Origin of the sequence: Rummeliibacillus sp. POC4, assembly GCF_003576525.1 — a bacterium.
GTDB lineage: Bacteria > Bacillota > Bacilli > Bacillales_A > Planococcaceae > Rummeliibacillus.
In genome coordinates, this window is sequence record NZ_QWUA01000028.1 from 1 (window position 1) to 53,733 (window position 53,733).

Sequence of the window (53,733 nt, forward strand, 5' to 3'; positions counted from 1 at the left end):
GTGTACCCGTGCATGTCCAACAATTTGGTAGTGACAGTCCGGTTCTATACTGATTGTTGAGGGTTGTCGAACAATTTAGGGTAAAAAAATACACGTAAGCTCCAAATATCTTTATAGTAAAGTTGCCAAAACAAAAGTTAAAATAGGAGATAATACGTGTTGCATAAATTCTAGCATAAAATTTCAGTGGTTTGACGATGTAACTATTTTATAGAGCGTCCTTTTTAGTGTTCCTCTTTATGAAATAAGAATCTAAATGTTAAAATTTATGTAAATCTAGTATGTATAGCAGAGCAAAAAATCTCCATCTATAATATTTAACCAATCCCGACAGAATTGCCCTTTCTCAAGAAATGTGAAGAGCGAAGCCCAATAAGTTGGGAAAGGATGAATGTTGGTTAGGCGATAGCCTAAAGGCGCTTGTGAAATATAGATAGCTAGTAAAAAAGTATCTACTTCCCAAGAATCCCCACTTCAAATACCCCGTAAAGTTGTTAAGTGGTGGGGAGTTCACTTAAATGATTCAACAGGACTGAGCATAGCAGCGTCACTTATACAAACTTTATATGCTAAATAATTTTTATCATGTTATTTGTCATATTATATATATGACAAGCACTACTATATTGGTTGTCTAAAATAGTGGATAATTGAAAAGAAAGAAGTGATGAGAATGGCACAAGCTGTGATACTAGAGAATGGTTACAGTAAAAAGGAAGAATTTTGGAATGCATTAACTCATGGTGTATCATTTTTGTTAGCAATTCCAGGATTGATATTACTTATTGAAAAGGCGAATGAGAACGGTTCGAAAATTGAATTGTTTAGTTATATTGTTTTTGGTTTATCAATGATGTTATTGTTCTTATGTTCTACACTTTATCATAGTGTTCCTATTTATAAGAGCTTTTTTAAAAAGATGGATCATAGTTCAATTTACTTTTTAATAGCGGGTACATATACTCCAATTGCACTTGTTGCAGTGGGTGGAAAAACGGGCTGGGTTATTTTCTGGATTGAGTGGATATTAACAATTATTGGCGTCATCATGAAGATGTTCTTTGTTTATCGTTTTAAAACCTTATCTTTAATCGTCTATTTAGGAATGGGCTGGCTTATCGTTTTTGCATATAAACCACTAATCACACATATTACGCTAAAAGGTTTTCTAGTATTGCTACTTGGCGGTGTCATTTATTCGGTAGGTACTTATTTTTATAAAAATAAACGCATTCCATATAATCATGCAATCTGGCATGTATTTGTAATGGCAGGTTGTGCAGCAATGTTTGCCAGTGTCTATTATTTTATATAATAGTATGAGGCGGGGACAGAACTAGTCTTAGTTCATCAAAAAATCGAAATTGCATCAGGCAATTTCGATTTTTTTCGTTTTATGGTGAAATGTTGTAGAGAGATTAAGGTTAGCTATTTTTACATATTAATAGATAGTGTTTCAAGTGAAAGAAATGTACCTATTTGACAAAAATGAAAATCACACATTAAAAAAGCACATACCTATTGGTAAGTGCTAAAAATGTTATGAACATCAAATATTAATATTAGTAAAGCCGCCTTTGCCGTAATTTTAAAATATCGAAAGTTTTAAACCACCACTCCTCAAAGTGGGTGTTTGCAGAATATTTCATGTTTGTCCGCATTAACAAAGAATGCGGCATGCCAATCCGTACTCAATTTAAACTCCCTATTACAGCTCAAAGGTTAAAACTTAATATTATTACGTACAACGCAGCTTGTATTCTAATAATACAGCAGGTGAGATGAATCTGCAAGAAAGACCACTTCGGAGATTACAGAAATAAATACCACATTTGAAACAAAAGAATACAATGATTATGTTATAAACCTCACTCAATTCTTTATTTCAAAGAAGCTCCCTCATTTAGATTTCCTATTAGCATTTTTAGTAGTTCTCTTGTTGCAAAAGAGTGATAGGTGTCTTTTTTAGTGATGATTGCAAGTCTCCAGTGAAAAATGGAATCTTTAATAGGAATCATTTTAACATTCGGATTGTTTTGCTTATAAAAGATTGACTTTGGCAAGAGGGCAATGCCCATTTTAGCTGAGATTAGTTCTGTGATTAAATCCCATTGAGAAGTCTCATATGATACCTTGGGGTCAAATCCATTTTCTTTGCAAGCATTTATTACCGAATCATGTAAGGTGAAATCATTTGAAAATAGGATGAAATTTTCATTTTTCAATTCACTAATAGCCAATTTTTCTTTATTAGCTAGAGGATGGTCATTATAAATAAACACTACAAACTCATCTGAAATAAAGGGATAAACGTTTAGTTTTTCTTCATCGACTGGTAGAACACAAATGGCTAAATCAACCTCGCTGTCTTCTACAAGATGGACGATCCTCTTGGCGCCTAATTCGACAAGCTGAAGCCATACTTTTGGATATTTTGCATGAAACTTAAGTGCCATATCAGGGAAAACGATTGTACCTACTAATGGCGGTATACCTATTTTTATTCTCCCAGTTTTAACATTTCTAAGTTCATCTAATAGCATCTTTAGCTCTGTGAGAGATTCTAGAGATTTTTGACCTTGTTGATATACAATTTTACCTGCATCTGTTAGCCAGAGGTGGCGTGTAGAGCGATCAAATAGTTCTACCTGTAACTCTTCTTCTAGTTTTTTTACAACTTTACTAAGTGATGGCTGCGATAAGTATGTTTGCTCTGCTGCTTTTGTAAAACTTTGATGGTCTGCTACCTTCATAAATAATTGTATCTCTCGTAAATCCATTATTGATTCCTCCTATTTATTCGCTGTATTCATGATATTTATTCTATTTATGAATTTTACTTATAAAAAAACAAATTGTAAACTAAATCATGTAGAAATCAGAATAATAGTAACACTGCAGAGGGGTAATTATATGAAGAAAAGTAAAGTGATGAATTCATTTTTGGAAGCGGTTTCTGATATTGAAGAAGGCTCTACTTTAATTGTTGGAGGCTTCGGGCTTTCTGGAATACCTGAATATTCTATACAGGCACTTAAAGAACAAGGAACAAAAGATTTGACCATTGTTAGCAATAATTGTGGGGTCGATGATTGGGGATTGGGATTATTACTAGCCAATCATCAAATTAAGAAAATGATATCCTCTTACGTAGGTGAAAATAAAACATTTGAACAGCAATTTTTAAGTGGTGAATTAGAAGTTGAGTTAGTCCCTCAAGGTACTCTTGCAGAAAGAATCCGTGCTGGTGGCGCTGGGATTCCAGGCTTTTATACAGCAACAGGTGTAGGTACTCCAATTGCTGAAGGTAAAGAAACAAAGGATTTTGATGGGAAGACATACCTACTTGAACATGGGATTGTAGGGGATTTTGCACTTATTAAGGCTTGGAAAGCAGATACACTCGGGAACTTAGTATTTCGAAAAACAGCTCGTAATTTTAATCCACTTGCAGCTATGGCGGGGAAAATAACGATTGCAGAAGTAGAGGAAATTGTTGAACCAGGAGAATTAGATCCTGATGAAATTCATTTGCCAGGCATTTATGTACAACGACTATTACTTGGAACGGATTATCAAAAACGAATTGAGAAACTCACAGTTGTGAAAGCTTAATTTAATAGAATGGAGTGTCGAAAATGAAAGATACACATCTTAAAATTGTGAAGAGAGCCGTTATGGAAGTTGAAGATGGCATGAATGTTAATCTTGGTATTGGTATACCTACACTTGTTGCAAATGAAATTCCTACTGATTTCAACGTTTTACTTCAATCAGAAAATGGACTATTAGGTATTGGACCTTATCCGTTAGAAGGAATGGAAGATCCAGATTTAATTAATGCTGGCAAGGAAACTGTCACAACTGTACCGGGGGCTTCTTTTTTTGATAGTGCAGAATCATTTGCCATGATTCGAGGAGGACATATAGACTTAGCAATTCTTGGGGGTATGGAAGTATCTGAACAAGGGGATTTAGCTAATTGGATGATTCCTGGGAAAATGGTAAAAGGTATGGGCGGAGCTATGGACCTTGTGAACGGTGCCAAAAAGGTAATTGTCATAATGGAGCATGTAAATAAGCATGGTGAGTCAAAAATAAAAAAAGAATGTACATTACCTCTTACTGGAAGGCAAGTTGTACAACGATTAATCACTGATCTGGCAGTATTTGATTTTACTCCTAATGGAATGATCCTAATCGAAATACAAGAAGGAGCATCCCTTGAAGAAGTAAAGGAAAAGACAGAAGCGCCATTTATAATATCTCCTGAGTTAATTTCTGCACAATAATTTTCAATAATAGGAATAGGGGTTATTAATGCTATTCGATAAAATTATTGTGGATTTTCTTTTTAGAAGAGGACAATTATAACTTTAGAAAAATAGAATTATTAATATTTACAAATTTACAATATTAGTGTGAATTAAGATAAATGAACAAAGGAGATGGGCATATGCGTGATGTTGTTATTGTAAGTGCTGTTAGAACACCAATTGGAAGTTTTATGGGTGCTTTACATAATACACCTGCTACAGAGTTAGGAGCAATTGTCATTAGAGAAGCTCTAAATCGTGCAGGGATTCAAGGGGAACAAGTAGATGAAGTCATCATGGGGAATGTTCTTCAAGCGGGTCTTGGGCAAGGACCTGCTCGACAAGCTGCACTTAAAGCGGGATTACCAATTGAAGTAACTGCAATGGCTATCAATAAACTATGTGGATCTGGATTGAAAGCTGTACATCTTGCTACGCAAGCTATTCAAACAGGAGATGCTGAGGTTATAGTAGCAGGTGGCATGGAAAATATGAGTATGGCTCCTTACTTATTAACAAAAGGACGTTCAGGGTATCGTATGGGCGATGGGAAAATATATGACAGTATGATTTTAGATGGCCTGCAATGTTCTATTAATTCTTATCACATGGGGATCACTGCTGAGAATATAGCAGAAAAATACAATATCAGTAGAGAAGAACAAGATGAATTTGCTGCTTGGAGCCAACAAAAAACAGAGAGTGCCATTAAAGCTGGAAAATTCAAAGCTGAGATTGTGCCGATTGAGATTCCTCAACGTAAGGGCGATCCGATTATTTTTGACACAGATGAGTTTCCTCGTGAAGGAGTTACTGATGACAAGCTTGCTAAATTAAAACCAGCATTTAAAAAAGACGGTACTGTAACTGCAGGTAATGCATCTGGTATTAATGATGGCGCGGCTGCATTAGTACTAATGAGTCGAGAGAGGGCAGAAGAACTAGGTATTAAACCAATGGCGGTAATTCGTGGTAATGGTTCAGCAGGTGTAGATCCAAAAATTATGGGGATTGGACCGGTACCTGCTACGAAAAAAGCACTAAAAAAAGCTGGAATAACAATGGATGCAATAGATCTTGTTGAAGCAAATGAAGCATTTGCGGCACAATCACTTGCAGTAGGCCAAGAATTAAAAATTCCAAGAGAAATATTGAATGTCAATGGTGGAGCCGTTGCATTAGGCCACCCAATTGGTGCCAGTGGTGCACGTATACTTGTGACTTTGTTATATGAAATGCAACGCCGTAATTCTCACTATGGATTAGCTACATTATGTATTGGGGGCGGCCAAGGAGTTGCAACTATTATAGAAATTGAAGAATAAATAGAGGGCAAAGTGTGAAAAAGGTAGGGATTTTTCAAAAAGCTACTTGGATGGGAGTTCATACTTTGTTCGATATTAAAGGGGGATCCTTATGGATTTTATAATCATCCTACTAGCGTTAGGCCTTTTAATATTTTTTGCCTACCGCGGATATTCAGTTATTTTAATGGCACCTATTTTTGCGTTATTCGCAGTTTTATTTATAGATCCTGCAAATATTTTGCCATTCTTTTCTGGAATATTTATGGAAAAAATGGTTGGGTTCATTAAAAATTATTTCCCAGTTTTCTTATTAGGAGCTATATTTGGGAAAATCATTGAAATGTCTGGAATTGCAGAATCCATTGCAAAAACGATTATTCGTTTGATTGGAAAAAAGCAAGCGATGTTAACAATTGTCCTTTTAGGTGCAATTTTAACTTATAGTGGTGTTAGCTTATTTGTAGCTGTTTTTGCCATCTATCCGTTTGCTGTCCAATTATTTAAAGAGGCAGATATACCAAAACGACTTATGCCGGCAACTATTGCACTTGGAGCATTTACATGTACAATGGATGCTTTACCTGGAACACCACAAATTCAAAACGTTATTCCTACCACTTTCTTTGGTACAGACATTTATGCTGCGCCAGTTTTGGGGATCCTAGGAGCCATTGTTGTCTTAGGTGGTGGCTTAGCTTATCTAGAGTTTAGAAAGAGACAAGCTAAAAGAGCAGGGGAAGGTTATTATGGGTTACCAGATGAAACTGCAGCAACAGTTGAAATGCATTTAGATGAAGATACTTCTATTAACATGGACTCAAATCATTCTGTATTTCGACAAATCTTTGCGTTTGTGCCACTTGTTCTTGTAGCAGTGATGAATAGATACCTGACTACAGCTATACCAAGATGGTATCCAAATGGATTTGATTTCTCTGCTATTGGATTAGATAGCTATACAGTTGATGTAAAGGCAAATGCTGCAATTTGGGCAGTTGAAATTGCGTTAGTCGTTGGTATTGTTACTGCTCTTGCTTTTGGATGGAAGCGAGTAACGAAAACGATGAAAGAAGGACTTAATGCTAGTATTGGTGGTTCATTACTAGCAGTTATGAATACTGGGTCTGAATATGGTTTTGGTGGAATTATCGCTGCGCTTCCTGGATTTGCCCAAATCAATCATGCATTATCAGGTACTTTTTCAAATCCTTTAGTTAATGGAGCTGTTACTACTAGTGCTCTTGCTGGTGTTACTGGTTCTGCATCTGGAGGTATGGGGATTGCATTAAGTGCAATGTCCGAAACATACAATAAAGCAATTACTGCAGCTAATATTCCACCAGAAGTCATGCACCGTATTGTTGCAATGGCATCAGGAGGGATGGATACACTCCCACATAACGGGGCAGTTATTACTTTGCTTGCGGTAACAGGATTAACGCATAGACAATCATATGGTGATATTTTCATGATTACAGTTATTAAATCGTTGGCTGTGTTTGTCGCTATAGCTCTTTACACTTGGTTTGGTATTGTATAAACAATATATTATTCGTGAGACATCAATTGATGAAGGAGGAGAAATAATGAGTGGAATATTAGAAGGAAAAGTAGCATTTATTACGGGATCTGCAAGTGGAATTGGCTTAGAGATTGCAAAAACTTTTGCAAAAGAAGGAGCAAAGGTTGTTATTTCAGATATGAATAAGGAGAAAAGTGATCTAATAGCAGCAGATTTAAAGGAACAGGGATTTGAAGCTCTATCTGCTCCAAGTGATGTTACGGATGAAGAAGCCTATAAAAATAGTTTGGAATTGGCATATAAGACGTTTGGCAGACTTGATATTCTAGTCAATAATGCAGGACTTCAGTATGTATCGCCAATCGAGGAATTTCCAACCGAGAAATTCGAACTATTAGTAAAGGTTATGTTAACAGCACCATTTATAGGAATTAAAAATGTGTTCCCAATCATGAAAAAACAAGGTTTCGGAAGAGTTATTAATATGGCTTCTGTAAATGGAGTTGTTGGCTTTGCAGGGAAAGCTGCCTATAATAGTGCAAAACACGGAGTTATTGGATTAACAAAGGTTGCTGCATTAGAGGGGGCCGAACATGGCATTACAGTGAATGCTTTATGTCCCGGTTACGTAGATACACCACTCGTACAAAATCAACTTAAAGATGTAGCAAAAACAAGAAATATTACTGTGGATAAAGTGGTTGAAGAAGTATTCTTCCCACTTGTTCCTCAAAAAAGATTACTAGATGTATCTGAGATTGCTGATTATGCTGTGTTCTTGGCAAGTGACAAAGCTAGAGGCGTCACAGGACAAGCAGTAATTCTAGATGGTGGTTATACTGCTCAATAATCGATATTTCCAAATTCTATTTGTTTTAGCTACTGTAGGAGGTTAAAGTGATGAAAGTACAAGATATTAAAAAAGTTGTTTGTGTTGGTGGAGGAACGATAGGAGCTAGTTGGGCAACATACTATCTATGGAAAGGGTTAAATGTTACTATTCAAGATATTAATGAAGAAGCATTAGCAAGAGCAAAAAACTTAATAGATTCTAATCTGGATTTCTTAGTTGAAAAAGGTATTATAACAACTGAATTAAGTAATGATGCTAAGAAACGAGCTGTTTATACTGTTGATATGGAAAAAGCGTTTACTAATGCGCAATTCGTTCAAGAATCAGCTTATGAAAGCTACGAAGTAAAGCAAAAAATTGTTAGTGAATTGGATAAATACGCGCCTAATGCTATCTATGCAAGCAGTTCTTCAGGTCTTTTAATTAGTGAAATTCAAAAATTTTCTCAATATCCAGAAAGATGTATAATAGCGCATCCTTTTAATCCACCACATCTGATTCCTTTAGTTGAGATTGTTAAAGGGGAAAAAACAAGTGATGAATTTGTATCATTAGCCTATGATTTCTTTAAATCAATTGACAAAGAGCCAATTATTCTTAATAAAGAAGTTCCAGGTCATGTGGCAAATCGTATTTCAATGGCAGTGTGGAGAGAAGCTACTGATTTAGTTTTAAATGGCGTTTGTTCAGTAGAGGACGTAGACAAAGCTGTTTGTAATGGTCCGGGATTACGCTACGCATTAATGGGACCACATTCAATTTATGAACTTGCAAACCCTAATGGTATTATTGGAACTATACATCATCTTGGGCCGTCTATGAATTCATGGTTAGAAGATATGACAGATTGGAAAAAGATACCTGGGAATGCAGGGGAAATGATTAAAGAAGGACTTCAAGATGAAATGAAAAACATTTCTTCGGAAGAATTAAAGACATGGCGTGATGATAAGCTTATCAAAATTCTAAAGCAAGTAGGTAAACTGTAATTAAAAAAATTATTTAGCGTTCTCTTAGAAAGGGCTGTCCTGTAAATTGGATAAGCCCTTTTTTAATGATCTTCTATGATATAAAAGTTCATGATTTAATTGCTAGAAGGAAGATACCATGAAGATGTTGAAAATGCTATTGTAATTATATTATTACAAGAAAGACGAAAGGGGATTTATAAATGAATATAGATAATTTAGAAGCGTTTATGTATGTGGTTCATCTAAAAAGTATTCATAAAGCTTCTAAAGCACTGTTTTTATCTCAACCTACAGTAACAGCTCGAATTAAATCATTAGAACGAGAATTAAATTCGGAATTGTTTATTCGCCAAGGGAGAAATTTAGTACTTTCATCTCAGGGAAAGGAATTTATCCCTTATGCACAGCAAATTTTACAGACATTAAGGGAAGGAAAACGTCAACTAAAACATCAGGGTGCCCAAAACGAAATTGTCATTGGTGCTAATGTAATTACATCTCAGTACTTTATTCCACATGCGTTAACTTCGTGGAAAAAGGAGCATCCACAACTACATTTTAAATTTACGGCAACAACAAACGATGAATTGATTACGAAATTATTAAACCATCAAGTAAATTTTGCTTTTATGAGAGCTATACGTGATGAGGGAATCCATCAGGAACCAGTACTAGATAATTCGGTTCGGCTGATTGTTTATCCCGATCATCCATTTATACAAAAACAAAATGTGACAGTTAAGGAATTGGCTAAGGAATCCATTGTATTTTTTGAATGTGGAGCTTTTGATTGGGATTTAATTTATAAATTATTTGAAGTGGAAGAAATTGAGCCGAACATTGAATTTAAAGTAGACCACCTTGAAATAGCGAAGTCATTAATCATAAATAAGCAAAGCATTGGGTTTTTACCATACTTATGTGTAAAAGAGGAATTAGAGAAAGGGGAGTTATTTGAAGTTGATACGACGCATCTGCTTCAAATTAAGCAGAATGTTTATTTGTCGTATGTTGAAAATGATACCGTAAATTTGCTTAGAAGCAGTATTGAAGAATCTGTTAAACAATTCTATACCTAAATGATAGAAAATTTTTATCAATCAAAAATTTTTTCTATCAAAAAAAGCCTTGTTAGCTTTCCTTAGAAATGTTAGGATTATTTTCAATAACAATTTCTTATAATTCTTATAAAAATAATAGGTATTATAAGAACAAATGGAGGGATTGGCATGGCTGAACAAAGAAAAATTAAATTTGGTGCAATCATTCATGGTGTAGGTGGCAATATTTCGGGTTGGAGACATCCAAATGTATCAACCGATGCAAGTGTCAATTTAGACTTTTATAAACAACAAGCTTTAAAAGCTGAGAAAGGCAAATTCGATTTGGTCTTTATTGCGGATGGTTTGTATATAAACGAACAATCAATTCCACATTTTTTAAATCGTTTTGAGTCTATCACAATTTTATCAGCGTTGGCGGCGGTTACTTCTAAAATTGGTCTTGTAGGTACAGTATCTACTTCCTATAGTGAACCTTTTACAATTGCTCGTCAGTTTGCTTCTCTCGATCATATTAGTCAAGGGCGTGCAGGATGGAATGTTGTAACAACACCGCTTGAAAAGACAGCTTTGAACTACAACAAGACAATTGAAGAACATCCTAACCACGCAAAACGTTATCAAATAGCAGAAGAATATTTGGAAGTTGCGAAGGGTCTATGGGACTCATGGGACGATGATGCTTTTGTGGCAGACAAAGAAAACGATATCTTCTTTGATCCAAAAAAATTGCATACTTTAAATCATAAAGGTGAATTCTTCTCTGTTGCAGGGCCATTAAATATTGCTCGCACTAAGCAAGGGCAACCAGTTATTTTCCAAGCAGGATCTTCAGTAGCTGGGAAGAGATTGGCTGCAAAAGATGCTGATGCAGTTTTCACTGGACACCCTACATTAAAGGATGCGCAAAGTTTTTACGAAGATGTAAAAAAACAAGCAGTAGAGTTTGGGCGTAATCCAGATGAAATCGTGATTTTACCAGGTATAGCACCAATAATCGGTGATACGGATGAAGAGGCAGAGCAAAAATACGAGGAATTAGTGAACTTGGTGTCAATTGATCGAGCACTAGCATACCTTGGTCGTTATTTCGATCATCATGATTTTACACAATATCCTTTAGATGAACCTTTCCCAGAACTAGGTGAAATCGGTGCAAATAGCTTTAGAAGCCATACAGATCGTATTAAAAAAGAGGCAAAAGAACAACATTTAACTTTACGCCAAGTAGCGTTAAGAGAAGCAACACCACGTACAGATTTTATAGGAACACCTGAAAAAATAGCTGATTTAGTTCAAGAATGGTTTGAACGACGCGGTGCAGATGGTTTTATTGTGGCGTCATCACTTCCTGGCGCATTAGATGATTTTGTAGATAAAGTAGTACCGATTCTACAACAACGTGGTCTCTATCGAGAAGATTACGAGGCTGATACACTAAGAGGTAATTTGGGATTACCTTTTAAAGAAAGTCGTTATGTAAAAGAAACGGTATAAATTTTTTATCTTTAAAACCTAGTTAACTAGTAAATATACTAATAAATAAGGAGGGAACTAAATGGGGTATAAATTAGGTATTTTAGATCAAAGTCCGGTAATTGAAAACTTATCGAATTATGGGATTCTGCAAAGAACTGTCCAATTAGCACAGAAAGCTGAAAAGTGGGGATACGAAAGATTTTGGGTGTCTGAGCATCATAACTCTGAAGATGTACTTGGGTCTGCTCCTGAGATACTAGTCCCTTATCTTTTGGCAAAAACAAATACAATTCGCATTGGATCTGGTGGCGTAATGCTTCAACATTATAGTCCATATAAAGTGGCTGAAGCTTTTCAAGTGTTAGCTACATTAGAACCAAGACGTGTAGATTTAGGTGTTGGCAAAGGGCCAGGTGGATTACCTTTATCAACAAAGGCTTTGCAATATGGCACAGTTAATACAGGAGAGGATTTCGAGGAACGTCTAACATTTCTTCAACAAATCCTTCAAGAAAGAGTCCCAGCAAATCATCCACTTGCTGGGATTAAAGCAACACCTAAACCACCTGTACAACAAGAGTTAATATTATTAGGGGCTAGCCCGAACAGTGCTCGATTAGCTAATAAGTTAGGCGTTACATTCTCGTTTGCCAGTTTCTTTAATAGTGATGATCGTAGTCTAGCAGAAGCAACTGAAGCGTATAAAGAAAACAATAAAGATGGTCGTTTTATCTTAGCAGTTTCAGTTATTGCAGCACTTACAAGTGAAGAAGCTAAACGCCTTGCTGGACAGCAGAAGCTTGTTAAAGTCCATTTGAAAAGTGGTAGGGTATTAACCCTTCAAAATGAAGAAGCAGCAGAAAAGTTTGGTAAAGAGTCTGGAGAAGAATATGAAGTGAAAGTACATCAGGCAAATTTTATAGCAGGTTCACCAACCGAAGTAAAAGAAGAGTTAGACCGCTTACATCATCAATATGGAGTAGATGAATTTATCATCCACACACCAGTTAAGGATGACCAAGCAAGAATTCTTTCTTATAAATTATTAAGCCCTAATACATTGTTTGCCACTAAAGAAACGATTTCGCTGTAGTCAAGAAATTTTCAGGATAAAGGAGGGGGACTATGATCGAAATTGAAGGGCTAAAAAAGAAGTTTGGGCATAATGAAGTACTAAAAGGAATCAATATGCATGTTGAAAAAGGAGAAATTATCTCAATATTAGGGCCAAGTGGTTCAGGGAAAACAACACTTTTAAGATGCCTTAACTATTTAGAGAGTCCTGATGAAGGCCAAATTGTGATCGATGATGTGTTAATAAATGCACACAAAGTAAACAAAAAAGACATCTATCAATTGAGAAAAAAGTCTGCAATGGTATTCCAAGCTTATAATTTATTCCAACATAAAACTGTATTACAAAATGTAATGGAAGGACTTGTTGTAGTGCAAAAAAAGAGCGTCAACGAAGCTAAAGAAAAGGCGCTTGAAGTTTTGCAGAAAGTCGGGCTAAAAAATAAAATCGATGCATATCCCAGTCAATTGTCGGGAGGACAACAGCAACGTGTTGGAATTGCAAGAGCACTTGCCTTGAATCCAGAAGTTATTTTATTTGATGAACCAACTTCGGCACTTGACCCTGAATTAGTTGGGGAAGTATTAGAGGTTATTGCCAAAATTGCTCGAGAAGGAAAGACAATGATTATTGTGACCCATGAGATGAATTTTGCTAGAGAAATATCTGACAGAATTATTTTTATGGATAACGGTGTTGTAATTGAAGAAGGGATTCCACAACAAATTTTTACAGAGCAAAAAGAAGAACGAACTAGACAGTTCTTAAAGCGAATGACACCTGAATTAGATTATTCCATATAAAATCTAGAAAAATTAACACTACTACTACAAGGATTCTTTTATACGGATAAATATAGTACTTTTCAACAATATATCCTTGTAAACTTACAGGGATAATAAAAATAAGGAGACAAAACAAATGAAAAATATTAAAAAACTTTGGTTCGCAGCTATGATTTCCTCAATTGCTTTATTAGGGGCATGCTCTTCTGAAGCAAAATCAGATGAAAAAGAAAAGGAGAGTTCTTCCAAAGTTCAAACAATTGTTGTTGGAACAGGTACACAATTCCCAAATGTTTGCTTTATCGATAAAAATGGTAAGTTGACTGGTTATGATGTTGAAATTGTACGAGAAATCGACAAAAAGCTTCCAGAATATAAATTTAAGTTTAAAACGATGGAGTTCTCAAATCTGTTATTAAGCTTACAAACAAAAAAAATTGATTTAATCGCACATCAGATGGAAGTCAATAAGGAAAGGCAGGAAAAGTTCTTATTCAATAAAGAACCCTATAATGTATTCCCGCTAAAAGTAACTGTTTTTAAGGAAAACAGTGATATAAAATCTATTAATGATTTAAAAGGTAAAAAAGTAAGTGTGACAGCAACGAGTAATTCTGCCGTATTTATTGAGGATTACAATAAAAAACACAATTTAGGAGCAAAAATTGTGTATGGATCTAGTTCAGCTGATAGCAATGAACAATTGAAAAAAGGAAGAATTGATGCACTTATTTCAACTCCATTTGCAGTAGATTTCAATAATAAGCAGGCAGATGCGCAACAAAAGGTTGTTGGCGATGCATTATTAAATTATAAAGTATATTTCTTATTAAATAAAGATGAAACAACTCTTTCCAATCGAATTGATGAAGCTCTAAAAGAGTTGAAAAACGAGGGGGTTGTTAGTAAGTTAAGTAAAAAATGGCTTGGTGCTGATTATTCAGTTGAGTTTTAAAATCATAGAGTAAGCTCTAAAGGGAGGCAAGTAAATGGGTAAAGCATTTGATCCTATCTTAATCATTGAGTTCCTTCCTACGTTAATAAAATACTTAGGTGTTACATTAGAAATTGTATTTTTCTCAATGATTTTTGGAACAATCATAGGAATAATTGTAGCTTTACCAAAGCTCTTTCATATTCCAATAGTAAGACAAATTGTTACGTTGTACATTTCATTTATAAGAGGGACACCTATTCTAATTCAACTTTTTCTTGTTTACTATGGGTTACCAGCGCTTTTAAGTATATGGAATATCGATATTACTAGAATGGATGCACTCTATTTTGTAATTATTACGTATTCACTAAGCCACGGTGCTATTTTTGCAGAGATTTTCCGTGGTGCAATTCAAGCTATTGACATTGGACAGACTGAAGCAGCCTATTCAATTGGTATGAAACCTCTCCAAAGTTTTTTTAGAATTGTTTTACCACAAGCTATTCGAATTGCATTTCCTAACATGGCCAATTCAATTATTGGCTCTCTAAAGGATACTTCGTTAGCTTTCACTATTGGTGTGATGGATATGATGGGTAGAGGTGAAACTCTAATCTCTTCGACAGCCCATGCGTTAGAGGTATATATATCATTATCGATTGTATATTATGTAATCGTGCTGGTATTTGAAAAAATATTTAAAATTTCTGAGAGATATTTTAATCGCTATCAACCTCATGGAATCTCTTCTATTTAGTAAGGGGGAATAGTATGACTATTGACTATTCATTTATATGGGTTGCCTTTAAGGAAATTCTAAAGGCAGTTCCTTTAACTTTAGTTTTAACATTTGTACCGATTGTCATAGGTTTTCTAATAGGTTTAGCTGTGGCTTTGATAAGAGCATATAATATAAAGTTTTTAAGTCAAATTGCTAATTTCTATGTCTCATTTTTTAGAGGAACACCTGCAATTATGCACATTATGGTGATTTATTTTGGATTTCCTATTCTCTTGGATTACCTCATCAAGGTATTCAATTTGCCATTCCAATCCAATAATGTACCAATTGTATTATTTGTTATCACAGCATTAACCCTGACAGCAGGATCTTACTTGTCTGAAATTATACGTTCTGGTATTTCAAGTGTTTCAAAAGGTCAAATTGAAGCAGCTTATACAATAGGGATGAATACATTTCAGGTTGTAAAAAGAATTGTATTACCACAGGCATTAGCTCAATCTGTCCCGAATATAACAAATCTTATTATTGGATTTTTGCATACAACGTCCATTGCATTTCTCGTTTCTCAAAAGGAAATCACGGGTGCTGCTAATATAGTAGCTTCAAAGAATTTGAAATTCTTAGAGGCTTTTATAGCTGCAGGTATTATTTATTGGGTAATTACTTTGATAATTGAAGCTTTATTATATTTCATGGAAAAGAAAGCGAAATCTTATAGTAGAAATGCGTTTTGAGTTTGATAATAACAATATATATCGGAAAAGGAGGGGGCTTCATGGGGGAAGTTATTACAATTGGTCTATTATCTGAAGAAGATAAAGAGGCTACACGCAACGTTCTAGTTGCCAGCTATGAACAGTTTAAAAATAGTTATACGAACATAGAAGATTACTACACATATATTGGCGAAATTAAAGAATCATTGGATAATCCAAATTTAGACCGAGTATTAGTAGCAAAAAGTGGTGACGAAGTTTTAGGAACGTTACAGCTTTTCCTTTCATCTGAAATGGCATATGGACGACCAGAAATAGAAATCCATGCGCCGATCGTACGCTTATTGGGTGTACATCCATCAGCAAGGGGAAAGGGAATAGCAAGAAAACTCTTAGCAGAAAGTATTGACTATGCAAAACAACTTGGAGCTACCAGTCTCTATTTGCATACAACAGATAAAATGTCGGATGCAATTCGTTTATATGAAGGATTAGGTTTTCAACGGGATCAAGAAAAAGAATTTTTAAAATACGACTTTTTAGTCAAATGTTATCGATTTGACATAGAAAGCATCTAGTACTTATCTAAGTTTGTTTTCGATAATAAAAACTTTTTTTGAATGGAGGAATTTTTAAATGGCACAAGAATTATCAATAGTAGTGTGGGCAAAAGATGGATGCAGTTATTGCAAAGAGGTAAAAGAGTATTTATCAGAGCAAAATTTAGATTACCAAGTGATTGATGTAACAAATCACGATGAATTAAGAGATATTCTAGATATAAAATATGGCGTTCGTCATGTTCCAGTTGTTGAACTTGGAGTCAACGATCAATATCAAGGCGTAACGGAAGTGGGAATTGAACATTTACAAGAAGCGTTAAACAAAGTAAATAAAGTTATCCAACAACAAGTGTGATGTTTAAGTTAGCGTTTTGGACGGGAAAATTAGTCTATAACGGGACAAATTTATTCAATATTTATAATTTTAAGAAAAATGTATTGTAAAGAGGATATTCTAATATTATAGAATAAACCCTAGAAGGGAAGATCTTTGAATGACTCAACAAGATGATTTTAAGAAAGCATTAGGAAATTATCCAACAGGTGTAACGGTTGTGACCACCGTTAATCAAGAGAATAATCCAGTTGGTTTAACGGTTAATTCGTTTGCTTCTGTGTCATTAGATCCATTGTTAATTCTTTGGTCGATTGATAAAAGATCGAAGTCCTTATCTGATTTTACTAATAGTAAGAAATTTGCAGTCAATATTTTGGCAAGTGATCAAGAAAAGCTTTGCTTCCTTTTCTCAAGTAGGGAAGTAAATCGCTTCGGACAATGTGAATGGCAACGTTCAGAAAGCCAATTGCCAATTTTAGCAAATGTAGCGTCAGTATTAGAATGTGAAACCGTTCAAGAAATAGAAGCTGGGGATCATGTTATTTTGATAGGGAAAGTTCATCGAATTGTGAATGCTGATAAGGCACCGTTACTTTATCATCAAAGGAGTGTAGGAGGAATTCCTAAAACATTCTATCAAGCAACTTAAATGGGTAGGGTAAACTGCAAACAACTAAGTGATTGGGTTGTTTGTGGTTTATTTTTGGGTAAAATAAAAAAGCATTGCCTTATTTGGAAGGCTTAGCTTCAGTTAAAACTTCTTTAGTCAATGCAGTAATATCAACGGGTGTTTTTTCCGTTATGACATCTGCTAAAATAGTGTTTTTAAAGTAATTCACACTCGAAGGTAGCGGAATAACAAGTAATTTCTTTAATGCCTCTTGATACATACTGACGAACTCTTTGTCGGAATTGCCTCGTTTTAGCTCTGCAAATGCCTCATAGAAAAGATCCAGTTTATCTGCAAATTCTAATAAGCGCCCTTCAATCGTTGCGTCTTTTCCTTCTTTCATACGATCAAAGAAGACTTCTTGAAATTCTTCAGGAATTTCGTTAAAAATGAATTTCTCCATCATTTTTTCTTCTACATGAGAAATCATTTGCTTTAGCTCAGGTGACGCATGCTTTACGGGTGTTTTAATATCACCGATAAATACTTCTGCAAAATCATGGTTAATCGTTTTTTCATATAGCGATTTCCAATCAATAATCGAGCCGTTCATTTCTTCAATGGTTCCAAAAAACATAGCGTATTGTGAGACTTTCCAAGAGTGTGCGGCCACATTATGTTCTTCAAATTTGAAGCGACCAGGGCAACGAATAATACGCTCTAAATCATTTAAACTTGTAAAAAATTTATGAATACCTATAAAAATCCTCTCCTTTAAATACTTTTATCTATTGTATGCTACTTTATCAAGAATGTGACTAGGCTGTCCACTAATATCTTCTTGATAGGTGTATTATATAATACATTTTGTTCTCAGACTGCCTTTTTACAAAGAACACAAGCTATCTTTACTTTGGATTTACAAATCCTAATTCACTTATTTGTCGATTGCTTGTATATCGCATTTCCTATATTGTTAAAGTAAGAAATATACGTAAAAGGAAGCTTATCAATGCTCTATTCAACAGTATTATTTATACATGTAATCAGTGCTGTATTATCTATTGGACCGTTTTTTGTCCTCATTCCAATGCTAAAGAAAATGCGGATTTCTGAAAATCACGATGAAATGACTGCATTTGTTACAACATTCTCTCTTGCTATTCAAGTTGTAAAGCATGCTGGCCATATTTTAATATTATCGGGTCTTTATATTTTATGGCAGGGTGGTTATCCGATTACTTCACCATTTATCGTGTTGACCTTTACCTTACTAATCGCATCAATTGTATTTTTAGCGAGAGCATTTAAACCAACTATGAGAACGTTTAACACACCACAATACAACAAAGAATACTTTGTAAATAAATTAAGGAAAGCCGTGTATATATACACCTTGTTACTATTAATCATGCTTTGGTTCATGGTTACCAAGCCGCCAATTTGGTGATAGTCGATGGTGTTTGTTACAACTAAAATAAAAAGGATACTTAATGTGTTTTTATAAGCATTAAGTATCCTTTTTGATTATTTTTCTAATTCTTCAATGACAGGTTTTACAAGCTCAGTAGCTGTTTTGCCTACCTTTTTATGATCTTCCACGAGGGATAATACTAAAAATTCATGACCCTTTTTCGTATCGAAAGCAACAACAAAGCTATTTTCTGTGCCTTCAGTACCTTGCGTTTGCTTTAGTTCAGCTGTTCCTGTTTTAGCAGCTAACGTAGGGCTGATACCGTTTAAATTATGAGCAGTTCCGTTTGGATTTTGGATAACTTGCATCATTGACTTTTTAACAATTGTAGCAGATTTAGAGCTGATAGCATCTTTTGTTTTTGTTTTGGCATCTTTTAAAAGATGTGCATAAACGACTTTACCATTACTTGCAAAAGCGCTATACGTTACAGCTTGTTGAATAGGGGACATTAAAACTTGCCCTTGTCCATAAGCTGTATCGGCTAATAGAATTTGTGATTGGAATTGATTTTTGTTTGAAATTTGAGCTGGTTCCATTGTAAATGGTAAGTCTAATTTTTCACCAAAGATAAATTGATTGAAGCCTTTACGCAATACATCTTCACCCATATCAAGTCCAGTTTGTGCAAAGAAAATATTATCAGAATAGACAAAAGCCTTTTCTAAATTCACTTGTGGAACATTGGAAACACGTGTTACATAATAATTTCCCCATGCCTTATCTTTTTGCCACTTCAGTCCACTAATCTTACGAGTTTTGTCAGGCGTTAGTGTACCTGCATCTAGTGCAACACTTGCAGTGACCGTTTTTAATGTTGAGCCAGGTGCATAACGTTGCGTAAAGCGATTGGCAAACGGTTTTCGTTCATCGTTCATATAGGACTCATAATCTTTTTGTGAAATACCGCGAATCATTTTGTTTGGGTCATAAGATGGTTTGCTTACTAGTGCTAATAATTCGCCTGTTTTTGGTTGCATAATGACAGAAGCTCCTGTTGCATTTTCAAGTGCATCATATGCTTGTAATTGTGATTTCGCATCAATCGTAAGCTGAATATCTTTACCATCTTCACGATAGCTTTCCAATAAAACTTCTTTTACTTTACCGTCTTTGTCGATTAAAGAAATTTTACCACCATTTTTTCCACGCAATTCTTTATCATAGGCTCTTTCCAAACCACTTTTTCCAATAACAGCATCACTAGAGAGTGTAGAATCTTTTTTCAAATCTTCTGCTGTCACTTTTCCAGTATAGCCAATCATTGTAGAAGCAGCTTCTCCGAGTGGGTAATAACGAATATCTACTGCTTGATATTGAACAGCTGTTATTTTCTTTACTTGTTCGTTATCGATTACTTTTAAAGGAACAAACAAATCTTCCTTTACCCAACTTTGATTAAGTTTTGCTTCAATTTCTTCCACCGTCATATCAAATTGTTTGGCGATAGCTTTTATATTCTTTTCCTTTTTATCACCTTTACCAAGTTCTTTTGGTATAATTCCAGCTTGGCGAAATTCTGCATTCGTTGCTAGTTCGTTCCCACTTTTATCGAGAATTTTCCCACGAATAGCATCTTCTTCAGAGAAAGAAATCTTATCTGTTGCATCCATACTAGGAAATACTAAGTTGGGATTCCAATCAATCGCATAATCCTTACCTTCTTTAATGACCTTTCCTTTATACGAAAGGGTGGGCATTTTTCCAAGAGAAGTTGTTAGGTTAAGCTTGTATGAAAATTGATATTGCCCATTTTTTATTTTAGAAATAGTCATATTGCTAATTTTTATTTTTTCAGCGCCAATACCATTGAAAATATTCGTATATTTGTCGACCAAGGATTGTTTGTTGTAATTGTATTTTTTTAATGAATCATTGGAAACTAGTGATGGCAGTTGGTCATATTTTTGCTCTATGAGTACTTTGGTGAATTTCCCCACCATAATTTCAGCCTTTTGTTCAGCCTTTTGTTGCGCCATATAAAATGCGCCCCCACAAATAATGACTATTAGAGCTATAATAATTCCGATTAGTAATCGTTTACTTTTCAAGATAAACTCCCCTCCTTACCGTTATTATCAAGCAAGTATGAAGAAAAGTATATTAGAAACAACTATTGATGGTAAAATAAATATTAGAATCTGAGGTTGTAAAAGAAAGAGGATTTAATATGAAAAAAATGAGAATTGGACTCATCCTAATGGCAATAGTCCTTATTGTTTTTGGGTGGGGAGCATATAAAGAAAAAGAACAAAAGCAACAGATTAACACAATCATAAATAAACAAGATGAAGTTAACCAAATTGAAGTAAAAGATCAAAGAATTGATAAAGTTATTTTCTCAACTAAGAACGACTCGGCTCAGTATAAAGAAAAATATCCACTAAGTCATATCGACAAATTAGACAAAGCGGATCGTAAATTGTTTAAGGACAAGGCAGACTACATTATTACTTATAAGATAAATAGCAAAGTATTATATTCTGTTGAGATATTGTGCTTAAAAAACAAGGATGATTCAATTTCTACTAAGCTAAAACCATTTTTGTTCGAATCAAAAGGAAAAACATATATGATTTATTGGACTGAACAAAATAAAATACTTGAGCAATCTGAAAATACGCAGAAATTGTTGGGAAACTTATAGATTAATCAATATAAAAAGCTAGAGAATAGTCCATTCTCTAGCTTTTTTAATAATCAATTATTCTGGAGCAGTAAAGGTGCGAGTAGCTAACTCTGCGTCTAACATGAAAATGGCATTTGAGTCATTTTCTATACGTTTGAATTTGTGAATAATCGTATCTAAAGTAGATTCTTCTTCAACTTGTTCATCGATAAACCATTTTAAGAATGCCATTGTTGCATGTTCACGCTCATCTAATGCGATATCAGATAACTCATAGATACGGCGAGTGACTTCTTTTTCATGTAGAAGTGCAGCTTTAAATGCTTCCAAAACAGAACTGAAATTATTTTCTGGACTTTCAAATCCTTGAATAGTTGCCCGATAACCTAAATCGTTGATAAAGTTATAAAACTTCATCGCATGAAATCGCTCTTCTTCAGCTTGTACTAAAAAGAAATTTGCAAAGCCATCATAATTTTCACTTGTACAATAAGCGGCCATAGCTAAGTAAGTATGAGCTGAATAGAATTCAAAGTTCATTTGATCATTTAATGCATTGTGTAGTGTTTCAGATAACATAAAAATTCCTCCCTAGTATCTATATTAAGTTGACTACCCTAACTTCAATTCTAGTATACAACTGAAAAAACAAAGTATTCATTAATTAAACAATGTGTTACTTATTTTGTCACATTACGCATATGGTGGGATTTTGTCGTAAAACATTTCCCAAGAAATAATCTTGTCGATTAACGTCTAATGGAAAAGTTGATGGAGATGATGGTACAATCCATTCTCATCATTTGTATATTTAGAAATTTCATCTGCATGTAATTGAACTTCTTTACGGGCATTTTTCATAGCAATACTTTTTCCTACTTTTTTAAAGAGGGGAATATCGTTACCACCATCGCCAAAAGCCATAACATGGTCAAATGCAATGTTTAATTTGGATAATAGTAAAGTAGTTCCAGTGGCCTTACTAGCTCCAGCTCCATTCACATCTATTAAATGGGAGGATGATAGAGCTGCTGAAAATTCTAAACTTTTTTGCATTCTCTTTAAGTTTTCAAACCAGTTTGCTACATGAGGAGTATGGTCATCAAAAAATATTATTTTTTCTACATTATTGGTATGGATAGATGATGTCCATTCAATATATTTACGGAAATTATGTAATTTTAACTTTGTTGTTTCCGATTGAAAAGGTGTTTTCATTGCAGTAACGGTTCCATCTTGATGGTAGATTTCATGGTGAATTCCAAATTCAATCGATTGATCTATTAATTGTTGAACTGTATTCGAAGGAATATCCTTTTTTATAATTTGTTTTGACGCATCAAAGATATTCATCCCATTTGATGCGACAATTCCATCTACTTTAAATTCTTTAGGAAGAATCTTTCTAATTTCGAAAATTGTCCGCCCAGTGGCAATAAGAACAAGCAATCCACGTTTTCTAAGTGTCTGTAAATATTCTACTAATAACGGATTGACAGTCTTTTTACTTGTCAAAGTTGTCCCATCTAGGTCTAAAATAATTGCTTTTGAATCCATCTCGCCATCTCCAATGTTAAGTTTTTAACATAAACCATTTTAGTGGAAATTATAATTATGTAAAGGGAATAATAACAATCCATTATGATGAAAGGTCAATATATATAATAATGCATATTCTTTGATATAATGAGAGCAGCTAAAGGCGGTGAAAAGTTTACGTGTCAAAATGGTATAGTGTTTTTCCAAAAAATCCAGTGATGAGTTGGGTAGCATGGGTCGCCTTATGTCTCATCCCGTTTTATTTAATTTTCCATACAGCATCAAGGCTTACGCTGTCAGTTGCTCTTGCAATTTTAATCATGTATTTAATCTGTTTTCGCTTTGCCTATAGTGCAACAAATGGCCTTGTTTATATGTGGATTGCGTTTGGAATGGTGATCAATGCTGTCATGACAGTATTGTTTGGATATATATTTTTTGCCTTTTTTACAGCATTCTCTATCGGGAAAATTCATCATACAGTAGGATTTTATATAATGTATGGTCTTCATATTGCGATGACAGTAGGATCTGTCATTGGTGGATTCTTTATCGAAACAGATTTGTTCATCCAAGAGCTTCCTTTAATTGTTATCATCTTATTTAGTGCTATTTTAGGTCCTTTCTATCTTTTTAGTGAAAGTAAAAGTAAAAAGCTTGAAGGGGCACTAGAAACAGCAAATGCTCGTATTTCGGAACTAAGTGTATATGAAGAAAGACAAAGAATTGCTAGAGATTTACATGATACATTAGGACAGAAGCTTTCGATGATTGGGCTAAAAAGTGATCTGGCTGTTCGATTAGTGAAAAAAGATCCAGAAGCTGCAATTAGTGAATTGCATGATATACGGCAAACATCTAGTATTGCTTTAAAAGAAGTACGTGAGATGGTATCTAATATGAAAAATGTGAAACTACAAGAGGAAATAACTCATGTTCAGCAAATATTAATAGCAGCCAATATTCAGTTAAAGGTGGAAGGAAATCCACAGTACGATCGTATTCCAAAATTACTAAGTAATTCATTGAGTATGTGTTTAAAAGAGGCTGTCAATAATGTAGTACGACATAGCCAAGCTACTGAGTGTAAAATTTCTATATTACAAAGTGCTGATTTTATAGAAATGATCATAAGTGACAATGGAATAGGGATATCCAAGAGTTCTAAAAGAATGTCGAGCAATGGTTTAAATGGTATGAAGGAACGTGTTGAGTTTGTAAATGGCGAATTAGAAGTAAGCGAAGATAATGGTACGACGGTAAGAATCATCGTACCAATAGTTATTACTCATGATTAAAGAATGGTTTTTTGATTTACATTAAGAGTTGTTCAAATAAATTTTGGACACTCTTTTTTGTTTTAAATAAAGTTTTATATATAGAAAGCTTGTCTAATAAATAGAATTTTTCACACTTCATTTTCCTTATAAAGATAAAATTTTCAAAAAAAGAAAAGGATTCAACTAATTAACGTCGAAATGTTAATACAACGAATAATTTTTATCTTTTTAGTAGCCGTTCTTTTAAGTAAAGGATGATATTTGATTCAAATGGGAAAGATACTACACGTTTAAACTAAATAGTTCCTTAAGTATCAATGTTATTGAGGAAAGAAATTAAAAGGGGTAGTTTTACAAAGTTGTGATACTTTCTTTACTTAGAAAATAGAATTTAAAAAGGTTACTATTTTGAGACTAATATTTCAGACAATGTAAGCGCTTGACATCAGTCTGATTAACACAAGGGAGAGATGGCAAATGTTTAATCCACAAGACTTTGGCGAAAAACTAAAAGAATTACGAATTCAAAATGGGTATTCGATGCTGTCATTAGGAAAGGCAATTGGTACATCAGCAAGTCGTATAAAGAGTTGGGAGATGGGTGAAAGCGTTCCTTCTGCCAGCTGGATCGTAAAATTAAGCAAAATTCTACGTGTCTCTGCTGATGAGCTACTATTAAATATGATTGACGAGACACCTTTAAAAGGGGAAAAGGAGTTTCCGAAAAAAAGAAATGTTATTTTAAATGATTTGAATATATTATTACATGAATTGGATAAAAAAGACTTATGGGAACTTTATACGTTAGCTGAGGTAAAGGCGATGCAAAAAGAAGTTTCGTTATAGGGAAAGGTTTAAATCAAGGATTATCCATAATTTAGAACTTATAAAGAGGTTGGGGCTCAAGAGTCCTAACCTCTTTTTCATGTTTTTACGCCATAATCTTTTCAGTATGAAATAAGATAATACTAGTTTCCATTCTTAAAAATTTCCTCAATAAAACAATAATTACATTTTATTCATTTATATTTGTAATATTTCAATGTAGAAAAAGTCGTTTTCCCTCTTATATTCAGCTGATTTTCCTTTTTATAAATAAAAAATAGAGGAATTTAAGTGTAACAATTTCTTTATTTGTATAAAAAAGGTGAAATATTAAAATCTTTTGTAAATTAATTCCAATGTAAGATGAACCTAGTCATATCAATAGCTATTAAAATTCAATCTAAAAAAATATCAATAATGATGTATAAAATATCAGAAAATTGGCAAAGAATGTAACACGATTGTTACAGTGCATACATCGATTAGAAATCATAATGACATGTGACGATGGTAAAGTTAGTCGTGTTAGTACAAAGGAGGTCGTTTTTAAACGATGAAAAAATATTTAATTGCACTAGCGGGTGTTTTCGCACTTGGAACTGCAGCAATATCAACACAAGCAGATGCTGCTAGTTACAAAGTGGAAAAAGGAGATACACTTTGGGGTATTTCTCAAGATGAAAAAGTATCAGTAGAAGATTTAAAAGAAATGAACAATTTAAATTCAGATGTAATTGTTCCATCACAACAACTAGAAACTAGCCAAGAGGCTAAAACATATACAATTCATAAAGGCGATACATTATTTAAGATTGCTAGTAAAGCAGGTATATCTGTCCATGATTTAAAATCTTATAATAATCTTAATAGTGATCTAATCTATACAGGTCAAAAGCTTGTTTTAACAGGAGATTCAAATAATAATAATGTTGCTTCTGTTTCGACTAAGCAAACACAAACACCAGCTAATACCCAAACTGAAGAGAAACAAAGTACATCTAAACAACAACTGACAAAAACAAATACATCTACAAACCAAGCGGCACCACAATCTGCTGGTAAAACATTGACGGTTACAGCAACAGCATATACACCATATTGTGCAGGGTGCTCAGGTGTAACAGCAACAGGGATTAATGTAAAAGCTAATCCGAACATGAAAGTTATTGCGGTAGATCCTAGAATTATTCCATTAGGCTCAAAAGTATGGGTTGAAGGATACGGTACAGCTATTGCTGGAGATACAGGTGGAGCGATTAAAGGTCATAAAATCGACTTACTAATGCCAAATAACAGTCAAGCAAAAAGCTGGGGAGTACGCACAGTAACAATTAAAGTTTTAAATTAATCGATAATAGTTTACGAATCATACGAAATACGCTATTAATGAAGTTAACATTAATGGCGTATTTTTTATGTTTAAGAATCTATTTAAAATGATCTTAATCATAAAAATTCCTAGTTAGAAGTAATAAGAACTGCATAAATTGTATCTTATATGTATAGTAGAGAGTATGAAGATAAAATTTAGGTGGATGTATGGATGAAAATCAATAAAACAAAGATTTTTCAATGGTTAAAAGTCATTTTACCAATTTTGCTGATGATTTTTGCAATACATGAAATTGGTAAAATTTTAGGGAATGCGAATGGGAAAGAAATTGCAAATAAGTTAGAATCCTTAGATGTCAGAACAGTTGCATTAATTGCTTTACTCTCATTAGTGCTAGTGTTTCCAATGTTTTTTTACGATTATTTTATAATTAAAAAATTAAAGCTAAAAAGATCTTTACGACGCTTGATGAAGGAATCATTAATCATTAATTCTTTTTCAAATTTAATTGGGTTTGGAGGACTTATCGGAGTCTTACTACGTACACACTATTTTAAAAAAGAAGAAGTAGATAGTGCTTCATTTTTTAAAACCATCACATCAGTTACATTATTTTACCTAGCGGGTATTTCTTTATTTACTTGGGTTTTGCCAATATTCTACTGGGATTTTCCGATGTTTGCAGAACATCGGATTTTAGTTGTTGCAGCTGTTGTTATTGGTTTGTATGTCCCGTTTTTAATTGTAAAGGCGTTTATTCAATTGTTTAGAAAAACAACTACTAATCGTCGTTTGTTAAGTGATTTGGGATTATTAGGTGTTTCGATATTAGAATGGCTTGGCGCATTTACATTTATGATGATTTTAGTATATTCGCTCCATATATCAATCAGTATCGAAAATCTAATTCCAATTTTTATCGTTGCTTCTTGTGCAGGAATTGTTAGTATGATTCCTGGAGGTCTTGGTTCTTTTGATTTGGTATTTATATGGGGAGCACAAAGTTTACAAATACCTGAAGAGTCTATTTTGGTACTTTTATTATTTTATAGGGTTGGTTATTATGTGGTCCCTTTTTTAGCAGGGCTCGCTCTTTTCATCCGCGAGTTATGGGCGAAATTTAATGTAGGATTGAATGCTATTCCTCGTTTCTTTTTAGAAAAAACGAGCCATATTTTAGCAACTGCCCTTGTGTTCTTAGCAGGATTAATACTTCTATTATCTTCCGTCGCACCTGGTGCAATTGAACGTATTCAATATGCAAAAGAATTAATGGCATTTCCAATTATCAATATCTCACATCAATTAGCGGTTGCTACGGGATTTGTGTTGCTTGCATTATCAAATGGAATATCTTATAAAGATAAAAATTCATATAGGATGACAGTTTTTGTCTTACTATTTGCTTCAGCACTTTTTATTATTAAAGGTGTTCAGTACAAGCAAGCGTTATTTATGTTATTTGTAGCAGGGCTTTTGTATTTATCTCGCCGCCGATTTTATCGGGAAAGTTACGTCGTGACTTGGGGGAGGAGTATTTTAAATACGGCAATCATCTTCGTCATTTTATTGCTGTATATCTTGATAGGCTTTTTTGTAAATCCATCGATGAAGTATACTATTCCAGAGAAGCTAAGACCATTTTTAACTACGGATTCGAGTGATTTATTTAAAAGTGCATTTATGGGTCTTATTGTCGTTGCATTTGTGGTTGTGTTGGAAGTTTCACTACGTAAGATTACTCAGTTTACAAAGATATCTTCATTAGCATATGAAGAGAAGATTTTCCTTCATCTAAATAAATATGGAGGAAAGGAGTTATCCCATTTAATATTTCTTCACGATAAATATATCTATTGGAATAAGAATAAGACGGTTCTATTCCCATATCAGATTATTGCCGATAAATTAGTAGTCTTAGGTGATCTGGTCGGTGCGAAAGAGGATTTTAATAAAGCAATCGAGGAATTTATGAAGTATGCAGATGATTACGGATATACACCAATTTTCTATGAAATTAGTGACCAGTTTGTTTCATGCTTGCACGGATATGGTTATCGCTTTTTCAAGATGGGTGAAGAAGGATATATCAATCTAAAGAAATTCAGACAGTCGAGAAAAGTAATGGAAGAATACAAGAGAGTAAATTCGAACCTTCTAAAAGAAGGATTCACATGTGAAATCATGCAACCACCATACTCAGCTGAAATTATGAGCCAATTGCAAAGTATTTCGGATGAATGGCTTGACCATCGAAAAGAAAAAGGATTTTCAATCGGTTATTTTGATAAAGATTATTTACAATTTACACCTTTAGCTATTTTGAAAAATAATAATTTCGAAATTATTGCCTTTGCTAATTTGATTCCATTATATGATGAAGAACGTACAGTTAAAATTGACCTAATTCGATGTAAGAAAGATTTTTCATCAGATGATACGATGGATTATTTATTCTTTAATATTATCCAAGCATCTGAAGTTAGAGGGTTTGAACGTTTAAATGTAGGAATAACACCTCTATCACATGTAGGAGTTTCCAAGTTTGCAGGGATTAGTGAAAAGATTGCAACGCAAATAATAGTCGATGGGCAAGAATATTATAATTTTCAAGGGGTTCAAAATTTTAAAGAGAAGTTTGCTAATGAATGGCAACCAAAATATCTTGCTTATCGAAAAAAATCTTCACTTCCATTTACAATTTTACAAATTATGATGTTAATAGGAGATAATAAATATTCATCCATGAGGGAGAAAGTTTCAGAAGCAAAAAATTCAAGGAAATCTTAGTTGGAACAACAAAGAGAGGCATTCATAATAAGTTCTCTCTTTGTCCTTTTCATTTTATTTAAAATGAGTGGAAGCGGGGAGCAGTTCTCACTCTCGGTCAGGTTCAATTTGTTTAAAACCTAAAAGTTCAGCTTTAGTGGGGGAATTATTTTGGACCTGTTTTAACTCTAAACGGAGTTTCTCTGTTTCTAACATATAGTTTTTTTGCTTGATTTCCTCTAATTTAATTTCCTCTTTTAAAATTTTGTGTTCAATTTCTAAGCGTTTATTTTTGTTCTGGACAATTGTCTTAATAACTTCTCCTGTAATAGCAATGGCTACAATCAAAACGACAAATAGCATGATTAATCACCCCTAAAAATTTGATTTTAAATATATATACTCAGTTATAAATAAAAAGTTTCAATTTAGTTGAATTATCTTTAATAATCATATATTATTATTATTATTAAATAATCAGAATATTCAATTAAAAGGAGTGCTGCCATGAAACCTTCGAAATTTGAAACGTATTTGTTGGATGAAGAATATGAGTTATCTTCAAGTGAATTTACTGGTGAAGAATTGGAACAACCGTATGAAAGTGAACAATATCCAGAAGGATTTTATACAGAGTTATAAACAAAAATACAGCCCAATAATGGCTGTGTTTTTTTGTATTTGATGAATTGTAATATTAAGTGCAACACTTGTAAGTCAAAATAAAAGAAGCCCATAACGTCCTCGTGTAAAATGTTAGTTACCACACAAACATCTGAGGAGGAATCGTTATGAGCTATCAACATCTTACCATATCTGAGCGTTCAAAAATAGAAACTTATATAGAATTAGGATATTCAATTAGGGAAACTGCAAAATGCCTAAAAAGAAGTCCTTCTACAATTTCACGTGAATTAAAACGTCATGTAAATTGTACAGCTGAAGAAGCTCAAGCTCGTTATCAAAGTAATAAATCTAATTGTGGTGCGAAGTTAAAACTAACACCAGAACTAAAAGAAGCTGTTCAAGAAAAGTTGGGTGAAACTTGGTCACCAGAACAGATCGTCGGCCGCTTGTATCAAGGTAAGCTGAGTTTTAAAAGCATCTATCGTTGGATTTACAACGGCTTATTAGAAATGCCTCTTGCTGTACTTCGCCAAAAAGGGAAACGTCAAAAACCGCGTGAAACAAGAGGTCGCTTTAATATTGGTACACCGATTTCAAAACGTCCAAAAGAAGTTCGTAAACGTGAAACATTCGGTCATTGGGAGTTAGATACCGTTGTTTCCGGACGTGGACAAGCAAAAGGCTGTGTCGCTACATTTATTGAACGTAAAACACGTTGGTATACAGGCATATTAATTCCAGACCGTTCTTCAAATTCAATGGAAACAGCCGTTAAATTATTGCATCAACAGTTACCTCAAGGAGCAATTCAAACAGCCACAACAGATCGAGGAAAAGAATTTAGCTGTTACAACGTACTGGAAAGAGAATTAAATATCCAGATTTATTTTGCAGATGCTTATTCATCATGGCAACGTGGCAGTAACGAAAATGGGAACGGCTTACTTCGTGAATTCTTCCCTAAGAAAACAAATTTCGATCACGTTACCCCAGATGAGATGAACCAAGCACTTCAACTCATTAATAATCGACCAAGAAAATGCCTTGGTTGGAAAACTGCACACGAGGCCTTTGAGGAAGAACTGTTGCACTTAATTTGACAAAGTATCATTTGGAAAAAAACATAAATTGAAGTAATATGGTACAAATGAGGTGTAAAAAATGACGATTGATGAACAAATATTAAATTGGTTTAATTATTTTCATGAACATCCAGAGATTAGTTGGAAAGAACATGAAACGACAAAGAAAATTGCGAGTATATTAGATAACTTACATATCTCCTATAGATTATTTGGTGATGTACCAGGTCTGGTTGCTGAAATAGGTGAAGGCAGAGAAACTGTAGCCGTTCGTGCTGATATCGATGCACTGTGGCAAGAAGTAGACGGAAAATGGAGAGCTAATCATTCATGTGGACATGATGGTAATATGTCTATGGTACTTGGGGCATTATTGCGTTTAAAAGATCAACCATTACAGCACAAGGTACGATTTATCTTCCAACCTGCTGAAGAAATGGGAAATGGAGCGGTTGCAGCATTCGAACATGGTGCAGTAGATGGTGTATCTCATCTATTTGGTGTGCATTTACGTCCGATTGAAGAGCTTAAATTAGGACAAGTATCACCCGCCATACATCATGGATCAGCTATTTTCCTCGAGGGAGAGATTCATGGTACAGATGCGCATGGTGCACGTCCTCATCAAGGCCAAAATTCGATTGATGTTGTTGTAGCGATTCAACAAATGATTAAAAGTATCTATGTATCACCATTTGAACCACATTCTGCGAAGCTAACGAAAATTGTAGCAGACGGTGGAAGTATGAATATTATTCCAGGTACAGCAAGCTTTACAATGGACATTCGTGCACAAAAAAATAGTGTTTTAGATGTGATACAAGGAAAAATTGAAGAAGGCTTAAAGGCGATTGAAAAACAATTTAATATTGATATGAATTGGAAATGGGTAGATTATACACCAGGTGCTGAAGTTTCAGAAGAAGCGGCTAAAATGGCGGAAGAAGCGATTATTGAAACTTTAGGAAAAGATCATTTAGCACCACATGTTATTACGCCTGGAAGTGATGATTTCCATTTCTATACGGTTAAAAAGCCAGAACTAAAAGCTACGATGATTGGAATTGGTGCAAATTTAGCTCCAGGATTACACCATCCGAAAATGACATTTAGTCATGAAGCTTTGCTTGATGCTTCTAAAGTATTAGCTGCTGTACTAGCTAAAAATCCTAAATCTCATAGTGATGATTAGCAAAAGTGAATGAGTTTGAGTTTTATATAAGGAAGAATGGGCTGTCCATTAAATGGATTTAGCCCTTTTTTCAATTCTAAAAATATTTAGTGATAAGTAGAAAAATTAAGTTCATATATAGCACGAGGTCTACCTTGTTGGTAAGACATTTCTTCGCCAACTACTTTTGCGTAGCCGTGTTCAACTAGCTTTTTTAATATTCTTTCTGTAGATCTTCGTGTGACTTGTAAGTATTTTGCTAAATCTACTGCTGTAAATTGTAAAGATTGTCTTGAAACGCTAAAAGCCATGATTTTTGAAATATTGAGGGGACTCAATTTTGTTTCTTTTGCCATTTGTAACACATATGGATCCTTTGTTTGTAAGGAAAGAACTATAGGCTGGTTTGGAAATGGTCCTTGTAGTTCTTTGTTTTCACTCATAATGTAGATGGCATTAGGTAATGCAAAATCCAATGCCCTTTTTGCATTTTCTTGTGCCTCTAATATAGATTCTCCATAACCAAATGTTAACTTTATCGGGTACTGTGTTATGTTAAAAGTAGATTCTAATAAGTTATGTTGAAAAGCATTTTGAATGTGACCGAAAGTGGTGAATAATTCAAAATGATTAGTGTCCATTTTTTGATAGGATGCATGTGTAGCTGTGACAACTTTTTGTAATATAAGCTGCTCATCTTCATTTGATTCAGAAAACTCTAGAATACCAACAACTGCTTTTGCAGACTCGGATTTAGTCATTTTAGATAATACTTTTGTCTCTTCTAAACGATGGATAATGGAACTATTAGAATCATGCATACGCATTGCAGGGATACCTTCCGCAATCAGTGCATCATAGATACTATGAATACTTGTAATAACAAATCTAATCTTGCCTTCATCCCATAGTTTTCTATGCCGCTGATAGATCATATTAAAGTGTTCTTCAATGTGAATTTCTTGTACAAATGGCTGTGATCCATTGTATTCTATATCATCCAAAACATTTTTAACGTGCTTAGAGTTAATAACATCAATCGATAATTGAGAAAGTTGTATATGATGTTTTGCTAAAACGGATAAAATGGATGTTGATATAGCAAATTCATCTTGTTTTAAGTATGTCCATGGTATCGGCCAGTTCGTTAATAGTGGTTTTGCGTATAAATATGGCAGCGTACCGGAAAATAATAATACATCACAAGGTTTAATCGTTTTCATTAATTTTGGGGTTTCATCTGGGGTGTTATAGATATAAAATTCTAATTGGATATTCTCAACTTCTTGTGAGATACTTATTAAACGATCCTTAAAAGCAAGAGAGCTAATGACTGCAATTTTTGTAGGCATTATGACGACTCCTTAACTATTTTTTAATCGCTATTAGCGACCATTTAACGACAACTATATCAAGAGAATTTCTAAATGTAAAGAAAAGAGTGAAAAAAGATGAAAATATCATCGGTAGAAATCTATGCTATTGAATTACCATTAATCGAACCTTTTATAATTAGCTATGACACATACGATACGATGCCTTCTATTATCGTCAAAATGACAACAGATGAGGGAATCGTTGGTTATGGAGAAGCTGTTCCTGACGAACATGTAACTGGCGAGACATGGGAAAGTACTTATATGGTTCTAAAACATCAACTTGCACCAGTCGTAATTGGACAAGATCCTTGTAGCTTTGAAAAGATTCATGAGTTAATGGATAAAACGGTTTATCAAGTACCTGCTGCAAAAGCAGCAATAGATATTGCTTGTTTTGATATTGCAGGTAAAAAATTAAATGTTCCTGTTTACCAACTCATTGGTGGTCGTTATCACGAAAAATTCCCTATTACACATGTATTAAGTATTGGAACCCCTGAAAAAATGGCTAACGAAGCAGCTGAAAGAGTGGAAATGGGGTACCGTTCATTTAAGATGAAGGTCGGAACAGAAGTGATGAAGGATGTAGAACGTATCCAAGCAGTACGTGAAAAAGTAGGGGATGCTATCGACATTCGTGTAGATGTTAACCAAGGTTGGCATAATGCAGCAACAACATTAAAAGGGTTACGCGCATTACGCGACGTTAATCTAGATTGGTTAGAGCAACCAGTAGATGCAGATGATATCGATGCAATGGTTGAAGTCAAATCAAAAACTGATGTGACATTGATGATTGATGAAGGATTGCATGGTACAAAAGAAATGCGTGAAATTATTGCAAAACGTGCAGCAGATAAAGTGAATATAAAACTCATGAAGTGTGGTGGAATTTATCCTGCTATGAAATTAGCTAATATGGCCGAAATGGCAGGAATTGAATGCCAGGTAGGGTCTATGGTGGAATCTTCTATTGGTTCAGCAGCTGGTTTTCATGTAGCCTTTTCAAAAAAAATTATGAAAAGCGTCGAACTTACTGGACCTCTTAAATTCTCAAAAGATGTTGGAAATCTACACTATGATGTGCCTTTTATCTGCCTAAACGAACGACCAGGCTTAGGAGTAGATGTAGATGAAGATATCATACAAGAACTTTGCCATAAATCATGTATTGTTCGTTAGGAGGAAATTATAGTTATGACTATTGCAAATGGTTTTCTTGGTGAAACACCTTATTACGTTCAAATATTAAGTGAAAAGAATTTATCCGAACTTGCAAAGTTACAAGAGGAGGTAATCGGTGCATTACCTGATAAGAATACATTACAACCATTAAGTGAAGAGGAATTTAAGTTTATATTAAGCGACCATGGTTTAATGATTGGTGTTTATGTAGAAGACGAACTAATTGCATTCCGTGCTTTACTTGAACCAATGATTGACGAAGAGCATTTAGGTAGAGATTGTAGTATACCAGAAGAAGAACTTACAAGAGTACTTTATCAAGAGATTTCAAATGTTTCTCCACGTTATCGTGGTTATGGATTGCAAAAAAGGATGGCTCAAATCATTATGGAACAAGTAGATTTAAGTCGATTCGATTATATTTGTGCAACAGTAAAGCCATTGAATATCCCAAGTTTAAAAGATAAATTTTCCCAAGGTTTAATGATAGCAGGTTTAAAAGTAAAATATGGCGACAAATTGCGTTATATATTTTATAAAAAGTTGAATGGTGAAACTCCAACTTTTTCTGAATCACGGGCTTTATTAATGTCTGATACTACCGGACAACAACAATTATTAAAAGAAGGCTTTTTGGGAACAGATATGTTTCAGATGAAAGATCAATGGTATGTAACATATAAAAAGTAAATCCTTATTAAGGGGTGAAGAATTTTGAACAAAACACCTGTAATTATTGATTGTGACCCTGGCATTGACGATGCAATGATGCTGGCATTAGCATTTTCACGTCCGGAACTTGATATTAAACTTGTCACAACAGAAGCAGGAAACTTATCTACTGATAAGACAACCTATAATGCGTTAAGCTTTTTAACTTATATTAATCAAAATGTTGAGGTAGCACGTGGTTTAGCCCATCCTATTTTCCGCACTTTAGAAGTAGCAGAAGATGTGCATGGCGAAGGCGGTTTAGGTAACGTCAAATGGGCGGAACCAACTTTAAAAGAAAGTAAGCGTCCAGCCATTATGGCTATATATGAGACACTGATGGCTAGTGATGAACTCGTTACGATTATTGCTACAGGGCCTTTAACGAACATAGGTGCATTATTACTTGCTCATCCTGAAGTAAAACCAAAGATTAAAGTGATTTCTTGGATGGGAGGGGCAGCAGTTGGGGGGAATATGTCTACAACTGCAGAGTTTAATGCCTATGTAGACCCACATGCGGCAGAGATAGTATTTCGCTCAGGTGTCCCTATTGTGATGAGTGGTTTGGATGTTACACATAAAGCCTATATTACACGTAAAGAGATGGCTAAACTTCGAACATTAGGTACTCCATTTGCTGAAAAAGCAGCAGACATGATGAAGTTCTATACATTTACGCAATCACAAACACCGTTCTATGCACCACATTTTGAAGAACAAATTCGTGTACATGATGTATGTGCGGTAGCTGCCATCGTTGCACCTGAGTTATTTAAAGGTGACAACTATTATGTGGAAATTGAATTAGAAGGACGTTATACTACTGGGACTACAATAGTTGACTATACACATAAAACAGGGAAGAAGCCAAATGCTAAAGTGTTACATAGCGTAAATCGTGAAGGTTATATCAAGCTGTTTTTTGATGCATGTACGACGATTGGACAACAGCTTTTAGAGGAATAGTTTAATGTTAAGTACTAAGACAAAAGGGACTCTCCATTTAGCTGGATGAGCCCCTTTTGTTGTTATGATGTCCATTTTCCATTATATTTGTCATCAAAACTTTCTTTTTCTAAATCTTTTCTTTGAGCTTCTAGTGGATACGAATCAACTGTTTGCTCATCTTCGTGTAAATCATAAATACTAATATACTCAGAATCCAACATATCCGGTCTGTCTTCGTAAGGAAGATCGATGAATTTCTTTTTATCATTTGGCAAAGAATCTTTTTTCATGGTATCACTCTCCTTTAAGTTAGTGTGAGCGATACAAAGGATATTATGCGCCAAAAGCTGTTTGATAGAGAAGATAGATGTTTAAGGCTACTACAATCCCCGCTACAATCCATCCTAAAATCGTTGTTAGTTTGTGGTTGACCAATCCGCCCATTATATTTTTATTACTTGTGAACATAATAAGAGGTATCAATGCAAAAGCAATCCCAAATGATAATATGACTTGACTCCATACCAATGCTTTTGTCGGGTTAGCTCCAAAGGCGATGATTAAAATAGGTGGAATCATGGTAATGGCACGTCTCAAATAAATCGGAATATGTTTGTTTATAAAGCCTTGCATGACAACATCACCGGATAATGTACCAACCGATGAACTTGCTAGCCCCGCAATTAGTAATCCTAGCCCGAATGAGACTGCAGCTATCGGACTAATCATATCACTAAGTGCATTGAATGCTACATCAAGATCTTCAACATTCATCCCTTTTGAGTGGAATACAGCAGCTGCGATGATTAACATACTCATATTAATAGCCCCTGCAATTACCATAGCAATTATGATATCGATAAATTCAAATTTGAAAATTTTCCGTTTTTCTTCATCGTTATGCCCTATTATGCGATGTTGAGTTAATGATGAATGTAAATATATAGCGTGTGGCATAACTGTTGCACCTAAAATACCTGTTGCTAAAAGGATCGAATTGACACCCTCAAATTTAGGGATAAATCCTGCAGCAATTGCTCCGGCATCAGGATGAGCAAGGAATGTTTGGAATGCGAAGGCTAACACGACCATCATTACCATTGCCGAAATACCAGCTTCAAATGCACGTACACCTCGTCGTTGAAGTTCTAAGATAGCAAACGATCCAACAGCGGTGATTAACGCTGCAGGAAGCATTGGAATATCAAACAATAAATACATACCAAGTGCAGCGCCTATAAATTCTGCTAAATCTGTTGCCATGATAACTAACTCAGCTTGAATCCATAATAGAATGGACGTTTTCTTAGAAAAGTTTTCACGCGCTACTTCGGGTAAATTTTTCCCCGTTGCTATGCCTAATTTCGCAGAAAGTGATTGGATAAGCACAGCCATTAAGTTTGAAAAAGCAATAACCCATAATAGTAAATAGCCATATTGTGAACCTGCTGTAATATTCGTTGCGAAGTTTCCTGGGTCTATATAAGCAACAGCAGCTATAAATGCTGGACCTAAGAAAGGAAGTATACTTTTAATACCATGTACTTTACCGTTTAAAACATTTTCAGCCGTTATTTGATTATGGTTTTTATTTTTTTCTTTTTGAAAACTATTTAGCATGTTTTTCCCCCATTCCCAAAAGTGTTATACCAGAAATAAAGTTTCCTTCAGGAAAGTTTTTGTGTGTACATTGTACTGCTATTAAGTTTAAAAGTAAAGGGGATTTAGGATTATTTTTAGATTTACTATTAAGTTAATAATATTTTGGGTGATGAGAACATCGGAATTTTATTTTAATGGACAAAAGCCACATTGCATCCAACCGGGAATATCCTTAGAAAAGCAACAAGTTTTTCGTACAGGAATATTGATCAATTTTGAAGGATGTTCTTTCCCAGTATACTCTTTAAAGTAAGAGTACTTAGCAAAAGGGGACCATAGAGAATCATCTTCTAACAATGCAATATCTAATTGAGCTTGTTCATAAGTCCCAGGATTTGAAAGTAGAACATGGTAATGCCATAACATATAACCAAATACATTTTCCCATAGCATTTTAGGGGATACAGAAGTTATTTTACGAAGTTGAACAAAAACTTCATAACATTGTTGTTTTAAAATTTTTTTGAATGCAGATTCTCGGTTTTCCTCTTCAACCCAATGCCAATCTGATGATTTCGTAAATGTACATAATGCCTTATTTCCAAATTCTTCTTTAATGCCGAATTTCAAATCACTTAAAGCACCATCCCAAAATTCGTCATACATTGTTAACATGTAAAATTGCATTGAAATAAACATTCCATAGCGACGAGTAAAATAGGAGAGTGCAATTACATCTGACTCCACTTTACTAATTACTTTAATCAGTGTTATAAAATCACATAAAAAATCATCATTATGAAGCTGCTGTAAGTTAAAAATAGTATGAACTGAATCATCTACATAAATACTATAAGACTTTAATTTTTGTAATTGATCTTTTGATAAAGAACCCATAAAATCACCTCATATTCATACTATACATTAGTTATGGAATTTTCTAAAAATATATTCAAAAGTATTGACAATAAAAATGATAATGATTATCATTGTCATATAAAGAAAATAAACCTCCTCTTCAAATGCAAGTAGAGCAGGGTAAGTATAGCTACTTTTCTCCAAAAATTAGCTATTCATCATATTTCTAAACCCCCCTCAAAAGTTTAGAAATTTGTATCAAGACTGTGGCGATAAGATTTCATCCATCTTATCGTTTTTCTTTTGTCAAAATCCCTTCTTGATATGATATCTAATCCTTTTTGAAAATAATTTTTAAAAAGAAAAGAAGAAACAACGATTCGAGTAGTTTTCCGAATGGTCGTTTCTTCTTTTCTTTAAATATCATCAGCTTATGAATTCAGCAATTAAGCTTGTTGTTCAAACAATTGAACAATTTCTATAATGACTTCAGTTGCTTTCACCATTGTTTCAGCTGAAACATATTCGTATTTACCATGCATATTTTCGCCACCAGCGAAGATATTAGGAGTTGGTAGTCCCATATATGAAAGTTGAGATCCATCAGTACCACCACGAATAGGTAAAATTAAAGGTTTGATATCTAGATTTTCCATCGCCTTTTGTGCTATGTCAACAATTTCTTTCACAGGTAGAATTTTTTCGGCCATATTATAGTATTGATCGTGGATATCTACTGTAATGGCATCTTCGCCGTATTCAGCTTTGACTGCTTTTTCGGCTTCTTTCATCAATGCTTTCTTTTCTTCGAAAGCTTCACGGTCATGATCACGAATAATATAAGAAAGAGTTGTATTTTCAACTGTACCATTGAAGTTCATAAGATGTATGAAACCTTCATGATCTTCAGTTGCTTCAGGTATTGTATCTTTTGGCATCATTTCTTGGAATTTGATAGCCATTGTAATAGAATTGACCATTTTCCCTTTTGCTGAACCAGGATGTACATTTGTACCACGTGTAGTTACTTTAGCAGCAGCGGCATTAAAGCTTTCATATTGAAGCTCTCCAAGTGGGCCACCATCCATTGTATATGCATAATCTGCATTATAACGTTCTACATCAAATTTATGAGGACCGCGTCCGATTTCTTCGTCAGGTGTAAATCCTACACGAATGGTACCATGTTTTACTTCAGGATGTTGTATCAAGTATTCCATTGCAGTCATAATTTCTACGATACCTGCTTTATCATCAGCCCCAAGTAAAGTAGTGCCATCTGTAGTGATCAATGTTTGACCAATATAGTTTACTAATTCAGGTGAGTTTTTAGGTGATAATACAACTTCTGAATTTAGTTGAATATCTCCACCATCATAATTGTCATGACGTTGTGGATTAACGTTTGTACCTGTATAGTCGGTCGCTGTATCGACATGAGCTAAGAAACCGATTGTTGGAATTTCTTTATCAGAATTTGAAGGTAATGTTGCAAATAAGTAACCATTTTCATCTACAGAAATTTCCTGCATACCAATTTCTTTTAATTCATTTTCTAACAAATGGAGTAAATCCCATTGTTTTTCAGTAGAAGGTGTCGTTTGGCTATCTTCGTTAGATTGTGTATCAATTTTTGTATAGCGAACTAATCGTTCAATCACTGTTTCTTTCATTAGTTTGAATCCTCCTTATATTTGAAGCATTGTCATAATTCTAACACTTTCTTTCGGACTACGGAATAATTTAGTAAGCTTAAAGTGAATAAAAGTTGGGCTCCATAGTAACTTGTCATAATAAGGACATGGGACATAGGAATATCAGTTATAAACTTATTGATAGCTAATATAGAGTCAGAGAAAATAAAGGAAAGAGCACCAATTATAAGTAATGGTGAGTAAGATTGTATAGCGGACCAGCCCATTGTTAAAATGACTGCAATATAGAAGCAAACTGCTACGCTAAGTATATAATTCCCTGATTTAAATAAATTACCCGCAATCCATGCTACCATCATCAAACCGTAAGCCAATAAAAAAATAGCAATATATACATTTATTGCTTTCTTTTTCACCTTGAAAAATGCGACAATGTAGCAGATATGACCGACTAAAAAGCAGGATAGGCCCAGTAAAAACCAGTGTAATGTGGCATCGCCAAGCATACAAAAGATTAATCCAAAAAGAAGCCACTTTGAAAATGCTGGGTTGTTCGAATTACGCTTCAAAAAGACGAAAAGTATCATCAAGATCATCGGTATGATTTTGAATGTAATTTTCAACAAGAATGGTTCATCAGGTATTAAGAAAATATAAATAAGAGAAAAGAAGATAACAAGTATAATAAGATTTAACCTTGTCATGAATCCACCTCCTTTACGTGATTTTCTATATATTGATACCTCAAATAATTCGAAACAAAATTCCAAAGAAATTTCTAAGAAACTTTCTATGAAGTCATTCGTATTTTAATATGAGAAAGGATGAATAACTATGACTACTACTTTACTTATGTCTGCCATTATTGCTGTAATAGCAGCAGTGCTAATCATGCCAATAACTAGTAGAACTGCTGATGGTGAGTTTAAGACAAAGTTTAAGATGCAATTTGGAATTGCGATTTTTATTTTAGCCTTCATCATCACAGTAATTGTTTTTTATGTTACAAAAATCGATCAAAACTGGACAATTTTATGGCCAGTACTATTTATTATTTCATTGATAGGTGCATTATTATCAAACCAGCTTGAAAGAAAAATAAAAGGGATTATTGCTTTTGCAAGCTTACTATTTGTTGTATACCTAATTTCAGCACCTTTTTTCAATGCAAACCAAAAATATCAATCTGCTGAGATGACAAAAAAGGTAGAGATTGAAGCATTCGATGACACAAAAACACCTGCAAGTGTTCCACCAAAGTTTGCACGAAACAAAATGAAAAAAGCCTTTAGCCAAGTACCAAATACAAGTTACTATGAACTAGGTAACCTGCAGATTCAAAAAGTAAATGGTGAATATGTTTATATTGCTCCAGTGGAATTCTCTGATTTCTTTAAATGGATGAAAGGAAAAGAATCTCCAGGATATTTAACAATGAGTGCAACAAACTCATCGGATAATCCTAAGTTTGTAAAATCTCCAATGGTTTACACAACTTCTGCTTACTTAAATAACAATGTGGAACGTCATATGCGCTTAGCTAATACTAAAGAAATCTTCTATGGTGACGCACAATTAGAAGTTAATGACGATGGTAAACCATTTTATATCCGTACTTATGGTGAGTTTATATCAGGTCGTAATGGTTTTGATCCTAAAGGAATTGTGATGATTGATGCTAAAACGGGCAAGTCTCAAACCTATGCATTAAAGGATGTCCCTGAATTTATCGACGGTGCGATTTCTCCAGAAGCTGTAAGTAGACAAAATGAGTATTTTGGTAAATATGTGCATGGTTACTGGAATAGCTTATTTGGTAAAAAGGATGTAAAACTCCCATCAGATGAAGGAACTGAAGCTAATGTTAGTCCAGTATTTGATGAAAATGGAACCATGTATTACTTTACAGATTTCACTAGTCCTAAAGAAGGCGTGGACTCAATGCTCGGCTACTCTTTGACAAATGCACGTACAGGTCAAGCAACATACTATTCAGGTAACAAAGATGAAGCCTATATGGATTCGCAAGGGGCAATTCAAATTATTGAGAAAAAATTCATCGAGAAAAAATGGCAAGCTTCTATGCCAATTATCTACAATTTCTATGGTGAAGCAAGTTGGCTAGTTCCAGTACTTGATTCCAATGGATTCTTACAAAATTATTCCATTGTATCAGCAGCAAACCCAGAACTTTCAGTATCAGCAGCTACACCGAACGAAGCGCTGAGACAATATAAAACAGTGATTAATCGCTCGGGAAGTAGTTCTTTAAATAGTAGTTCTTCAAGTGAAGAAAAAATAGCTAAAGGAAAAGTAATCCGAGTTTATAAAGAGAAAAACGGTGATTATACGACAATTTCTTTCTTATTAGATAACAAAGAAAATTATATTGTCAGCTCCGAATTAGCACCTCTTGCAGTATATTTAAAAGAGGGCGACCAAGTGGAAGTAAAATATGTAAATTCAACAGATGTTTTCTTACCAGTTAAAGAAATGACGATTCAAGGTATAGAAGAGTAGATTTACAAGGATACAATTTGTTGTCAAAAAGGGCCAATGGAAGGATACTTACCATTGGCCTTTTTTTCTTAAAAGAATACTATTTCCAAGTAAAACCTTTTTTAGCTAAGAAGTCTTTGATAAAAGGACGGCGTTGTTCGATAAGAAAATCAGCCATTTGTTTTGTCCAATTAGCCATCTTCTTGTTAGAAGAACGACTTGCATAATATGTTTCTAATGTTGCGTCATATTCATCTAATAGTTGATCATACTTTTCTACATCATAATTATTTTCATGCAGTATAGCATTTAAAGGTAAACGTGGTTTTGTTTCGTTACGTTTCGTAGGTTTACCAATTGTCATAGCAAATAACGGGAAGACATAGTCTGGTAAATTAAATAATTCGCTAATTGCTTCTGGTTGATTTCGCGCCCCACCAATATAGCAAATTCCATAACCTTCTGCCTCTGCTGCAATAACGAAGTTTTGCGCAAATAAGGATACATCTGCTACACCGGCAAGGACATTTTCAGCCGAATCCGCTACAATTTCAACACCTTGCTTTTTACCAGCAATTTGTAAACGTTTGAAATCTACGCAAAATAGAAAAGCTGCGCCAGCTGTTTGGAATTGAAACGCATTGTTTGATAGTTCGCCAAGTTTTTGTTGTTTATCTTCATCCGTTACCCAGATAACACTATAAGCTTGGATAAAGTGTGAAGTTGCTGCCATTTGAGCAGTTTCGATTAAATCATACACGACTTCTTTAGGGATTTTTTCACCAGTATATTTTCTTACAGATGTATGACTACGTAATAGATCTTTGACCACTAAATGTCACTCCTTTATAGTAGGTATCATTTTCACTATACGGGATTTTATAGAAAGTTACTACTGAAACAAATGGCGAAGAGGTTTTAATACTCTTCGCCATTTCACTAATTGTAAGTTTTAAAGCAAACCAATCCATTTCCAGTAGGTTGCACTAAATATTAAAATGAGCAAATACCCTGCAATAGTAATTGGGATACCTGATTTTAAGAAATCTTTGACAGTAAAGGCTCCGGTACCGTAAGCAAGCATATTTTGAGGTGCACTTACAGGTAGTAAGAAGCCAAAACTAATAACAAACTGTTGGATGATTACAAATCCTACATTATTAATATTAAAATCAATAGTTGTTGTTAGTGCAATAAAAATTGGAATTAATGCTGAAGATAGACTGGTTGCACTTGCGAAACCAAGGTGAATTAGAATATTAAATAATGACACTAAAGCAATTGTTGCTAAAATTGGCATATGTTCTAAGCCGAGTGAACCGAATACTTTAGTAGAAAGCCATTGAGCACCTTGTGTATCAAGTAATATTGTACCGAGTGAGATACCTACTGCAAATACAATAATAGTACCCCATGGAATAAGACCTTCTACTTGTTTCCAATCAAAGACACCAATTTTGGGGGCTAATAATACTGCGATAGCAATAATTGTAACAGTTGTCGTATCAAATGGGTGTAGCTTTCCTTCAGTAGCCCAGAAGAATAATAAAATTAAAGAAATAATAATTAGACGAATTTCAGCGGATTTGACAGGTCCTAGTTCTTTTAACTGGGATTCAATCAATTCTTTGCCGCCTTCAATTTTTTGAGTTTCAGGTTTAATCAGATTAATCATTACAAAGAATAGCACGATGGACATAATAATTGAGAATGGTGCTGCGTATATAAACCATTGGCTCCAGGAAATATCCGTATTAAATTCTTTATTGATAAAACTCAATGCGACCATATTTTGCGCAGCAGCTGTCTTAATGCCAACATTCCAAATAGATACAGCTTGTACAGAAGTTATGACTAATAATGCAGCTAGTTTACTATCTTTTGGTAGGCCGAATGCAGCGACCATACCTAGTAAGATGGGCACAACTGCTCCTGCCCGAGCTGTGGCACTTGGTACGAAAAATGCTAATATAATCGAAACGATGATTGCTCCAAATACGATATTTTTAGTTTTTGTACCGACCAGGGATAAAATCCATAAGGCAAGTCGCTTATGTAAATTTGTTGCTTGCATGGCAGCAGCTAAGAAAAGAGCAGCAGCCACTAATGCGACGGCAGAATTGCTAAAACCACCTAAAGCCATTTTCAAAGCATTAGCTGTACCATACTCTAGTGAAGGATCTTCAAGAGTGGGTGCTAATCCGATTGATATTCCAGTAATTGCTATAATCATGGCTGCACTTACTGGATAAGAAACAGCTTCTGTAACCCATAAAATAACGGCAAATCCAAGAATTGCTAAACTCCTTTGACCAGCTACGGGTAAATTTCCGCTGTTTGGCCAAAATGTCATGATTATTAATACAGCAAAAGCAAGTCCTATCCATAGAGGTTTTAAATTCTTTTTCTTTTTAACTTCCTCCATAATTATCATTCCTTTCCTTTATCTCCATTATAAGGCTGTGCTTATTGATATAATGTGCATATATATGTCGAAAAAAGGAAAATTTATGAAATACTTTATTTGTAAAGTACACGTTTATCTTATGAAGTAAGATTAAAAAGATAGGAAAATATTGTACTAGTGATTCTTACAAAAAATATAATACAAGAAATAAATCCCTTTCAAAATGATTAATTATTCAGAAAGTTGTTGACTTTTATTCTATTTATCTTCTATACTTACCTCAACAAGATGGAATAAAAAAATAACCTTTATCAAGAGCGGCGGAGGGATAGGCCCTGCGATGCCCAGCAACCAGTAAGTTTATGAATACTTGCTACGGTGCTAATTCCTACAGATTCTAAGCGAGTCTGAAAGATAAGGGGAGGAAATGCTAATCAACCCTCTTCTTACGTGAAGAAGGGTTTTTATTTTTTATAAGCATTGGAATAATGACTTTATAAAAACCCTTTAACACACCTCCGTTTTCCATCTAAAAAATTTTTAGGAGGAATTTAAAATGACAGAATTACGTAAAGAGACTTTAGCAGTTCATGGTGGTCAAACACCAGATCCAACAACAGGAGCTATTGCAGTACCTGTATACCGAACAACTGCATATAAATTCAAAGATTCTGAACATGCACGTAAATTATTTGCATTAGAAGAACCAGGCAATATCTATTCTCGTATTATGAACCCTACTGTAGATGTATTTGAAAAACGAATTGCATTACTTGAGGGAGGTACAGCAGCAGTTGCTTTATCTTCAGGGATGGCAGCTATCGCATTTTCAATATTGAACATCGCACGTGCAGGTGATCATATTGTATCCGCATCTAGTATTTATGGAGGAACTTATAATCTATTTGCGAACACGTTACCTCGTTATGGTATTACAACAACATTTGTCAACGAAAAAAATAATGATGAGTTTGAAGCAGCTATTCAAGATAATACAAAAGCTATCTATGCTGAAACCATTGGAAACCCAAGTCTTTCAATCGTAGATATTGAAGCATTAGCAAAAATTGCACACAAACATGAAATTCCATTAATCATTGATAATACATTTGCTTCACCTGTAGGTTGCAATCCAATTGAATTTGGTGCAGATGTTGTTGTTCACTCTGCAACAAAATGGATAGGCGGTCATGGTACAACTATTGCTGGGGTAGTAGTAGATGCCGGTAAATTTGATTGGACACGTGGTAAATTCCCTGATTATACAGAGCCAGATGAATCTTATCATGGTTTACGTTACGGTGTTGATACAGCAAATGCAGCATTTGCAACTCGTTTACGCGTTCAATTATTACGAGATTTTGGACCAACACTTAGCCCTGACGCTGCGTTTAATTTACTCCAAGGATTAGAAACTTTACATTTAAGAGTTCCATATCATAATGAAAATGCAAGAAAAGTGGCAGAATATCTTCGTCAAAATGACCAAGTAGAATGGGTGCATTACAATGGATTTGATGATAGCGAATTTGCTGCAAATGCTAAAAAATACTTGAAAAATGGTTTTGGATCTGTCCTTACTTTTGGTATTAAAGGTGGACGAAGTGCTGGTCGTCAGCTTATTGATAACATTGAATTATTCTGCCACGTGGCGAATGTTGGGGATGCTCGTTCTCTAATCATTCATCCTGCTTCTACAACACACCAACAATTAAGTCCAGAAGAATTGAAAAAATCTGGTGTTCCGGAAGAATTAGTTCGTCTGTCAATTGGTTTAGAAGCTGCGGAAGATATAATAGAAGCACTAGAGGCCGCATTTGCGAAAGTCGGTAAACCTGAAGAGGCAAAATAAAACTGGATTCGGGAAGCAAAAGTTTAAAGAGTGATGCGTTAAACACGTTCACTCTTTTTCTCTTATATAAATTGGCTTTTTAAAAATAATCTAAAAATTCGATAAAATCAATGATGTAAGCGGTTTTCATGACCTCTCAGAAAAAACAATTGTCCTTCTCAGAAAGATTTTTCTTGTAATCTGTCCGTATGTGAGCTAAAATCAACTTTAAGTTCAGTATTTAAAGATTTCTTTACATGTATAGGTCACATGTTAATGATAGATAAATCACAAATTGAATGCGTATGAAGTGAACATATGTATTTCACAATATAAAGAAGAGAAATTTGGAGGCGAATGATATGACAACAGTGAAGGTAGCGATTCTTGGTTTCGGTACAGTTGGTCAAGGTATTTTTCGTATAGTAAATGAAAAACGAAAGCAATTCAAAGATACTTTAGGAGTAGATATTGAGATTGTTAAAATTCTTGTAAGTAATGTGAATAAGCCGCGTTCACATGCTCCAAAAGAATTATTAACAGATAAATTTGAGGATATCTTAGCAATTCCAGATTTAGAAGTGGTTTTTGAGGCAATTGTTGGAGAAGAGCCAGCTTATAGATATTTATCAAAGGCGATTGAAAAAGGATGCAATATTATTACTGCGAACAAAGTAATGTTTTCTAAATTCGGTTTAGCTTTACAAGAGAAAGCGAAAAAATACGGCGTTCAAGTTGGTTATGAAGCGACTGTAGCTGGTGGAGTACCAGTTATTAAGACAATGCAAAATATCCTTCGGGTGAACGAAGTAAGTCATATTCAAGGGATTTTAAACGGCACTTCAAACTATATCCTTACTCAAATGCGCAGTGAAGGATTACCATTCGATGAAGCGTTACAAGATGCACAACGTTTAGGCTATGCAGAAGCTGACCCATATAATGATATCTCGGGTCAAGATCCATTCCGCAAACTTATGATTTTAAGTGCATTAGCATTTGGTGAACAACCTAATTGGGATGATGTAGATATTGTAGGTATTACGGAAATAACAGCTGAACAAGTTGAGGAAGCAAAAGAAAAAGGTTTGCGTTACAGACATGTTGGAGATGTTCGTCGTGATGAGACAACTGGTGAAATTATTGCAACAGTAGGACTTCAATTAGTAGGACCAGAACATCCGTTATATAATATTGAAGGTGTTAATAATGCAGTTGCGTTTGATACAAACTATATTGGTACACTTACACTTGTAGGTCCAGGTGCAGGTATGTTCCCTACAGCGAGTGTAATGGTGGAAGATTATGCAGACATGTTAGTGAAATCACCAGCAACAGTTACAATTTAAGTTATTAACTCGTTGTATCATTATTCATAAATCTAATCTACATATATTGTGGGGAATAGCGAATAACGGCTACGAGGTTAAGTAATAACAAAGCCACGGAAATTTTACAATCAGTAAAATTTTCGTGGCTTTTCATTTTAAAGGTCATTTAAACCAATCCTATATTAAATTAGTCTTCGTCTTTAATATCAATATCTTCAGGAATCGGCGTATTTTTCCATATCTCAATTTCTTCCTTAATCTGTTGAAGCTGCTCGAAGTAACGATCAAATTGATCACTACTGATTAAAAACTGTTCACCATCATGAACAGAACGAATGCGGCCTTCCAACACATAACGCATTACTTGATATTCAGGCATAGAGATATCCTTTGCTGTTTCTGCAACCGTTTTGTACATAATGTTAGGCCCCCTTGGCCTTATTATAATAGAAGAAAATAGTAACCTCAACTTTCTGAATATATGATAAATTGGAGAAGGTAGAATAATTATGGAAAAATTTAAAATTTAATTTTAGGAAAAGGGACTACAAGTGTACAGTTTCAGTTTGTACTATACATATTTGTCTAATCAGCTGTAATCCTTTCTGAAAGTAGGTACTATGCAAACATTTTTAACAGAAGATAAAATCTTAAGAATTTCTTCATTTTTATGATGACTACTTTTTAAGATTTAGTTTGTAAAATAAATTTTATAAAGAAAAACAACGGAATGAGGTGTTAAATTTGAAGCCTTATACAATTTTAGTAACAGATGATGACCAAGATATACGGGATGGTATTGAAATCTATTTGAAAAATGACGGATACAACGTATTAAAGGCAGCAAATGGTTTAGAAGCACTTGAATTATTAATGGAGCATGAAGTACATTTAATCATTTTAGATATTATGATGCCGAAACTTGATGGAATTCAAACAACATTTAAGATACGAGAAGAACGTAATATTCCAATCATTATGCTTAGTGCCAAGGTTGAAGATACAGACAAAATCCATGGACTATCAGTTGGAGCAGATGACTATGTAACAAAGCCTTTCCATCCATTAGAACTTTTAGCGCGTGTAAAGTCGCAATTGCGACGTTATGTTAAATTGGGAACCTACAACAATGATCAGCAAGGAAAAGTCATTGTAGGAGGCTTGGCGTTAGATACTAATGCAAAAGAAGTCTTATTAGATGGTGAACCGATCAAGTTAACGAAGATAGAATATAACATTACAGAATTATTGTTAACAAATGCCGGACGGGTTTTCTCTATTCCAGATATTTATGAACGCGTATGGAATGAGCCAGCTTACAATGCTGAAAATATAGTTGCGGTACATATCCGTAAAATTAGAGAGAAAATCGAGGTAGATCCTAAAAATCCGAGATATTTAAAGGTGGTATGGGGAATTGGTTACAAAATTGAAAAAGCATAGTACGCTCATTTGGTCACTTATTGCATTAGTCATTGCAATTTGTAGTCTATTATATTGTTTAACGTTTATTTTCCATTTCATCGATTTTAACTTTAGTAGAACATTTGGGCAGCTTACACGTGTGATTGGAGGAGTATAATATGAGAAAATTTCAAAATACCGTCTTACTTTCTCTAATCTGTATGATATTAATCAGTGTATATACGCTATTAGAGTACGGTCATCAATATTTGATGAAAAACTTTTTTGAATCTGAATTTTTTCAATCTGAATATCAAAATTTTACAGACCAATTAGGCCCTCTCGTATTAAATCCTTTAGATGCTGATGAGGCAAAAAGTAATATTAAGGTATCAGATAAAGAGATAGAGGAATATCGCAATTATAATGGCACTTTAAGTGAACAAATTACAAATATTAACGAGCAATATCAAGATAAAATTGATGAAGCGAAAGATTCAAAGGTTACCTCAGTAAAAAATGCATTAATCAAAGATAGGGATAAGAAGATTCAAGATATTACAAAAAACTTTGAAGATGATGATTATGTCCGAGATAAAATTATTAAAATAAAAGAAAAGAAAATTGATAGGTATGTGAGTGATTTAGAAAATCGGAAACAAGATTTTTTAAAACAATATGATTATTTCACCTATAAACTAAAAGAGGTGTCAACAGGGGACACCTTTAGTGTTGGGAACTTAAAGAATACAGCTATATATATAAAAAAATACGATGGACAAAAGAAAATATTAAAAACAGAAACAATTAGTACTGAAGATTCTATTGATGATGAAAATTGGAATGCAGCAGAAAGTGATTCTCCGGATATATCGTATGATATTACAAATACTGCACAAAGAAATTTTCATCAATATTTAGGTGAAATTCATGTTGATAAAAATGCGTTTTTAAATTCAAGCTCGTATCAGGAATATAAGAATTTTAAATTTCGTCAAATAGTATTAGGAATAATATGGGTTTTAGGGTTACTATCGATTATCGTATTGTTTTGGATCAAACCATTTCATGTTGAAAAAAACGGCAACCATTTTTTACTACGTACGATAAGAAGATGGCCGATTGATGTTCGTGCGCTATGCTTATTTATCACAGGAAACGTAATCATTATTGAAATATCCGGGTTGTTGAGTCGTTTTATTAATATACCCCTTTTTGGGGGAAGTCTTTCCAACTTAATCGAATTCGTATTGGGTACAATCATTTTTTATTTATTAGTATGGTTTGTAGTTATGCAATTGCTGCTAATAATCGAGGATATGAATACAGAAGAAAAACGATTAAAAGCATATCGAAGTTCTTTTACACTACATGTCATAGATGATTTAAAAAATTTATTTTTATCGATGAGCATAGGTTTACAAGCGATTGCGCTATTAATAATTGTTTTTTTATCGGGAGTTGGAATTGTTGGCGCAATGACTGCATTTGATTTAATGCCGCTTTATCTCATATTATTCTTCACGATTGCCTTACCAGCTATGATTGTCTTTTTAAGAAGAGTAAGTTATTTAAACAAAATTATGAAGCAAACAGAAGAAATGGTTGAAGGTCGTCTAAATAGTGAGATTAAAGTTAGAGGTAAATCCGCTTTTGGTAAACATGCAAGCCATTTAAATCGTTTACGTGAAGGGGTTCGAACTTCTATAACAGAGCAAGCGAAAAGTGAACGTTTAAAAACAGAACTGATTACAAATGTTAGTCATGATTTAAGAACACCTCTTACCTCAATCATTACCTATACAGATTTGTTAAAAAATCCTGAATTGACGGAGGATGAGCGTAATAGTTATATTGCCATTTTAGATAAGAAATCGCAGCGCTTAAAAACGTTGATAGAAGATTTGTTTGAAGTATCGAAAATGGCATCTGGTAATCTTGAATTACAAAAGGAAAAAGTAAACTTAAATCAATTATTGCAACAAGCACTTGGTGAATTAGAAGAGGATATGGAAAAAGCTGATATGACATTTCGCGTTCATATAACTGATGAGCCATTGATGGCTTATGTAGATGGTCAAAAATGGTGGAGAGTTTTGGATAATCTCATTATTAATGCTTTGAAATATACTATGGAAGGAACAAGAGTATATATTTCATTAGATAGAGTTGAGCAAAATGCTCAATTTGTCATCAAGAACATTACAAAATATGAACTCGGCAATCAAAATGTAGAGGAATTATACGAGCGCTTTAAACGTGCTGATACATCACGTCATACTGAAGGTTCAGGCTTAGGTTTAGCTATCACACAATCAATCGTAGATTTGCATCATGGTAGTATGGAGATTACAGTAGACGGAGATTTGTTTAAAGTTGTTGTAAATGTACCATTAGTTAGTTAGAAGAGGGCTATCAGTAGCTAAGTTTTCTATTATAAATTACCGAATGTAGGGGCTATTCAATTATGGATAAGCCCCTTCATTTTACGATAAATCTTCCCATGCTTTTATATTTTTCATCGCATACATAGCTTCAGTAGCTTTTTGATAATATTCAGTAGCCTTTTTATATTCTTCTCGTTTGCTTAATAATGAGCCAGCTAAAATGGCGTATTTATGAACATTTTTATAATTTTGAGTATTATTAAAGAAATCAATTGCTTCTGCAAAAAGGGCTTCATCAAAATCACTTAATTGATGGAGCATTTTATAAATGTGAAAATGGTAAACGTATTCTTGTGCTTCTTTCTCAATCTTGTGATCCTTGATAAGATTGAGGCCTTTATGACACCACGTTTCTACACTTGTGGTGCTGTTAAGTTTTGAATATTCCTTTACCATGGAATGGATGGTAATAAGTATTCGAAGAGGACATTTTTTGACGGCTAAGCTTTTTCTATAATAAGAAATCGCACCCCTTGAATCGCCTTCTAATGCATAAATATATCCTAGATTTTGATAGATAACACCATAGTTCTTTTTTAGATTATTTTCAGCACATATATTGTAGCAGTTATCGAAAATGTCTAATGCGTAATGATAATGTCCATTTTGAATATGTGATAGACCTATTCGTATATAACAATTCACCATTTGTTGGGGATATTTTAGTTCTGTAAATAATTTCAGAGCTTGTTCTGCATATTCAATCGCATTTAATGTTCGATGAAGTTTATGGTAAACAGTACTAAGAAAGTAATAATAATCTGCTTTTTCTCCCACGGAAAGTTGGATTTTTGAAATTAATAATCCGGCCTTTTCAAGGTATGTTAATGCAGATTGATATTGTTTTGTATTAATGCAGTATAGAGAATAGTTTTCATAATAGAAAAATTTCTGCCGATCGTTTAGACTTTCTTCCATTGTTTTAAAGGCATTGAGTAACGAAACGGCATTTTCCATTTCCATAGGTTCATCAATCATTAAATACAGTCGCAGTAATCTCAAATTAAATGTATAGAAGTTTTCAATATTACTAAATTCTAGATTCATGGATTTAAAATAATCTAGTAGCTTTTTTATTTGTATTTGGTCATTGTTCATAATTGCATTTTTTATTAATGGATAATTTTCCTTTAAAAACTGTTCCTCATCGATATCGATGTAATGTTCTAAGTTGATTTGCAAACGGTTGATGAGTGCATGTTTCACTTCATCTTGAGGAATTTGCTTACCGCTTTCTATTTTGCTTAGGTAAGAGGTGGAACAAATATCTTTGGCTAATTCCTTTTGTGTGATCTTTTGCTTAATGCGTTCCTTTTTTATTATATTTCCAATGTTTTTCATAAGTAGATTTAACCCTCTTAACGTCTGTCCTTTTTTAGAATTATTTCATGATTCTAAACTAATTGTAATCGGCTGAAAGGTTTATTTTACTTAGTAAATTTACATTTTTGTGAATTATCTGGGAGT

The 53,733-nt window shown here is 34.1% G+C and carries 51 protein-coding genes, 1 other RNA gene and 1 riboswitch; of the genes, 35 read left to right on the plus strand and 17 right to left on the minus strand.

Features of this window, described 5'->3' with window-relative positions; genetic code table 11:
- Positions 1 to 673: 673 nt before the first annotated feature.
- Positions 674 to 1,315, plus strand: a complete 642-nt coding sequence (gene trhA, locus D1606_RS10220; RefSeq protein WP_119415916.1) for a PAQR family membrane homeostasis protein TrhA — start codon at positions 674 to 676, stop codon at positions 1,313 to 1,315.
- Positions 1,316 to 1,564: 249 nt separating this feature from the next.
- Here the strand turns inward: trhA and ssrS are convergent.
- Both ssrS and D1606_RS10230 read right to left on the minus strand, forming a co-directional pair.
- Positions 1,565 to 1,759, minus strand: a non-coding RNA gene (ssrS, locus tag D1606_RS10225) — 6S RNA.
- Between the two features lie 121 nt (positions 1,760 to 1,880).
- Positions 1,881 to 2,780, minus strand: coding sequence for a LysR family transcriptional regulator (locus tag D1606_RS10230; protein WP_119415917.1), 900 nt, complete (start codon positions 2,778 to 2,780; stop codon positions 1,881 to 1,883).
- Between the two features lie 133 nt (positions 2,781 to 2,913).
- Here D1606_RS10230 and D1606_RS10235 point away from each other — a divergent pair, with 133 nt between their 5' ends.
- From D1606_RS10235 to D1606_RS10310, 16 genes are all read left to right on the plus strand, one after another.
- A complete protein-coding gene (locus D1606_RS10235; RefSeq protein ID WP_119415918.1) occupies positions 2,914 to 3,615 on the plus strand; it encodes a CoA transferase subunit A in 702 nt (233 codons plus the stop codon).
- Between the two features lie 23 nt (positions 3,616 to 3,638).
- Positions 3,639 to 4,292, plus strand: coding sequence for a 3-oxoacid CoA-transferase subunit B (locus tag D1606_RS10240; protein ID WP_119415919.1), 654 nt, complete (start codon positions 3,639 to 3,641; stop codon positions 4,290 to 4,292).
- A 164-nt stretch (positions 4,293 to 4,456) separates the two neighbouring features.
- Positions 4,457 to 5,641, plus strand: coding sequence for an acetyl-CoA C-acetyltransferase (locus tag D1606_RS10245; protein ID WP_119415920.1), 1,185 nt, complete (start codon positions 4,457 to 4,459; stop codon positions 5,639 to 5,641).
- Between the two features lie 91 nt (positions 5,642 to 5,732).
- Positions 5,733 to 7,163 (plus strand): GntP family permease, encoded by a 1,431-nt coding sequence (locus D1606_RS10250; protein WP_119415921.1) that lies wholly within the window; start codon positions 5,733 to 5,735, stop codon positions 7,161 to 7,163.
- Between the two features lie 46 nt (positions 7,164 to 7,209).
- A complete protein-coding gene (locus D1606_RS10255; protein ID WP_119415922.1) occupies positions 7,210 to 7,995 on the plus strand; it encodes a 3-hydroxybutyrate dehydrogenase in 786 nt (261 codons plus the stop codon).
- A gap of 50 nt (positions 7,996 to 8,045) precedes the next feature.
- Positions 8,046 to 8,987, plus strand: coding sequence for a 3-hydroxyacyl-CoA dehydrogenase family protein (locus D1606_RS10260; RefSeq protein ID WP_119415923.1), 942 nt, complete (start codon positions 8,046 to 8,048; stop codon positions 8,985 to 8,987).
- A gap of 182 nt (positions 8,988 to 9,169) precedes the next feature.
- Positions 9,170 to 10,048, plus strand: a complete 879-nt coding sequence (locus D1606_RS10265; protein WP_119415924.1) for a LysR family transcriptional regulator — start codon at positions 9,170 to 9,172, stop codon at positions 10,046 to 10,048.
- Positions 10,049 to 10,198: 150 nt separating this feature from the next.
- Positions 10,199 to 11,527: an LLM class flavin-dependent oxidoreductase gene (locus tag D1606_RS10270; protein ID WP_119415925.1), complete on the plus strand. Its 1,329-nt coding sequence runs from the start codon at positions 10,199 to 10,201 to the stop codon at positions 11,525 to 11,527.
- Positions 11,528 to 11,588: 61 nt separating this feature from the next.
- Positions 11,589 to 12,602 carry an LLM class flavin-dependent oxidoreductase gene (locus D1606_RS10275; protein ID WP_119415926.1) on the plus strand — a complete coding sequence of 338 codons (1,014 nt, stop codon included), beginning with the start codon at positions 11,589 to 11,591 and terminating at the stop codon, positions 12,600 to 12,602.
- A gap of 32 nt (positions 12,603 to 12,634) precedes the next feature.
- Complete coding sequence (locus D1606_RS10280) at positions 12,635 to 13,387, plus strand: amino acid ABC transporter ATP-binding protein (protein WP_119415927.1); 753 nt, start codon at positions 12,635 to 12,637, stop codon at positions 13,385 to 13,387.
- A gap of 127 nt (positions 13,388 to 13,514) precedes the next feature.
- Positions 13,515 to 14,324 carry a transporter substrate-binding domain-containing protein gene (locus D1606_RS10285; RefSeq protein WP_199670728.1) on the plus strand — a complete coding sequence of 270 codons (810 nt, stop codon included), beginning with the start codon at positions 13,515 to 13,517 and terminating at the stop codon, positions 14,322 to 14,324.
- Between the two features lie 34 nt (positions 14,325 to 14,358).
- Positions 14,359 to 15,063 (plus strand): amino acid ABC transporter permease, encoded by a 705-nt coding sequence (locus D1606_RS10290; RefSeq protein ID WP_119415929.1) that lies wholly within the window; start codon positions 14,359 to 14,361, stop codon positions 15,061 to 15,063.
- A 14-nt stretch (positions 15,064 to 15,077) separates the two neighbouring features.
- Complete coding sequence (locus D1606_RS10295) at positions 15,078 to 15,785, plus strand: amino acid ABC transporter permease (protein ID WP_119415930.1); 708 nt, start codon at positions 15,078 to 15,080, stop codon at positions 15,783 to 15,785.
- A gap of 41 nt (positions 15,786 to 15,826) precedes the next feature.
- A complete protein-coding gene (locus tag D1606_RS10300) occupies positions 15,827 to 16,345 on the plus strand; it encodes a GNAT family N-acetyltransferase (RefSeq protein ID WP_119415931.1) in 519 nt (172 codons plus the stop codon).
- Positions 16,346 to 16,403: 58 nt separating this feature from the next.
- Positions 16,404 to 16,685 carry a glutaredoxin family protein gene (locus D1606_RS10305; protein ID WP_119415932.1) on the plus strand — a complete coding sequence of 94 codons (282 nt, stop codon included), beginning with the start codon at positions 16,404 to 16,406 and terminating at the stop codon, positions 16,683 to 16,685.
- Positions 16,686 to 16,824: 139 nt separating this feature from the next.
- Entirely contained in the window at positions 16,825 to 17,316 is a 492-nt protein-coding gene (locus D1606_RS10310) for a flavin reductase family protein (protein WP_119415933.1), read from the plus strand.
- A 79-nt stretch (positions 17,317 to 17,395) separates the two neighbouring features.
- Here D1606_RS10310 and D1606_RS10315 read toward each other — a convergent pair whose 3' ends face one another.
- Positions 17,396 to 18,037, minus strand: a complete 642-nt coding sequence (locus tag D1606_RS10315; RefSeq protein ID WP_119415934.1) for a YfbR-like 5'-deoxynucleotidase — start codon at positions 18,035 to 18,037, stop codon at positions 17,396 to 17,398.
- A 252-nt stretch (positions 18,038 to 18,289) separates the two neighbouring features.
- Between D1606_RS10315 and D1606_RS10320 the strand changes: the two genes are divergently transcribed.
- Positions 18,290 to 18,727, plus strand: a complete 438-nt coding sequence (locus tag D1606_RS10320; protein ID WP_119415935.1) for a hypothetical protein — start codon at positions 18,290 to 18,292, stop codon at positions 18,725 to 18,727.
- Between the two features lie 77 nt (positions 18,728 to 18,804).
- Here the strand turns inward: D1606_RS10320 and pbp4 are convergent, their stop codons facing one another.
- The gene (pbp4, locus tag D1606_RS10325; protein ID WP_233548072.1) at positions 18,805 to 20,802 is read right to left on the minus strand and encodes a penicillin-binding protein PBP4(5); all 1,998 of its coding nucleotides are present in this window, start codon (positions 20,800 to 20,802) and stop codon (positions 18,805 to 18,807) included.
- Positions 20,803 to 20,921: 119 nt separating this feature from the next.
- On the opposite strand from pbp4, the gene D1606_RS10330 reads away from it, so the two are divergent.
- On the plus strand, positions 20,922 to 21,398 hold the full coding sequence (locus D1606_RS10330) for a hypothetical protein (protein WP_119415936.1): 477 nt from the start codon (positions 20,922 to 20,924) through the stop codon (positions 21,396 to 21,398).
- Between the two features lie 57 nt (positions 21,399 to 21,455).
- Here D1606_RS10330 and D1606_RS10335 read toward each other — a convergent pair whose 3' ends face one another.
- Both D1606_RS10335 and D1606_RS10340 read right to left on the minus strand, forming a co-directional pair.
- On the minus strand, positions 21,456 to 21,959 hold the full coding sequence (locus D1606_RS10335) for a ferritin (RefSeq protein WP_119415937.1): 504 nt from the start codon (positions 21,957 to 21,959) through the stop codon (positions 21,456 to 21,458).
- A 177-nt stretch (positions 21,960 to 22,136) separates the two neighbouring features.
- Complete coding sequence (locus D1606_RS10340) at positions 22,137 to 22,937, minus strand: HAD family hydrolase (protein WP_119415938.1); 801 nt, start codon at positions 22,935 to 22,937, stop codon at positions 22,137 to 22,139.
- A 161-nt stretch (positions 22,938 to 23,098) separates the two neighbouring features.
- On the opposite strand from D1606_RS10340, the gene D1606_RS10345 reads away from it, so the two are divergent.
- From D1606_RS10345 to mprF, 4 genes are all read left to right on the plus strand, one after another.
- Positions 23,099 to 24,217 (plus strand): sensor histidine kinase, encoded by a 1,119-nt coding sequence (locus tag D1606_RS10345; RefSeq protein ID WP_233548073.1) that lies wholly within the window; start codon positions 23,099 to 23,101, stop codon positions 24,215 to 24,217.
- Positions 24,218 to 24,676: 459 nt separating this feature from the next.
- Positions 24,677 to 25,045, plus strand: a complete 369-nt coding sequence (locus D1606_RS10350) for a helix-turn-helix domain-containing protein (RefSeq protein WP_119415939.1) — start codon at positions 24,677 to 24,679, stop codon at positions 25,043 to 25,045.
- A 532-nt stretch (positions 25,046 to 25,577) separates the two neighbouring features.
- Entirely contained in the window at positions 25,578 to 26,372 is a 795-nt protein-coding gene (locus D1606_RS10355; RefSeq protein WP_119415940.1) for a LysM peptidoglycan-binding and 3D domain-containing protein, read from the plus strand.
- A 195-nt stretch (positions 26,373 to 26,567) separates the two neighbouring features.
- Positions 26,568 to 29,147 (plus strand): bifunctional lysylphosphatidylglycerol flippase/synthetase MprF, encoded by a 2,580-nt coding sequence (gene mprF / locus D1606_RS10360; RefSeq protein ID WP_119415941.1) that lies wholly within the window; start codon positions 26,568 to 26,570, stop codon positions 29,145 to 29,147.
- An 87-nt stretch (positions 29,148 to 29,234) separates the two neighbouring features.
- Here mprF and D1606_RS10365 read toward each other — a convergent pair whose 3' ends face one another.
- On the minus strand, positions 29,235 to 29,489 hold the full coding sequence (locus D1606_RS10365; RefSeq protein ID WP_119415942.1) for a hypothetical protein: 255 nt from the start codon (positions 29,487 to 29,489) through the stop codon (positions 29,235 to 29,237).
- Positions 29,490 to 29,633: 144 nt separating this feature from the next.
- On the opposite strand from D1606_RS10365, the gene D1606_RS19205 reads away from it, so the two are divergent.
- The 3 genes from D1606_RS19205 to D1606_RS10375 all read left to right on the plus strand — a co-directional run bounded on the left by D1606_RS19205 (position 29,634) and on the right by D1606_RS10375 (position 32,027).
- Positions 29,634 to 29,768: a hypothetical protein gene (locus tag D1606_RS19205; protein WP_255416312.1), complete on the plus strand. Its 135-nt coding sequence runs from the start codon at positions 29,634 to 29,636 to the stop codon at positions 29,766 to 29,768.
- 149 nt (positions 29,769 to 29,917) lie between these two features.
- Positions 29,918 to 30,853, plus strand: coding sequence for an IS30 family transposase (locus D1606_RS10370; protein ID WP_119415943.1), 936 nt, complete (start codon positions 29,918 to 29,920; stop codon positions 30,851 to 30,853).
- A 61-nt stretch (positions 30,854 to 30,914) separates the two neighbouring features.
- Positions 30,915 to 32,027, plus strand: a complete 1,113-nt coding sequence (locus tag D1606_RS10375) for an amidohydrolase (RefSeq protein WP_119415944.1) — start codon at positions 30,915 to 30,917, stop codon at positions 32,025 to 32,027.
- Positions 32,028 to 32,113: 86 nt separating this feature from the next.
- On the opposite strand, the gene D1606_RS10380 is transcribed toward D1606_RS10375, so the two are convergent.
- Entirely contained in the window at positions 32,114 to 33,358 is a 1,245-nt protein-coding gene (locus tag D1606_RS10380) for a hypothetical protein (protein ID WP_119415945.1), read from the minus strand.
- 99 nt (positions 33,359 to 33,457) lie between these two features.
- Here D1606_RS10380 and D1606_RS10385 point away from each other — a divergent pair, with 99 nt between their 5' ends.
- The 3 genes from D1606_RS10385 to D1606_RS10395 are packed head-to-tail and all read left to right on the plus strand — an operon-like array spanning position 33,458 to position 36,250.
- On the plus strand, positions 33,458 to 34,567 hold the full coding sequence (locus D1606_RS10385) for a mandelate racemase/muconate lactonizing enzyme family protein (protein WP_119415946.1): 1,110 nt from the start codon (positions 33,458 to 33,460) through the stop codon (positions 34,565 to 34,567).
- Positions 34,568 to 34,582: 15 nt separating this feature from the next.
- The gene (locus D1606_RS10390) at positions 34,583 to 35,260 is read left to right on the plus strand and encodes a GNAT family N-acetyltransferase (protein WP_119415947.1); all 678 of its coding nucleotides are present in this window, start codon (positions 34,583 to 34,585) and stop codon (positions 35,258 to 35,260) included.
- A 24-nt stretch (positions 35,261 to 35,284) separates the two neighbouring features.
- Complete coding sequence (locus tag D1606_RS10395; RefSeq protein ID WP_119415948.1) at positions 35,285 to 36,250, plus strand: nucleoside hydrolase; 966 nt, start codon at positions 35,285 to 35,287, stop codon at positions 36,248 to 36,250.
- A gap of 62 nt (positions 36,251 to 36,312) precedes the next feature.
- On the opposite strand, the gene D1606_RS10400 is transcribed toward D1606_RS10395, so the two are convergent.
- From D1606_RS10400 to D1606_RS10420, 5 genes are all read right to left on the minus strand, one after another.
- A complete protein-coding gene (locus tag D1606_RS10400) occupies positions 36,313 to 36,522 on the minus strand; it encodes a hypothetical protein (protein WP_119415949.1) in 210 nt (69 codons plus the stop codon).
- Positions 36,523 to 36,565: 43 nt separating this feature from the next.
- Positions 36,566 to 37,852 (minus strand): Nramp family divalent metal transporter, encoded by a 1,287-nt coding sequence (locus tag D1606_RS10405; RefSeq protein WP_119415950.1) that lies wholly within the window; start codon positions 37,850 to 37,852, stop codon positions 36,566 to 36,568.
- Positions 37,853 to 38,020: 168 nt separating this feature from the next.
- The gene (locus D1606_RS10410) at positions 38,021 to 38,731 is read right to left on the minus strand and encodes a hypothetical protein (RefSeq protein ID WP_119415951.1); all 711 of its coding nucleotides are present in this window, start codon (positions 38,729 to 38,731) and stop codon (positions 38,021 to 38,023) included.
- Positions 38,732 to 39,138: 407 nt separating this feature from the next.
- Positions 39,139 to 40,365: a peptidase T gene (pepT, locus tag D1606_RS10415; RefSeq protein ID WP_119415952.1), complete on the minus strand. Its 1,227-nt coding sequence runs from the start codon at positions 40,363 to 40,365 to the stop codon at positions 39,139 to 39,141.
- Positions 40,366 to 40,397: 32 nt separating this feature from the next.
- A complete protein-coding gene (locus D1606_RS10420) occupies positions 40,398 to 41,051 on the minus strand; it encodes a lysoplasmalogenase (RefSeq protein WP_233548074.1) in 654 nt (217 codons plus the stop codon).
- A 130-nt stretch (positions 41,052 to 41,181) separates the two neighbouring features.
- Between D1606_RS10420 and D1606_RS10425 the strand changes: the two genes are divergently transcribed.
- The gene (locus D1606_RS10425; protein WP_119415953.1) at positions 41,182 to 42,867 is read left to right on the plus strand and encodes a hypothetical protein; all 1,686 of its coding nucleotides are present in this window, start codon (positions 41,182 to 41,184) and stop codon (positions 42,865 to 42,867) included.
- A 79-nt stretch (positions 42,868 to 42,946) separates the two neighbouring features.
- Here D1606_RS10425 and D1606_RS10430 read toward each other — a convergent pair whose 3' ends face one another.
- Together D1606_RS10430 and D1606_RS10435 are read right to left on the minus strand one after the other, a co-directional pair.
- On the minus strand, positions 42,947 to 43,678 hold the full coding sequence (locus D1606_RS10430) for an NADPH-dependent oxidoreductase (protein ID WP_119415954.1): 732 nt from the start codon (positions 43,676 to 43,678) through the stop codon (positions 42,947 to 42,949).
- Positions 43,679 to 43,798: 120 nt separating this feature from the next.
- On the minus strand, positions 43,799 to 45,271 hold the full coding sequence (locus tag D1606_RS10435) for a DASS family sodium-coupled anion symporter (protein ID WP_119415964.1): 1,473 nt from the start codon (positions 45,269 to 45,271) through the stop codon (positions 43,799 to 43,801).
- Positions 45,272 to 45,558: 287 nt separating this feature from the next.
- Positions 45,559 to 45,674: riboswitch (SAM riboswitch) on the plus strand.
- 135 nt (positions 45,675 to 45,809) lie between these two features.
- On the opposite strand from D1606_RS10435, the gene D1606_RS10440 reads away from it, so the two are divergent.
- Together D1606_RS10440 and D1606_RS10445 are read left to right on the plus strand one after the other, a co-directional pair.
- The gene (locus tag D1606_RS10440; protein WP_119415955.1) at positions 45,810 to 47,105 is read left to right on the plus strand and encodes an O-acetylhomoserine aminocarboxypropyltransferase/cysteine synthase family protein; all 1,296 of its coding nucleotides are present in this window, start codon (positions 45,810 to 45,812) and stop codon (positions 47,103 to 47,105) included.
- Between the two features lie 341 nt (positions 47,106 to 47,446).
- Positions 47,447 to 48,433, plus strand: a complete 987-nt coding sequence (locus D1606_RS10445; RefSeq protein WP_119415956.1) for a homoserine dehydrogenase — start codon at positions 47,447 to 47,449, stop codon at positions 48,431 to 48,433.
- Positions 48,434 to 48,602: 169 nt separating this feature from the next.
- On the opposite strand, the gene D1606_RS10450 is transcribed toward D1606_RS10445, so the two are convergent.
- On the minus strand, positions 48,603 to 48,833 hold the full coding sequence (locus D1606_RS10450) for a MerR family transcriptional regulator (protein ID WP_119415957.1): 231 nt from the start codon (positions 48,831 to 48,833) through the stop codon (positions 48,603 to 48,605).
- A gap of 326 nt (positions 48,834 to 49,159) precedes the next feature.
- Between D1606_RS10450 and D1606_RS10455 the strand changes: the two genes are divergently transcribed.
- Genes D1606_RS10455 through D1606_RS10460 form a run of 3 tightly spaced genes read left to right on the plus strand, consistent with a single transcriptional unit; the run spans position 49,160 to position 52,224 of the window.
- Complete coding sequence (locus D1606_RS10455) at positions 49,160 to 49,858, plus strand: response regulator transcription factor (protein ID WP_119415958.1); 699 nt, start codon at positions 49,160 to 49,162, stop codon at positions 49,856 to 49,858.
- Positions 49,833 to 49,997, plus strand: coding sequence for a hypothetical protein (locus D1606_RS18750; protein WP_158582358.1), 165 nt, complete (start codon positions 49,833 to 49,835; stop codon positions 49,995 to 49,997). The genes D1606_RS10455 and D1606_RS18750 overlap by 26 nt, the downstream gene beginning before the upstream one ends.
- Before the next feature lies 1 nt (position 49,998).
- A complete protein-coding gene (locus tag D1606_RS10460) occupies positions 49,999 to 52,224 on the plus strand; it encodes a sensor histidine kinase (RefSeq protein ID WP_119415959.1) in 2,226 nt (741 codons plus the stop codon).
- An 81-nt stretch (positions 52,225 to 52,305) separates the two neighbouring features.
- Here D1606_RS10460 and D1606_RS10465 read toward each other — a convergent pair whose 3' ends face one another.
- Positions 52,306 to 53,607, minus strand: a complete 1,302-nt coding sequence (locus tag D1606_RS10465; RefSeq protein WP_119415960.1) for a helix-turn-helix domain-containing protein — start codon at positions 53,605 to 53,607, stop codon at positions 52,306 to 52,308.
- Positions 53,608 to 53,733 lie beyond the last annotated feature (126 nt).

Bases quoted from the DNA above. Each gene is read 5' to 3' on its own strand.
- D1606_RS10335 (WP_119415937.1), bottom strand. From the start codon at position 21,959: ATGTTATCTGAAACACTACACAATGCATTAAATGATCAAATGAACTTT.
- D1606_RS10340 (WP_119415938.1), bottom strand. From the start codon at position 22,937: ATGGATTCAAAAGCAATTATTTTAGACCTAGATGGGACAACTTTGACA.
- D1606_RS10320 (WP_119415935.1), top strand. From the start codon at position 18,290: ATGCTCTATTCAACAGTATTATTTATACATGTAATCAGTGCTGTATTA.
- D1606_RS10465 (WP_119415960.1), bottom strand. From the start codon at position 53,607: ATGAAAAACATTGGAAATATAATAAAAAAGGAACGCATTAAGCAAAAG.
- D1606_RS19205 (WP_255416312.1), top strand. From the start codon at position 29,634: ATGAAACCTTCGAAATTTGAAACGTATTTGTTGGATGAAGAATATGAG.
- D1606_RS10230 (WP_119415917.1), bottom strand. From the start codon at position 2,780: ATGGATTTACGAGAGATACAATTATTTATGAAGGTAGCAGACCATCAA.
- D1606_RS10310 (WP_119415933.1), top strand. From the start codon at position 16,825: ATGACTCAACAAGATGATTTTAAGAAAGCATTAGGAAATTATCCAACA.
- D1606_RS10365 (WP_119415942.1), bottom strand. From the start codon at position 29,489: ATGCTATTTGTCGTTTTGATTGTAGCCATTGCTATTACAGGAGAAGTT.
- D1606_RS10295 (WP_119415930.1), top strand. From the start codon at position 15,078: ATGACTATTGACTATTCATTTATATGGGTTGCCTTTAAGGAAATTCTA.
- D1606_RS10450 (WP_119415957.1), bottom strand. From the start codon at position 48,833: ATGTACAAAACGGTTGCAGAAACAGCAAAGGATATCTCTATGCCTGAA.
- D1606_RS10330 (WP_119415936.1), top strand. From the start codon at position 20,922: ATGAAAAAAATGAGAATTGGACTCATCCTAATGGCAATAGTCCTTATT.
- D1606_RS10380 (WP_119415945.1), bottom strand. From the start codon at position 33,358: ATGCCTACAAAAATTGCAGTCATTAGCTCTCTTGCTTTTAAGGATCGT.
- D1606_RS10280 (WP_119415927.1), top strand. From the start codon at position 12,635: ATGATCGAAATTGAAGGGCTAAAAAAGAAGTTTGGGCATAATGAAGTA.
- D1606_RS10250 (WP_119415921.1), top strand. From the start codon at position 5,733: ATGGATTTTATAATCATCCTACTAGCGTTAGGCCTTTTAATATTTTTT.
- D1606_RS10355 (WP_119415940.1), top strand. From the start codon at position 25,578: ATGAAAAAATATTTAATTGCACTAGCGGGTGTTTTCGCACTTGGAACT.
- D1606_RS10255 (WP_119415922.1), top strand. From the start codon at position 7,210: ATGAGTGGAATATTAGAAGGAAAAGTAGCATTTATTACGGGATCTGCA.
- D1606_RS10245 (WP_119415920.1), top strand. From the start codon at position 4,457: ATGCGTGATGTTGTTATTGTAAGTGCTGTTAGAACACCAATTGGAAGT.
- D1606_RS10400 (WP_119415949.1), bottom strand. From the start codon at position 36,522: ATGAAAAAAGATTCTTTGCCAAATGATAAAAAGAAATTCATCGATCTT.
- D1606_RS10410 (WP_119415951.1), bottom strand. From the start codon at position 38,731: ATGGGTTCTTTATCAAAAGATCAATTACAAAAATTAAAGTCTTATAGT.
- D1606_RS10305 (WP_119415932.1), top strand. From the start codon at position 16,404: ATGGCACAAGAATTATCAATAGTAGTGTGGGCAAAAGATGGATGCAGT.
- pepT (WP_119415952.1), bottom strand. From the start codon at position 40,365: ATGAAAGAAACAGTGATTGAACGATTAGTTCGCTATACAAAAATTGAT.
- D1606_RS10370 (WP_119415943.1), top strand. From the start codon at position 29,918: ATGAGCTATCAACATCTTACCATATCTGAGCGTTCAAAAATAGAAACT.
- D1606_RS10270 (WP_119415925.1), top strand. From the start codon at position 10,199: ATGGCTGAACAAAGAAAAATTAAATTTGGTGCAATCATTCATGGTGTA.
- D1606_RS10390 (WP_119415947.1), top strand. From the start codon at position 34,583: ATGACTATTGCAAATGGTTTTCTTGGTGAAACACCTTATTACGTTCAA.
- D1606_RS10265 (WP_119415924.1), top strand. From the start codon at position 9,170: ATGAATATAGATAATTTAGAAGCGTTTATGTATGTGGTTCATCTAAAA.
- D1606_RS10385 (WP_119415946.1), top strand. From the start codon at position 33,458: ATGAAAATATCATCGGTAGAAATCTATGCTATTGAATTACCATTAATC.
- D1606_RS10290 (WP_119415929.1), top strand. From the start codon at position 14,359: ATGGGTAAAGCATTTGATCCTATCTTAATCATTGAGTTCCTTCCTACG.
- D1606_RS10460 (WP_119415959.1), top strand. From the start codon at position 49,999: ATGAGAAAATTTCAAAATACCGTCTTACTTTCTCTAATCTGTATGATA.
- trhA (WP_119415916.1), top strand. From the start codon at position 674: ATGGCACAAGCTGTGATACTAGAGAATGGTTACAGTAAAAAGGAAGAA.
- D1606_RS10240 (WP_119415919.1), top strand. From the start codon at position 3,639: ATGAAAGATACACATCTTAAAATTGTGAAGAGAGCCGTTATGGAAGTT.
- D1606_RS10445 (WP_119415956.1), top strand. From the start codon at position 47,447: ATGACAACAGTGAAGGTAGCGATTCTTGGTTTCGGTACAGTTGGTCAA.
- D1606_RS10405 (WP_119415950.1), bottom strand. From the start codon at position 37,852: ATGCTAAATAGTTTTCAAAAAGAAAAAAATAAAAACCATAATCAAATA.
- D1606_RS10375 (WP_119415944.1), top strand. From the start codon at position 30,915: ATGACGATTGATGAACAAATATTAAATTGGTTTAATTATTTTCATGAA.
- D1606_RS10425 (WP_119415953.1), top strand. From the start codon at position 41,182: ATGACTACTACTTTACTTATGTCTGCCATTATTGCTGTAATAGCAGCA.
- D1606_RS10275 (WP_119415926.1), top strand. From the start codon at position 11,589: ATGGGGTATAAATTAGGTATTTTAGATCAAAGTCCGGTAATTGAAAAC.
- D1606_RS10350 (WP_119415939.1), top strand. From the start codon at position 24,677: ATGTTTAATCCACAAGACTTTGGCGAAAAACTAAAAGAATTACGAATT.
- mprF (WP_119415941.1), top strand. From the start codon at position 26,568: ATGAAAATCAATAAAACAAAGATTTTTCAATGGTTAAAAGTCATTTTA.
- D1606_RS10435 (WP_119415964.1), bottom strand. From the start codon at position 45,271: ATGGAGGAAGTTAAAAAGAAAAAGAATTTAAAACCTCTATGGATAGGA.
- D1606_RS10440 (WP_119415955.1), top strand. From the start codon at position 45,810: ATGACAGAATTACGTAAAGAGACTTTAGCAGTTCATGGTGGTCAAACA.
- D1606_RS10420 (WP_233548074.1), bottom strand. From the start codon at position 41,051: ATGACAAGGTTAAATCTTATTATACTTGTTATCTTCTTTTCTCTTATT.
- D1606_RS10300 (WP_119415931.1), top strand. From the start codon at position 15,827: ATGGGGGAAGTTATTACAATTGGTCTATTATCTGAAGAAGATAAAGAG.
- D1606_RS10260 (WP_119415923.1), top strand. From the start codon at position 8,046: ATGAAAGTACAAGATATTAAAAAAGTTGTTTGTGTTGGTGGAGGAACG.
- D1606_RS10235 (WP_119415918.1), top strand. From the start codon at position 2,914: ATGAAGAAAAGTAAAGTGATGAATTCATTTTTGGAAGCGGTTTCTGAT.